This window comes from Candidatus Methylomirabilota bacterium, assembly GCA_035936835.1.
In the GTDB taxonomy this organism is placed as follows: domain Bacteria; phylum Methylomirabilota; class Methylomirabilia; order Rokubacteriales; family CSP1-6; genus AR37.
The window spans coordinates 1-57671 of record DASYVT010000209.1; the positions used below are offsets into that span (position 1 = coordinate 1).

Consider the following 57671-nt stretch of genomic DNA (forward strand, 5'->3'; position numbering starts at 1 on the left):
TGACCGCCGGGGGATCGCCGCCGCGAGCCACGCGGGCGACCGCCGCGACGATGGGCGCGAAGCGCTCCTCTATGACTAGGATGCTCGACGCGGGCAGCTGGTACGCATGGGGTGTCGGGGGCTGGCGGCGGGGAGCTTTCCGCTTCACGCCCCGATTATCCCACGCTCGAATCCCTCGCCATGGACTTCGCGCTCTGGCAGGGGAGCCCGGGCGCGGTGGGCGGCAGCTGGTGGCAGTACCGGGCGCTCCGCTCGCGGGGAGACACCATCCCGCGGCTACTGGCCCTCGGGGCGGGGCGTCACGAACTCGAAGGTTTCGATCTCCACGCGGTAGCGCCGCTCCGACCCCGACGACGATAGCCTGATCTCGAATGGCGCCGTCGCCCTCGCCCTGATGGTGCCCGGCACGTAGGCCCGACCGCGGCTGATCACGCGGCCGTTCTCGTCGAGTCCCTCGGCCTTGACGATCACGCGCTCGCACGCCTGGGTCGAGCCGTTGCGCACTTCGCCCAGGATCAGCACGCGGGAGCCGCCCTCCCGTTCAGTCTGGAAGGTCAGGGTCAGGTCCTTCGAGGACTGAGGCGTGAACGTGTAGGTCTGCGCGAAGGCGGGCGCCGCACAGAGCGCCGCCAGGAGGACGACCGCCAGGAGGCGCGCGATCATTCGTATCTCAGGGCGTCGATCGGATTAAGCCCCGCGGCCTTTCGGGCGGGGTAGAAGCCGAAGAAGATGCCGATGAGCCCGGAGAACGTGAAGGCCAGAAGGATGGCCGGCGGGCTGATCACCGTGCGCCAGTCGCCGAAGTAGGCCAGGGCGTACGAGGCGCCGAGCCCCGCCACGATGCCGATACTTCCCCCGATCAGGGCGACGGTCAGCGCCTCGACGAGGAACTGGGTTAAGATATCGCGCCCCCGCGCGCCCACCGCCATGCGGAGGCCGATCTCCCGCGTCCGCTCGGTCACCGAGACGAGCATGATGTTCATGATGCCGATGCCGCCGACCAGGAGCGAGACCGAGGCGATGGACATCAGGAGCTTGGTCATGAGCTGCGCCTGCTCGTCCTTGGTCTGGACCATCTCGGCCGCGCTCCGAATGCCGAAGTCGTCCTCCTGGCCCGGCTGGAGGCGATGCCGCTGGCGCACCAGCTCGCGGATGGACTGCTGGACCTCTTTGAGGTCTTCGTTGTCGGCTACCTTGATGGAGATGGCGTTGATCGAGCGGGCATTGGCCTGGGTCACGCCGAGCACCTTCCGTTTGGCGGTCGTCAGGGGAATGATGATCACGTCGTCCTGGTCCTGACCGAAGGTGTTCTGGCCCTTGCGGTCGAGGACGCCGACCACCGTGCACAAGAGCTTCTTGACGCGGATAACCTGTCCGATCGGATCCGTGTCGCCGAAGAGGTTCTCGGCCACGGTCCCGCCGAGGATGGCGACCTTGGCGGCGCCGTCCACGTCCTCCTGTCCGAAGACGCGTCCCGAAGCGGCGGGCCAGTCACGCGCCTCGAAATACTCAGGCGTCACCCCCTGGATGATGGTGGACCAGTTGAGGTTGCCCCAGACGAGCTGGCCGGTACCGCGCACGCTCGGCGCGGCGACCTGTACCCCCTGGACGTCACGCTGGACGGCCCAGGCGTCGTCCTCGGTTAGCGTGATCGAGCTGCCGACGCCGAAGCGCAAGCCCCCGGAGGTTGTGGCGCCCGGAAAGACGAAGATCATGTTCGCGCCGAGAGCCTGGAGCTGCTCGGCGACGCGCGCCTGCGCGCCCGTTCCGACGGCGACCATGGCGATCACGGCGCCGACGCCGATGATGATGCCGAGCATGGTCAGCGTGCTGCGGAGTTTGTTCACGCGCAGCGCGCGGACGGCGATGCGGGAGCTGGCGATTACGTTCACGGGTCGTCCTCCTCGGGTGGGAGCGCCGCCAGCAGCCGCCGCGCCTCCTTCGGCATTGCGACCGCCTCGTCCTTGACGACCCGGCCGTCGCGGAAGGCCAGGGTCCGCGAGGCGAAGTTCGCGATGTCCGCCTCGTGGGTCACGAGAACGACCGTGATGCCCTGCCGGTTCAGATCCTGGAGGAGCGCCATGACTTCCACGCTGGTGCGCGTGTCGAGGTTGCCCGTCGGCTCGTCGGCCAGGATCAGCACGGGGTCGTTGATCAGGGCGCGGGCGATGGCGACGCGCTGCTGCTGGCCGCCCGACAGCTGCGAGGGGTGGTGGTCGGCGCGGTCGGCCAATCCCACGGCGGCGAGCTTGGCCTCGGCGCGGGCCCGCCGCTCGGCGGCCGGCAGGCGGGAGTAGAGGAGCGGCAGCTCCACGTTCTCGAGCGCGTTCGTGCGCGGCAGCAGGTTGAAGGTCTGGAAGACGAAGCCGACTTTCCCGTTGCGGATGGCGGCCAGCGCGTCGTCCGTCTGCTCGGAGACGTCGACGCCGTCGAGGACGTAGCGCCCGCTGGTGGGCTTGTCGAGGCACCCGAGCAGATTCATGAAGGTCGACTTGCCGGAGCCGGACGGTCCCATGACGGCCACGAACTCGCCCGCGTGGATCTTGACCGAAACGTGGCGGAGCGCGTGGACGGCCTGGCCGCCCAGCCGGTAGTCCTTCGTCAGCTCACGCGTCTCGATGATCGTGTGGCCCATGAGCGTATTAGAGCCGCGGGCCGCTGGCCGGCCGTGCCGCGCCCGGCCGGTCGCCTGTGCCGGTGATGACCTCCTGGCCGTCCTTGAGCTCGCCGCCGACGATCTCGGTGAAGTTGCCGTCGGAAATGCCGAGCTGGACCGTGACGGCCGCGGGCTTGCCGTCGGGGCCAAGGATCCAGACGCGCCCTGAACTACCTGCTCCTGCACGGCCGCCGGTCTGCTCTGCCACCTGCTGGTCGTACTTGCCGCGCTGGTCCGGCGTCAGGATGGCGCGAATCTGCTCGCGGCTCGACTCCCGGATCTTCTGGCCCTCGATGCGGCGCTCTCCCTCGGTCGGGTTGCGCATCATCAGGGTCCGGAACTTGTCGCGGCCCTCCTGGAGGATGGGCTCGAGCTTCTTCTGCTGCTCGGGAGTGAGGCCGAGGGATTTCACGAGCCGGTCCCGGATCTGCTCGATGGAAGGCGGCGTGCCCTGTCCCCCGGAAGCCCCGGCGCCCGCGGCGGGCGGAGTCTCGGCCGCCTCACCTGGAGGCCGGTACCGGAGGGCCGCGTTTGGCACCTTCAGGATGTTCCCCTTCTGGTCCACGACGAGGCGGACATTGGCCGTCATGCCGGGGAGGAGTCTGCCGTCCGGATTTCGCGCCGAGACCACGACGTTGTAAGTGACGACGTTCTGGACGGTCTGGGGCGCCTTGCGCACCTGCATGACCTCGCCCGAGAACGTCTGGCCGCGGAATGCATCCACGGTGAAAGTGGCGCGGAGCCCCACGCGGATGCGCCCGACGTCGGCCTCGTCCACGTTGGTGTCCACCTCCATGTCGGTCAGGTCCTGGGCGATGGTGAAAAGTGTCGGAGCCTGGAGGCTCGCCGCGACCGTCTGCCCGACGTCCACGGTCCGGGAGACCACTACGCCATCGACGGGCGCCCTGATCTCGGTGTGGTCGAGATCGACCTGGGACTGCTTGAGGGCCGCCTCCTGCTGAACTACATTGGCCGCGGCCGTCTGGAGCATGGCCTCGACCACGCGCAGCTGGGCTTCAGCCGAGCGAATCATGGAGGCCTGTGCATCCTCCTGGGCCTTGGTCGAATCCGCCTGGGCGACGGCGGAGTCATAGGCCGCCTGGGCCGCATCCTCGTCGGCCTGAGCGATGAAGCCCTTCTGTTTCAGGTCGCGCTTGCGGCCGAGGTCGCGGCGGCTGTCGAGCACCGCCACCTGGGCCTTGGCGGTCTGCGCCCTGGCCACCGCCAAGGCCGCCTGTGCGTTGGCGACATCGGCCCTGGCCTTCTCGACGGCCGCCCGCTGGTTGAGCACGGTTGCCTTGGCGGCCTCCAGCTGGGCCTTGGCCTGGGCGACCCTGGCCTGGAAGATCTCGGGGTCGATGCGGGCGACCAGCTGGTTGCGCTTGACCTGGGAATTGAAGTCGGCGAAGAGCTCCTTGATCTGGCCCGAGACCTGGGAGCCGACCTGAACGGTGACGACGGCATTGAGGGTGCCGGTCGCCGACACCGTGGCCGTGAGGGGGCCGCGTTCGGTCTTCGCCGTGCGGAATTTGGGGGTGCTGCCCCGGCCTTGGGCGTAAAACCACGCCCCGCTGCCCGCCGCGGCCAGCACGAGGAACACGCCGAGGATCCACCAGCGACGGCTCATAGTCATGAGACTACCGCGCGGGGCGCTTTATTCCTAGCGCCGGGACCGCCGGGAGGACCCTAGCGCCGGCCCATGAAGCGCTCGAGCTGGGCGATCGAGATGCGGTAGGCGGCGAGGGCCTGCGCCACCGTGGCTTGAGCGTTGGTCAGGGCGAGCTGGGCGTCCGTCAGCTCGATGATGTTGGCCACGCCCGCGTCGAAGCGCCCCTGGCTCAGCCGGAAGTTCTCATCGGCCGACTCCACGCCCTTCTCGGCGGCGCCGATGGCCTCCTCGGCCTGCTGGACGGTGACGTAGGCGCGCTCGACCTGCTGCCAGATCGTGAGCTCCGTGTCGCGCACGCGCGCCTGGGCGGCGTCTCGCTGGGCCTGGGCCTGCTTGTAGAGCGCGATCTTCCCGCCGCCGTCGAAGATAGACCAGTTGAGCTGCAGCCCGTAGCTGTAGGTCTCGTTCATGTCGGTGCGGGCGGCGCCGTAGGTGCCCTGGGCGACGACGTTCGGGAAGAAGTTGCGGAACTGCTGCTTGACAGTGTAGTCAGCCTGCTCGTACTGCGCCTTGATCTGCCGGTACTCGGGACGGCGCGCGAAGGCCTCATTGAGGAGGTTTTTGGTCTCGAACTCCACGTGCTCGTAGGTCAGGTTGTCCAGGATCTCGGTGGGCGTGTTGATCGGGATGCCCATGAGCTGGTTGACCGTGAGGCGGAAGATGTTCACGTTGTTGACGGCCTGGATGAGGCTCAGCTGGGCGGTGGCAACGTCCACCTCGGCGCGGGTGACGGAGGACTTCGGCTGCGTCCCCACCTCGAAGAAGCCCTTCGCGCTCCGGAGGTTCACGAGGGCGCGGTCGAGCTGCGCCTGACTGACCTGCACGAGCCGGTTGCTGAGCGCGAGGCCGTAGTAGCCCTCCTTCACGAGCCTGACCGTTTCCTGCTTCTGGATCTCGACGTTCTCCGCGGACGACTTGGCCCCGGCGCGCGCGGCGTCCGTCGCGGCCAGGGTCTTGCCGAAGTCCCACAGCAGCTGCTGGGCCGTGACCGTGGCGGTGGTCGAGAGGAAGCGGCTCTGGACTGTCACGCTGCGGATGTTCGATAGCGGTGCGCTCTGGCCCGCCGGGCTCTGGATCGAGGATGGGATCTGGTTCCAGAACCCGTTCCACTGTCCGGACAGCTGCGGCAGCTGCGGCGCCAGCGCGATGGCGATGTTCTGCAGCTGCGCCTGGTAGTCGCCGATCCGCGCGAGGATGAGCGGCTGGTTGTCCAGCGCGATCTTGACGGCGTCCTCCATCGTGAGGACCTGCTGCGTCTCCGTCGGTCTCGGGAAGGGGCGGATGCCATCGGGGGCCGGGAGGAACTCGCGCGGCAGCTGCTGCAACGTAGTCGGCGTGAGCCCAGGCACGGCGCCGGTGCCCGGCGCCGGCGCGTCGGCGCCCGTGGGCGCTGTCAGGATGAGGGAAGGAGGCCGTCCTGGCGTCGCCGCCGGTACCGCGGGTGGCGTGCCGGGCTCTGTGCCGGGCACGGGTGGCAACGGGGGCTTCGCGGGCAGGGGCGGAGTCCCAGAGACCGGCGGCGTACCGCCGGGCAGGGGCGACGTCTCCTGTTGGCCGGGCGCCGTCGGGGCCTGGGCATCAGCCGGAGGCGCAAGCCAGACGATGCCCAGGAGGCCGAGCGCCGTGAGCAACCCGAGAGCTGTGGCTCTCATGCGGTCTTTCCCCGAAGCGCCTGGCTCGCTTCGGCGTCCTCTATGCGACGCGGGAAGCGCTCCTCGAGCATGACGTAGAGCGTCGGGATCAGGAGCAGGGTCAAGACCGTCGAGACGGCGAGGCCGCCAATGACGGCGCGCGCGAGCGGGGCATTGGCTTCGCTACCGGTTCCGATGCCGAGCGCCAAGGGGAGCAGGCCAACCAAGGTAGTCAGGCTCGTCATGAGGATGGGGCGGAGTCGTGTCCTGCCGCCCCGGATGACGGCCTCGCGGAGCCCGAGGCCGTGGCGCCTAAGCTCGTTCATGTACTCGACCAGGAGCACGCCGTTCGACACCACGATGCCAACCATCATGATGATGCCCATGAACGACGTGACGTTGAGCGTGGTGCGCGTGAGGAACAGCGCCCAGATGACGCCGATCATCCCGAGGGGCACCGAGAACATGATGATGAAGGGGTCGAGCAGCGAGCGGAACTGGGACGCCATGACCATGTAGACGAGGATGATCGCGAGTACCGACGTGAACTTGAGGCTGCCGAAGGCCTCGCGCTGCTGTTGGATCTGGCCGCCCAGCTGGAAGGAGAAACCCGGCGGCACGGGCATGGCCTTGAGCTTCTCCTCGATGTCCTGGGCGATTGAGCCGAGGTCGCGATCCGCGCCGGGTTGGGCGCCGACCGTGATGAGCCGCTGCTGGTACTTGCGCTCGATCATGACGGGGCCGACGCCCTGCTTGATCTCGGCCACGGCGCCCAATAGGACCGGCCGGCCCCCGTCGCCCATGACGAAGAGGCGGGAGAGATCCTCCGGTGTGGAGCGGAACGGCTCGTCAAGCTGCACGACCACATTGTATTGGTTGCCCGTCCGGGGATCGGTGAAAATAGACGGGTTCAGGCTGACGTTGCTGTTGAGCGAGATCAGCGCGGCCTGGGCTATGTCGCGCTGGCTGAGCCCGGCCATGGCCGCCTTTTCCCTGTCCACCACGATGTCGAACTGGGGATAGTTCTCCTCCCGGCTGATGAAGGGGAAGGTCACTCCCGGCACCTCCTGGATGGTCCTGACGACCTGGCGGGCGGTGTCTCTCGCATCCCTTAGGTCATAACCCAGCTGCTCGATCTCTATGGGCTGCTGCGCGCCAGAGTTAATGACGCGACTGACTATGCCGCCGAACTGGACGGTGTAGGTCGTACCGGGGAATTGCCCCGCGAGTTTGGGGCCGATCTCGGCGAAGATTTGCGTGTCTTTTCGCTTCCTTTTATCCGGGTCGTTCAGATAGATCTGGAGCTGGGCGGCGTGGGGGCCGGTGTTCTGGGAGAAGAGCCCCGAGCGCCCGCCAGGCACGCCGATCGATGCGACGACGGTCTTGATCTCTCCCGGCTTGGCCGTCGAGCGGATGATCTGCTCCATCCTCTGGACGATGCGTTCGGTCTCTTCGACCCGTGTCCCGACCGGCGCCCTGAGCCGGATCAGGAACTGGCTTTCGTCCGAGGGCGGAAAGAACTCGGTGCCGACGAACGGCAGCAGGATGAGGCTCGAGGCGAGCATGGCCAAGATGGCCCCGATCAGGGCCGGGCGATGGTCGAGGCTCCATTCGAGGCTGCGCTGATAGAAGGCGTCGAGCCGGTCGAGAATCTTTCCGCTCCACGCGAAGACCGTGTCGAGCCGCCCCCTGAGGCCCCGATGCTCCACCATCTCGTGCTCGCTTCGGAGCCACTGCAGACAGAGGAGGGGGGTGACCGTCCGCGACACGAGGAAGGAGGCGAAGAGCGAGAAGGAGATGGTGAAGGTCAGCGGGATGAAGAGGAGCCGCGCCTGGCCCTCCAGGAAGACCGTGGGCAGGAAGACGACGATGGTCGTGATCGTGGAGACGAAGATCGGCATCGCAACCTCGCGCGCGGCGTCGAGCACGGCCTTGCGACGGGGTGTCCCCGGTATGTCGAGGTGGCGATTGATGTTCTCGAGCTCGACGATGGAGTCGTCCACGAGCCGGCCGACGGCGAGCGCCAAGCCGCCGAGCGTGAAGATGTTGAGTGTCTGGCCGAGGAAGTACATCGCGACCATGGTCAGCAGGAGCGACAGCGGGATGGCGATCGAGATGATGATGGTCGAGACGAAGGAGCGTAGAAAGACCAGGATGACGAGGAAGGCCAGGATGGACCCGACGGTCGCCTCGTGCCAGAGGCTTTCGATGGACTGTCGGATATACATCGACTGGTCGAGGCTCAGGTTGACGTTGACGCCCGGGGGAACCCCGAAGAGCTTGGGCAGGGTCGCCTTGACGGCGTCCACGACCTCGACCGTATTGGCTCCCGGCTGCTTGTTGATCCGCAGGTACACCGAGCGCTCGCCGTTGACGCGCACGATGGACACCTGCGTCTCGGCCGAGTCCTCGATCCGCCCCACATCGCGAAGGCGGATCGGCGTCGTCCCCGTCCGCCGGACGATGATGTCCTCCATGGGCTCGACCACGGAGAACTGGTTGTTGGTGAAGACGTTGTAGTCGAAGCTGCCGACCTTGACGTCGCCCGAGGGCAGGAGGAAGTTGGCGTCGTTGACGGCCCTCGTGACCTCATTGACCGAGAGCCCCTTCGAGTAGAGCCGGTCGCGATCGAGGTTGATGGTGATCTGGCGGATCTTGCCGCCGTCCACGTTTGCCGAGGCTACGCCCGGCAGGCGCTCGAACTGGGGTTCGATCGTGTTGTAGGCCAGGTCGTACAGGGCCCGCTCGTCGAGGCCTCCGCCCGAGACGGTGACGATGCAGACCGGTATGTTCGAGAGGTCCGACTTGACGATGAAGGGTTGCTGGACCCCGGGCGGCAGCGTGTTGATGATCTGATTGATCCGCTGGACCACCTCGGTCAAGGCCGCGTCGATGTCGGCGCCCCACACGAACTGCACGATCACGAGCGAGAAGCCCTGGCGCGAGCGCGATTCGACGTACTTGACGTTGGCGACGGCTGAGACCGCTTTCTCGAGCGGGTAGGTGACGCTGCGCTCGATGTCTTGGGCGCTGGCGCCCTTGTAGACCGTGCCGATCTGGATCCGGGGGAAATTGATGTTGGGGAAGAGATCGATGGGCATCCGGTTGAGGGACGTCGCGCCGAGAAGCACGATGGCCAAGGACGCCATAAGCACGGCGATGGCGTTCCGCATGGCCGCGAGGGTTAGCCACATGGGCTATTGACCCGTCGCCGGCACGCCGCGGACCTTCTGGCCCTTGCGCACCAAGTCCTTGCCCTGGAGGATGACCTGATCCCCGGCCGCCAGCCCCCTGACGACCTCGACGCCCCGCGCGTCGGCGGCGCCGAGCTCGACCGCCACGGGCTCAACGACGTTGTTCCGGACAACCATGACCGACGGCGTGCCGTCGCCCACGCGCAGCGCCTCCATGGGCACCGTCAACACGCCCTTGCGCGTATCGACCACGGCCTCGACGCGCGCGAACATGCCGGGGTTGAGCTTGGTGCCGGGATTCGGGATCTCCACCTCGACCCCCATGGTGCGCGAGCGAGGGTCGAGGTTGTGGACGACGCGCGCGATGGAGCCGGCGAAGACCTCGCCCTTGTACGGGTCTGCCGTCACGCGCACGTCCGCGCCGACCTTGACGCGGGCGATGTCACGCTCGGGCACCTCAATCTGGACCTTCACGCTCGAGATGTCCTGGACGAGCAGGATGCCGACCGAGGTATTTGTCGTGCCCGAGGACTGCGCGCTCACGGCCGCGCCGGGGTCGAGGTTGCGCTGGGCGATGTATCCGGCGAAGGGTGCGGAGAGCCGCGTGTTGCCGAGATTCGTCTGGGCGAGGGAGAGCGCCGCACGAAACGTCTCGACCTGCGCCTGCGCCAGACGCACCTGGCTCTCCTGGGTGATGATCTGTACCTCCGCAAGGCGCAGCTGCGCCTCCGCTGCGTCCGTCGAGGCGCGCGAGGAGTCGCCGTTGGTGCGGGCATTGTCCCAGTCCACCGCGGAGACCATGCCCTTCTCGAAGAGCGTCCGCATCCTGTCGGCCTGGCGGGCGTCGTTTGCGGCGACGGCGCGCGCGCGTGCCAACATCGCGCGCTGGTTCTCGAGGTTCGCCTTCTGCCCCTCGGCGGTGGAGCGGGCGACCTCGAGACCCGCCTGGGAGGCCAGGAGCGCCGCCCGCGCCTGCTCAGCCGAGGCCCGGAGCTCCTGGTCGTCGATCTCGACCAGGAGCTGGCCTTCCTTGACGAAGTCGCCCCTCTCCACATGGATCTTCCGGATGTAGCCCGACACCTTGGAGAAGATCGCCGCCTGCTTGGCCGCGAGGATGTCCGCCGTGAAGGAGAGTTTGACCTCGATGTCCCGTCGCTGGGGGGCGACGACTCCGACGACGGGGTCCGGCCGGTTGCGAGTGACGGCGCTGGCTGTCCGAGCGCGGGTCCAGTACCAGACGGCGCCGCCGAGACCAGCGAGGAGTATGAGCAGGACGACCCCGACGCGATAGCGTCTCAGGAGGTCCATCAGCTCGCGGAAGCCGGAGGGGACAGGGTCATTGGGCCTGTGGCTGCCCCTATTCTATGGATGGGAGGCAAAGAGTCAAGCTTGTGATTCTCCTGTGTTAAGCTGGCGTCTATGGCAGTCATGACCCGACCGTCAAAGTCCGGCCGGTGGTCGGAGCCCGCTCTGCGCGTCCTCCGGGAGCGCTATCTCGTCCGCCATGACGGGCAGGCGGCCGAGACGCCGGAGGAGATGTGTTGGCGGGTGGCGGCCGCCATCGCGCGGGCGGAGGAGCGATTCGGCCGCAGCGAGGCCGCCGTCGGAGAGGTCGCCGCCGCCTTCTACGACATGATGGTCGAGGGGCAGTTCCTGCCCAACTCGCCGACGCTCATGAACGCCGGCAGGGACAACCAGCTCCAGTACTCCGCTTGCTACGTGCTCCCGATCGGCGACTCCATGGGCGAGATCTTCGATTCGGTCAAGGCCGCCGCGATCATTCATCAGTCTGGAGGCGGGACCGGGTTCGCGTTCTCACGCCTCAGGCCCAAGAACGACATCGTCCGCTCCACGGGCGGCCGGGCTTCGGGCCCCGTCTCCTTCCTGCGCGTCTTCAACGCGGCCACCGAGGCGGTGAAGCAGGGCGGCACCCGGCGCGGCGCCAACATGGGCGTGCTGAGGGTGGACCACCCGGACATCCTCGAATTCATCGAGTGCAAGCTCGACGGCGGCATCACGAACTTCAACATCTCGGTCGCGATCACCGACGCGTTCATGGCGGCGCTCGAGGCGGGCGGGGACTACGACCTCGTCAACCCACGGACTGGGCTCTGCGTCGGGAGGCTCTCGGCGCGCGAGGTCTTCGACCGCATCGTCCGCGCCGCGTGGCGGACGGGTGACCCGGGGCTCGTCTTCATCGACCGTATCAACGCGAGCCCGGCGAACCCCACGCCGGAGGCGGGGCAGATCGAGGCAACTAATCCATGTGGCGAGCAGCCTCTTTTGCCGAACGAGGCGTGCAACCTGGGCTCGCTCAATGTCGCCCAATTCGCGCGCCAGCGGGACGGACGCTGGGCAGTCGATTGGGAAGAGATGGAGCGTGTCGTTCGTCTCGCGGTGCGCTTTCTCGACGACGTCATCGAGGTCAACCCCTATCCGCTCCCGGAGATCGACGCCACGGTCAAGGCCAACCGGCGCATCGGCCTCGGCATCATGGGGTGGGCCGATCTCCTCTTCGCGCTCGAGATTCCCTACGACAGCCAGGAGGCCCTCGACCTGGCGGGGCGGCTCATGGCCTTCGTCGAGGACAAGGGGCACGACCAGTCGTCGCGGTTTGCCGAGGAGCGGGGGCCGTTTCCGAACTGCTCCCGGTCGATCTACCGCGATGGCCGGCCGCTCAGGAACTCGACGGTGACAACGATCGCGCCGACCGGCACGATCTCCATGATCGCCGGCTGCTCGTCCGGTATCGAGCCGGTCTTCGCGCTGGCGTTCGAGCACCGGGTCAAGGGCGTTGACGGCGAGCGCGTGCTGCCGTTCGTGAGCCAGAGCTTCGAGCGGCTGGGGCGGGAGCGCGGCTTCCACTCGGACGCGCTCATGAGCGAGGTCGCCCGTCGCGGCTCGCTCCACGGCATCCCGGGCGTGCCCGAGGAGGCGCGCGCGGTGTTCAAAACGGCGCACGAGATCCATTGGAGCTGGCACGTGCGCCACCAGGCAGCCTTCCAGAAGCACACCGACAACGGCGTGTCGAAGACCATCAACCTGCCTGCCGAGGCGACCCAAAGCGACGTCGCGGAGGCGTACCTCCTCGCCTGGCGGGAAGGTTGCCTGGGCATCACGGTTTTCCGCGACGGGTGTAAGGGGGGCGGACAAGTGCTTAACGTGGGGGTCGGCAGCGAGGCCGCGGCGCTTCAGGGCGCCGCCGGCGCGCTCGGCGACCGCCTGGGCGACCGGCTGGGCGACCAGCTGGGCGACCAGGTTGTCAAGCCGCGGCCTCACAGCTTGTCGGGCGCCACGCACCGCATGGAGACTCCGATCGGCACGGCCTTCATCACGGTGAACGAGACGCCGGGCGGCGATCCCTTCGAAGTGTTCGTCCAGGTTGGCAAGGCCGGCTCGGATACCATGGCCGTGGCCGAGGCGCTCGGCCGGCTGATCTCGCTGGTGCTCCGGCTGCCGTCGCCGCTCTCGGCCCAGCGGCGCCTCGAGGAGGTCGTCAGCCAGCTCTCGCGGATCGGCGGCGGCCAGCCCACCGGGTTCGGCGCCGCCAAGATCCTGTCCCTGCCGGATGCGCTCGCGCGAACGCTGGGCGAGCACATCGGGCTCGGGCGCCGCCAGGAGCCGGAAGTGGACGCGGCGGCGCCGGCGGGACAGCGCCGGGTGGGGGACCTCTGCAAGGAGTGCGGGCAGGCGACCTTGGTGTACGAAGAAGGCTGCAAGAAGTGTCTGTCCTGCGGCTTCAACGAATGTTAGAGAACGTCCATGTTCAGCGGCGGTGATTACCGCGAGGTTGCGAGGTGGCTCGAGAACTTCGCGACCTCCCACGCCAAGCGGGAGGATCTCCGCGCGGAGTGCGCGCTGGACACTGAAGGTCCCCGCGAAGGGACGAGTTACGGCCTGCGCGTGAGGGTCGGCGATCGCCTCTCCTCCGAGATCGGGCTCGGGTTCGACGACGTGGCGGCCGGGCGCGGCAGCATGGCCTGGTGCCAGTCTCTGGCCGACCGCGTGCGCGGCCTCGTCAGCGAAGCTTCACGTGATAGTTCGCTGAGACCCGCTTAGCGGTGCCGTCCGGGCGCCGCTCCCCGAGCTGGGTCGCCCCCGGGGACTGGAACGCGTTCTTCGGGCTGGCGCTCGACAACACGACCCAGCTCGTCATCCTGTCGAGCCTGCTCATCGGGGTGTTCAAGTTCCCCGCTGACCTCGTCCTTGGACGCATGGTTCCCGGCACGGCGGCTGGCGTGCTGGTCGGTGACCTGGTCTACACCGCGCTCGCCATCCGCCTCATGCGGCGCACCGGACGTGACGACGTCACGGCGATGCCCTTCGGGATCGACACGCCCTCGCTCTTCGGCATCGTTTTCGGCGTGCTGGGTCCCGTGATGCTGCTGACCGGCGACCCGGTACTCGCCTGGAAGGTGGGCATGGGCGTGACCGTGGCGATGGGCGCGCTCAAGCTCGTCCTCGCCTTCGCGGGCGACCGGGTTCGGAGAATCGTGCCGCGCGCGGCCCTCCTGGGATCGATCGCCGGCGTCGCCATCCTGCTCGTCGCCTTCCTGCCCGCGCTCAAGGTCTTCGCCGATCCGCTCGTTGGGGTGACCTCGCTGACCATCGTCCTTGTTGCACTGGTTGGACGTGTGAGGCTGCCGGGCGGCGTGCCCGGGGCCTTCGCGGCGGTCGCGGCGGGCGCGGCGGTGTTCTGGCTGCGGGCGGCGTGGGGCGCCGGGCCCGCCTCGCTCGCGGCGCCCCCTGTGGCGCTCGCCCTGGCCATCCCGTGGCCGACGCTGTCGTGGGTGCCCGCCTTCGGCGCCGTGCTGCCGTACCTGCCGCTCGCCGCGCCCTTCGCGATCGCCACCGTGATCGGCGGCATCGACAACACCGAGTCCGCTATTGCAGCGGGCGACGAGTATCGAACGCGGGACATCCTCCTGACGGAGGCGGTGGCGACGGCGGTGGCGGGGCTCTGCGGCGGCGTGATCCAGAACACGCCCTACATCGGGCATCCGGCGTACAAAGCCATGGGCGCGCGCGCCGGCTACACGCTCGCGACCGCGCTGGTAATCGGCGTGGGCGGGGCGGTGGGCGCGGTCTCGGTCCTTGTGAGCGTGCTGCCGGAGGCTGCCGTCGCGCCCATCCTGATCTTCATCGGGCTCGAGATCACGGCGCAGGCCTTCGTCGCCTCACCGGCTCGCCATGCCGCCGCCGTCGCAGTGTCGTTCATCCCCGCCGTTGCGGCCCTTGTGCTGATCGAGGTAACGAGCTTCCTGGCGTCGGTGGGCCGGAGCCCGGGGGACCTGGCAGGCGAGGGCAAGGCGGCCTTTCAGCACCTCCTCGTCCTCGGCAACGGCTTCATCGTGACGGCGCTCTTGTGGGGGTGGGCGCTGGCGTCCATCATCGACGGCCGCCTCGGGCGCGCGGCAGCCGTGTTCGTCGCCTGCGCTGCCGCCACGCTCTTCGGGCTCATGCACTCACCACTGCCGAGCGGCGCGCTCTTCTGGCCGTGGTCGGCGGGGGGCAGCGGGGCGCTGGCGCTGGCAGCGGCTTATGGCGTCGGCGCGGGGTTCCTGCTCGCGCTGGCCCACGCCCAGAGCCGGACGCGCGAGGGGCGCTAGCGGTGGAGCAGGGCGAGCATCTCGTCGTCCCTCTTGAACTTGAGCTCTTCGACGCGGGCTAGGGCGGCGCGGGCGCGCTCTTCGGCTTCAATCCGCTGGACGTCCGCGTAGGTCACCGGCGAGGCGCCGGCCTTCTGGAGCGCGGCGCTGACCGCGTCCAGCACGCGCTGGGCTTCGGCAGCGGGCCGCTTGGGCCGGGCCTGGAGCCAGTTGACGACGTGCTTGATGCCCGTCTCGGCGTCGAGCTTGGCTCGGCCGACGACGCCGTCGCTGGCCCGCCGGGCCCATCCGACAACGAAGATCCCCGCGAGCGGCTGCCCTTGCTCGGGATCCCAGACCTGGTACGCCGCGGCGGGATCCTGCTCGGCGCCCGGGGCGGTGACGTAGAGGCCTTCCTTGTACGGCAGCCCGAACCGCTCGTCGACCCGGTCGCCGACGGCGAAGACCACCGTGTCGCAGGGGATGCGCGAGACTTCACCGGTGCCGACGGCATTGATGCGCTCGCCCTTGCGCTCGAGCCGCGTCTCCTCGACCTCGAGGGCGACGACGCGACCGCCCGCGGCGATCACGCGCTTCGGTGAGGCGAGAAAGCGAAAGCGAAGCCGCGCCCTCGTTGGCTCGGCGGGCTCGGGGTTGCCGGCAAGGGCCTTCAGGAGGTCGTTGGGGTTTTGGCCTACGGCTTCCAGGCGCGGACGGATACGCTCGAGCTCCTGGCGGTAGAGCTCCCGGTCGAAGGCGTCTTCGACGTCTTCGAACTCCTTGTCCTCGTACGCCTTCTCGAAGGGGCCCCGCCGCGCGATCGCCACGATCTCGTCACAGTCGCAGTAGTGGGCGCAGTAGTTTGCGACGTCGACCATCACGTTGCCCACGCCGACGATGGCCACCCGGCGCCCCATGGGGAACTCCCGCTCGGCGAAGGGCGGGAGCCGGTTGTAGTGATAGACGAGGTCCTTGGCGTGATAGACCCCCGGGAGCCGCTCGCCCTCGACACCGAGGTACTTGGTGCCCTGGGCGCCGATGGCAAAGACCAGCGCGTCGAAGCCCAAGCCCTGCAGCTGGGTGACGGTGAGGGGCCCGTCGGGCCCGACGGGCACATGGCCCAGGTACGTGACGCGCGGGTCGGAAAGGATCTTCTGGAACTGGCGCCGGAGCCCGCCCTTCATCTTGTACTTGTCGAGGAAGATGCCGTACTCGGCCAGCCCGCCGGGCTTGATGTCCCGGTTGAGGAGCAGGACGCGGCAGCCCGCGGCGGCCAGGGCCCGCGTCGCGAAGAGGCCCGCGGGGCCGGCGCCCACGACACCGACCACGCGTCCGGGCTCGTCCGCCATGGTGCCGGAACATAGCACGGGGCCCGTCCGGCTGTGAATGAGTCATTTGGCTTGACCGTCCTACGGGCGTGATGATATTCGAGTAATGGACTTGTGAATCTCGTCACTAATGCCCGAACGGGGTGGCAGGCTACCGAGGTCTTGCCAAGCACCGCAGGTCTAGGAGGAGAGGATATGCGCAAGGTTGTGAGGCAGGCGGCAGCGGTAGCGGCGTTCGCGACAGGCGTGATCGTTGCTCTTGGCCCCTCGGCTCCTGTGCTGGCGCAGGGGGCGTGGGAGGCGCCGACGATGGAGAAGGCGAAGAAGAACCCGCTTCCTGCAAACGCGGCGACCGTCGCGCAGGGCAAGAAGGTGGCCGAGGTCAACTGCGTGTCCTGCCACGGCGCCAAGGGCAAGGGCGACGGGGCGGCGGCGGTGGCGCTCAATCCCAAGCCCGCAGACTGGACGTCCAAGAGAGTCCAGGCCATGTCGGACGGGGAGATCTTCTGGAAGCTCAGCACCGGCCGGGGCGCCATGCCTTCCTGGAAGTTCCTGCCGGAGAACGACCGCTGGGCCGTGGTCCGCTACATCCGCTCGCTCGGAGGCAAGTAGCGCTCCGGGCTGGGCCCGGCGCTTCGGAAGTTTGTGCGCCACGTGCACGCCGCGTAGCAGTAATATCTGGCCGGGTTGCCCATGAGCGACGAGCGGCCGTCTCCTGATTCGAGCGCGCAGGTCCTGAAGGACTCGTTGGACGAGATCCGCCAGAGCCTCGACGCGCTCGCCGATCGCCTCCAGCGACTGGAGGCGGCGCCCAGCGGTTCGCCGCCTACGCCTCGTGTCACGCCCGCCGACAGTCCCCCCGCCGACAGTCCCCCCGCCGACGGTCCCGATGACCGCGACGCGCTCTCGGTCGGTCAGGAGATCCTCGCCATCCCGTCTTCGGGGCTCGAGCCCGCCCAGGTCTTCTCCCTCGCCATGGATCGGGTCGCGCGGCTGCTGTCCGCCGATCGCGCCATGCTCTTCATCTGGGAGCCAGATGGCTCTCGCCTCGTGGCCTGCGCCGGGCGAGGGTTCCGGCGCGATGATCTCGAGACCATCTCCATTAAAGCGGGAGACGGACTCGTCGGCCAAGCCTTCCAGGACGAGCAGATTCTGCGCTCCTCGAGCCGCGCCGTCAGCGTCGCCGAGGACCCGTTTCTGGCGCTCTTCCCGGTGCGTGACGCCGTGGCCGTGCCGATCCGCGCCGCCGGGCACGCGGCTGGGGTCCTCTACGCTGGCCGCCGCGCGCCGCGCCCGGCCTTCTCCGAGCAGGAGGTGCTGCTGCTGCTCGTGATCGCCGACCGCGTCGGCACGGCCCTGGCCCACCGACAGTTCGTCGAGACCACGGGGGGCCACATCCGCCGACTCCGTGAGCTCGAGGTCTTCCTGGGCCACGTGCTCGTGGGCCAGGAGAGGGAGGACATGCTCTCGCGGGCTTGTGAGGTCGCGTGCCGCCTGGCGGGCGTGCGCGTCGCCGCGTTGGGCGTGCCGGCCGGGTCGGCGGGCCTGTCGCTCGCCGCGGCCTCGGGGCTGCCGGCCGGGGCGGTCAGCTCCTGGCGGGCGGACACCGGCTACGGGCTGACCGGCGAGATGTTCGCGACACATCGCCCCGTGCTGTGCCGCGACATCCAGAGCCGCGATGGGTGTGAGAACGATGTGCTCCGCGAGGCGGGACTGCGCGCCTGTCTCGTGGTTCCCGTCCGACTGCGGCACCAGACCGTGGGCGCGCTCTACCTCGCGGATCCCGAGGCGCGCGAGTTCACGCCGGACGAGGTGGCCACTGTCCAGGTGCTGGCCTCGCTCCTCGCGCTGGGGATGGAGAACAATCGGCTCTACGGCGAGGTCAGGACCGCCTTCGAGGGGATGGCGTCGGCCCAGGACCAGCTCGTCCAGACGGAGAAGGCCCGCGCCGTCGGCGCCATGGCGGGCGGTATCGCCAACGAGTTCAACAACCTCCTTGCCATCGTGCTGGGGAAGACCCAGCTTATGCTGACCCGAGCCCCCGAGGGACCCTTGCGCGAGGGGCTCGCCGCGGTTGAGGAAGCGGCGTGGCGGGCGGCGGACTTCGTACGACGGCTCCAGGGCTTCGCGGCGACGAGCATGGACGACGGCACGGGCCCGGTGGACTTGGCCGCGGTGGTGCAGGACGCCGTCGCGCTGACGCGCGCGCTCTGGAAGGACGAGGTCGAAGCTCGCGGGGCGCCGATCGAGGTGGTGACCGACGTCGACCGGGTCCCGCCCGTGGAGGGGCAGGCGGCCGCGCTGCGCGAGGCGGTGATGAACCTGATCCTGAATGCCGTGGACGCCATGCCGCGCGGCGGGCGCCTGGGCCTGACCCTCCGGCGGGTCGACGCCGGCGTGGAGCTCCACGTGTCGGATGGGGGCGAAGGAATGCCCGAAGACGTGCGGCGCCGCATCTTCGATCCCTTCTTCACCACGCGCGCCCCGCACCGGACCGGGCTCGGGCTGTCCGTCGTGCACGGGGTCGTCAACCGGCACCGCGGCAGCGTCCGGGTGAGGAGCGAGCCCGGCGGGGGTACGACGGTGACGCTCTCGTTTCCGGCGGCTCCCGGTCACACCGTGGACTCGCGCATGCCCCAGATGCCTGCGATTCCAGAGATGCCTGCGATGCCCGAGATGCCTGTGATACCCGAGATGCCCGAAATGCCCGAGATATCCGTGATCCCCGAGATGTCCACGATGCCCGTAATGCAGGACCCACCCGAAGACGAGATTCGCGCCGCCGCAACCGTCTCCATTCTCGTGCTCGAAGACGAAGAGCATATCCGTACCATGCTGGTGGAGGCTCTGACCGGCGCCGGCCATAGGGTCGAATCGGCGACCGACGGGCTCACGGGCCTGGCGCGCTTCCAAGGCGGGGCCTTCGACGTGGTCCTGACCGATCTCTCGCTGCCCGAGTGCTCGGGGCTGGATGTGGCGCGCTCGGTCAAGCGCATGCGTCCGGAAACGCCGGTGGTGCTCATCACCGGGTGGGGACACCTCCTCGACCCCGAGCGACTGCGCGACAGCGGCGTCGACCTCATGCTGGTCAAGCCGTTCCGCTTCGAGCGCGTCCTGTCCGTGCTCGGCGACGCCCTGCGGCTGCGACCAATCGTATAGCGCGCCTCGAAGTAAGGCGGCTGGCTGCCATCGACCTCGGCACCAACACCGTCCGCCTGCTCATCGTGGAGGCCTCCGGCGCCAAATGGCGCGGGCTGCACGCGGAGCAGCGCGTGACGCGGCTGGGAGAGGGGCAGGCGGGGACGGGCATGCTCCAGCCGGCCGCGATGCGGCGGACCGCGGAGGTCGTTGCCGCCTTCTGCCGTCGGGCGGAAGACCTGGGCGTCCACGATGTGCGCATCGTCGGCACCAGCGCTGTCCGCGAGGCGACCAACGGTGCCGAGTTTCTCGCCCAGGTCCATTCGTGGAGTGGCCGGCAGGTGCGGGTGATCTCGGGCGAGGAAGAAGCGCGGCTGACTCTCCTCGGCGTGACTCAAGGGCTGCCCGACCTGAAGGGCCATTTCCTTCTCTTCGATATCGGCGGCGGCAGCACCGAGTTCGTGCTTTCGCGCGCAGGGCGCGCGCCTCTGGCCGTGAGCGTAAAACTCGGAGTAGTCGAGCTCGCCGAGCGCTTCATGGACCAGGGCCCCGTCGATCACACGCGGCACGACGCGATGGCCGCCGAGGTCGGGGCCCGGCTCGCCGCCGGCCTCACCGAGCCGATCCTCCGCCACGGCGCGCCGACACTCGTGGGCAGCGCGGGCACAGTGACGACGCTGGCGGCCCTCGATCTCAACCTCGAGTCCTACGACGCGGCGCGAGTGCACGGCCACCGCCTCACGCGCGTGGTGGTGGCGGGGCTCTGCGCGCGCCTCGCGGCCCTCAGCCTGGCCGAGCGCGCCGCCCTGCCGTGCCTCGAGCCCGGCCGGGCCGACCTGATCGTCCCGGGCTCGGCGATCTGTCTCGCGGCCCTGGACAGGCTCGGCTTCGATGCCCTCATGGTCAGCGACCGGGGTCTCCGGGAGGGCATCCTGTATGAGATACTGGCTGAGCACTGAGAGGGGACATGGCGAACCGATCGGGGCAGTGGAGGGTCACGGATCTAGCAAACGTGCCGGCAAACTGGGGCCCTCGCTCCGCCCGGTGGGCGTGGCTCGAGCTGGTGCTGCCGCTCTTTGCCACGGCGGTCCTCCTGGTCTTCCACAAGCCCCAGTACATGCCGACGATCTTCGTCGAGAGCGCGACCTCGCCGGTGGCCTGGGTAGCGTGGGCACTCCTGGGCGCCATGGGCGGGGTGTTGGCCTTCTCGGGTCTGCTCGTGGTTTTCTTCCTTGTCTACTCGCCCGTCTACCTGGCCGGCAAGGCGCCCATGCTGGTGGGCAAGGGCGCCTGGACCGACCGTCGAGAGGTCCGCTTCTACGGGCTCTGCTTCGTGATTCTCTGCGTGCTGGTGGCGCTCCTCTTGTGGGATTGGCGCTGGTTCGTGTCCGCCTTCCTGCTGCTGACGGGCTTCGCGCCGACGTTCTGGCGGGCGCTGGTCTGAGCGCCCGGAGTTGACAGGCCGCGGCGCCCTGACTATCCTTGACGAACGGATATGGATGACATAGCGGTCTTGGTGCTCAACTATACGTACGAGCCGCTGCATTTCACCAGCGCCAGGCGTGCGGTGACGCTCCTGCTCGCCTGCAAAGCCGAGAGCGTCGAGTCGTCGCCGCGCGTGATCCGCTCGCCCTCACGCGCCTTCCCGCTGCCCGCGGTGATCCGACTTGCCGCCTACATCCGCAAGCCGTTCCTCGAGCGGGTCGCGTTCAACAAAAAGAACATCCTCCGCCGCGACGGGTACACCTGCCAGTATTGCAGCCGGCGCGGTGAGAAGCTGACCGTGGACCACGTCATGCCGCGCTCGCGGGGCGGGCAGACCACGTGGACCAACGTCGTCGCGGCCTGTCTCCGGTGCAATCTCTTCAAGGGAAACCGGACGGTGGAGGAGGCCCGCCTGCGGCTCATCCGCGAGCCGGTGCACCCGCAGTTCCTGTTCTCGGTGCACCTCATGCGGCACCCCCACGCCACGAGCTTCCTCGACTCGTGGCGGAAGTACCTCGTCGCGGTCCCGTCCTCCCCCTGAGCGCGTTGTTCAGGCTGTCCTCGGAGTTCTCGCCCGCGGGGGACCAGCCGCGCGCAATCGAGCGCCTGAGCGAGCTGCTCGCCGAGGGACGCCGGCACAGCGTCCTCCTCGGCATCACGGGCAGCGGCAAGACCTTCACGCTCGCCAACGTCATCGCGCAGCTGGGCCGGCCGGCGCTGGTCATCTCTCCGAACAAGACGCTGGCGGCGCAGCTCTACGGCGAGTTCAAGTCATTTTTCCCCGCCGGCGCCGTCGAGTTCTTCGTCTCCTACTACGACTACTACCAGCCGGAGGCCTACATCCCGCAGTCGGACACCTACATCGAGAAGGACGCGCTGGTGAACGACGACATCGACCGCATGCGCCACTCGGCGACGACGTCGCTCTTCGAGCGGCGGGACGTCGTGGTGGTCGCCTCGGTCTCGTGCATCTACGGCATCGGCGCCCCGGAGACCTACCAGGGCATGAATGTTGGACTGGAGGTCGGGCAGGTGATCGAGCGCGACGCGCTCATCCGGGGCCTGGTCGCCATCCAGTATGAGCGCAACGACGTCGACTTCCGCAGGGGGACGTTCCGGGTCCGCGGCGACGTCGTGGAGATCTTCCCGGCAGCCGCGGAGTCGGAGGCCCTCCGCGTCGAGTTGTGGGGAGACACGGTCGAAAAGCTATCGACCCTGGATCCGCTGCGGGGGGTGACGACGGGTTCTGCGTCGGTCGCGAGGATCTACCCCGCGAGCCACTACGTCACGCCGGCCGACCAGCTCGAGCGCGCGGTCGCGGGCATCATGGAGGAGCTGGGCGAGCGGCTGCGGTTCCTCAAGGGGCGCAACCGGCTGCTGGAGGCCCAGCGGCTCGAGCAGCGGACGCTCTTCGACATGGAGATGCTGCGGGAGATCGGCTACTGCCACGGCATCGAAAACTACTCTCGGCATCTGTCCGGGCGCAGGCCGGGGCAGAGCCCGCCGACCCTGATGGATTACCTTCCCAAGGACGCCCTCGTCATCATCGACGAATCCCATGTGACGGTGCCGCAGATACGCGGCATGTACCCGGGGGACCGGTCGCGCAAGGAGGCGCTCGTCGAGTACGGCTTCCGGCTGCCGTCGGCCTTCGACAACCGGCCGCTCAACTTCGACGAGTTCACGGCCATGGTGCCGCAGACGCTCTACGTGTCGGCGACACCGGGGCCGTACGAGCTCGGACGGGCGGGCGGGCGCCGGGCGGGACCGGGCACGCCGTGGGAGGGCGGGGCCGTGGCCGAGCAGATCATCCGGCCGACCGGGCTCATGGATCCCAAGATTACCGTGCGCCCGGCGGGCGTCCAGGTCGACGACCTCATGGCGGAGGTGCGCGCCCACGCGGAGGGCGGCGAGCGGGTGCTCATCACGACGCTGACGAAGCGCATGGCCGAGGACCTATGCGAGTACTACCAGCAGAACGGGCTCAGGGTGCGGTACCTGCACTCGGACATCGACACGCTGGACCGCGTGGCGGTGATCCGCGAGCTGCGAATGGGCAAGTTCGACGCCCTGATCGGCATCAACCTCCTTCGGGAGGGGCTCGATCTGCCCGAGGTCTCGCTCGTGGCGATCCTCGACGCCGACAAGGAGGGCTTCTTGCGCTCGGCGACTTCGCTCATCCAGACTGCCGGCAGGGCGGCCCGCCACGTCAACGGCGAGGTGATCATGTACGCGGACACGGTGACGGGCTCGATGCGGGAGGCGATCGCCGAGACGGAGAGGCGGAGGGTAGTCCAGGAGGTGTACAACAAGGAGCACGGCATCACGCCTGAGTCCGTCACGCGCGGAATGAAGGATCTCCTCGACAGCGTGCCGGAGCGCGACTACTACACGGTCGAGGTGCCCAAGGAGACCGAGCCCGTGTGGGAGAGTCCTGCGGCGCTCCGGGCGCACGTGGCCGAGCTCGAAGGGGCCATGAAGGAGGCCGCTCGGCGCCTCGACTTCGAGCGCGCCGCGGAGCTGCGCGACCGGATCAAGGCGCTCCGGAAGGCCGAGTTGGGCGTGCGCTGAGGGGCGCCCCACCCGCCATGCTCGTCAAGTGGACCCTGGTGTTCTTCGTGGCCCTCTCACTGGGCCTCGTTGTGCTATCGAAGGTCATTGCGTTCTTCAACCCGCCGCGCGCGGGACGCCCGCGTGCGCCCGTGCTGCGCCGGATCGATCGTATGCTGCGGTGGACCGTCCTCGTCCCCGCGGTCCTCGGGCTCGTCGTCCTCGCGGTGACGCTGTGGCTGGCCGCGTAGCGGCGGCCGACTTCGCGGCCAAGCTCGCCCAGCTGCCCGACCGGCCGGGCGTCTACCTCTACAAGGACGGCAAAGGGCAGATCGTCTACGTCGGCAAGGCCGCCTCGCTCCGAAGTCGCGTACGCTCCTACTTCCAGGCGTCGCGGGCGCGCGATGCGAAGACGGACGCGCTCGTCGGGCAGATCCGCGATCTCGAGTGCATCGTCACGGGCAACGAGCTCGAGGCGCTCATCCTGGAGTCCAATCTCGTCAAGAGGCACCGGCCGCGCTACAACATCATCCTCCGTGACGACAAGCACTACCCCTTCCTCAAGCTGACCACCAACGAAGAGTACCCGCGCCTCGTCGTCGCGCGGCGGGTGCAGCGGGACGGAGCGGCCTACTTCGGGCCCTTCTACCCGGCGACCGCGATGCGGGAGACGCTGAGACTCGTGCGCCAGCTCTTCCCGCTCCGGACCTGCAGGATCAAGATAGACGGCAAGAAGTCGCGCCCGTGCCTGCAGTACTACATCCACCGCTGCAACGCGCCGTGCACCAGCCTGGAGACCAAGGAGGGCTACGACCGCACCGTGCGCGAGGTCGAGCGCTTCCTGGCGGGGAAGAACGACGGCCTGGCGCAGGAGCTGACGGCGCAGATGGAAGCCGCGGCGGGGGAGGAAAAGTTCGAGCAGGCGGCGCGGCTGCGCGACCGTGTCCAGGCGCTCAACACGGTTCGCGAGCGGCAGAAGATCATCTCGACCGAGGACAGCGACCAGGACATCGTGGGTGTCGTCCGCCAGGGGCAGGACGCCTGCGTCCAGCTCTTCTTCGTGCGGCGCGGCAGGCTGCTCGGGCGCGAGTCCTTCTTCTTCGACCGGCTGTCGGGGTCGAGCGAGGGAGAGGTCCTCTCGGCCTTCCTGCGCCAGTTCTACGCGCGCGAGGTCGTGCCGCCGCCGGAGATCCTCCTCTCGGTGGACGTGCCCGAGGCCGAGCTGACCGGCGAGTGGCTGGCCGGGCGCCGCGGCGGCCGCGTGGAGCTCCTGGCGCCCCAGCGCGGGAGAAAGCGCGAGCTCGTGGCGATGGCGGAGGAGAACGGCGCGCTGGCGCTCCAGAGCCATCTCCTCTCGCGGGGCAACCGGACGCAGGCGGTGCTGGACGAGCTCCAGCGCGCGCTCGGCCTGCCGGAGCCGCCCCACCGCATCGAGGCCTTCGACGTCTCGACCTTCCAGGGCGGGGAGACCGTCGCCTCCATGGTGGTCTGGCAGGACGGGGACATGAAGAAGGACGACTACAAGCGCTACCGGATCCGGACGGTTACGGGGACCGACGATTTCGCCGCCATGCACGAGGCCGTGAGCCGGCGCTACGGGCGAGTCCTCGAGACTGATGGTGTCCTCCCCGACCTGATCCTGCTGGATGGCGGGCGGGGCCAGCTGGCAGCGGGGCTGAAGGCGCTGGAGGCCATCGGTCTCGACTACGTGCCCATGGTGTCGCTGGCCAAGCGGGCGGAGGAGGTCTACACGCCGGACCGGCTCGAGCCGCTCGTGCTGGACCTGACATCCCCCGCGCTCCACGCGCTCCAGAGGGTGCGCGACGAGGCCCACCGCTTCGCCGTGACCTACCACAAGAAGCTCCGCACCCGCCGGACCATCAGTTCGGTGCTGGATCAGATCCCCGGCGTGGGACCCGCGCTCAGGACCAGTCTGCTCAAGACCCTGGGTTCGGCCCGGGCGGTGCGCGGGGCCTCGGTTGCCCAGCTGGCGGCCGTGCCCAAGGTACGGCCGAAGCTCGCCCAGCGCATCCACGACTTCTTCCACCCGGCGCCTGCAGGGGAGGAACCATCCGGGGCCGAACCGGGTTAGACTATGCGACATCTCACGAAGGGGGGTGAATACATGAAGAAGATTCTGATAGCTCTGGCCCTGGTGTTGGCGACCGCCGGCGCGGCGTTCGCGAACCAGTGCCCACTGCTGGTCAAGCAGATCGAGGACGCGACCGCCGGAAAGACCGACGACGCGTCCAAGAAGGCGGTGGCCATGGCCGCCGAGGCCAAGGCGCTGCACGCCGCCGGCAAGCACGCCGAGTCGGTGCAGAAGGCCAAGGATGCCGCTGCGGAAATCAAGCTGGAGCTGAAAATGAAGCAGTAGGGTCTCGACCCCCGGGGGCTGACCGCCCGCCCCCGGGGACCTTTCTTGCGTCCCGCCTGCTAAGTGTGGGAAAATCAGCGCGAATATGGCCACCGACGACCGCGTAGAGCGTTATCCCTTCCGCGAGATCGAGTCGAAGTGGCAGCGGGTCTGGGAGGAGAGCGGTCAGTTCCGCGCCACCGAGGATCCCGCGCGGCCGAAGTACTACTGCCTCGAGATGTTCCCGTACCCGTCCGGACGCATCCACATGGGCCACGTGCGCGTGTACACGATCGGGGATCTCCTGGCCCGCTTCAAGTGGATGCGCGGCTACAACGTGCTCCATCCCATGGGGTGGGACGCCTTCGGGATGCCGGCCGAGAACGCCGCCATCGACAACGGCGTGCACCCCGCCGTGTGGACCCACGAGAACATCGCCAACATGAAGACGCAACTCCGGCGGCTCGGCATGTCCTACGACTGGGATCGCGAGCTCGCCACGTGCGACCCGTCCTACTACCGCTGGGAGCAGCTGGTTTTCATCCGCATGTTCGAGCGCGGCCTCGCGTACAAGCAGCGATCGAGGGTCAACTGGTGCCCGTCGTGCCAGACCGTCCTCGCCAACGAACAGGTCGAGAACGGGCGCTGCTGGCGGTGCGACTCCGAGGTCGTGCCCAAGGAGATCGAGGGCTGGTTTTTCAAGATCACCGACTATGCCGAGGAGCTCCTGGCCTGGTGCGACAGGCTGCCCGGCTGGCCCGAGCGGGTGTTGACCATGCAGAGGAACTGGATCGGGAAGAGCGAGGGCGCTGAGTTCGAACTTCCTGTGGCGGAGCGCCCGGACCTCCGCGTCACGATCTTCACCACGCGCCCCGACACGTCGTTCGGCATGACGTACGCGGTGCTGGCCCCGGAGCATCCGCTCGTGGACAAACTCGCGATGGATGAGCAGGAGCGCGCCCGGGTCACTGCCTTTCGGCAGGAGGTCGGCCGCGAATCCGAGATCGAGCGCATGGCGGCCGACCGCTCGAAGCGCGGTATCCGGCTCAACGCGCGCGCCGTCAATCCCTTCACGGGGAAGGAGATGCCGCTCTTCATCGCGGACTACGTGCTCATGGGCTACGGCACCGGCGCCATCATGGCCGTTCCGGGAGAGGACCAGCGCGACTGGGACTTCGCCAAGCAGAACGGGCTGGACATCATCGCCACCGTCAAGAGACCCGACGGGTGGCAGGAGACCCAGGCGTACCTCGGTGACGGCGTGAAGATCAACTCGGGCTTCCTCGACGGCTCTACCGTGGAGGAGGCCAAGCGCAAGGCCATCGACTGGCTCGTGTCCAAGGGCATCGGACGGTCGAAGATCAACTACCGACTGCGCGACTGGGGCATCAGCCGCCAGCGCTACTGGGGCGCGCCCATCCCCATCCTCTACTGCGAGACCTGCGGCATGGTGCCGGAGCGGGAGGAGAACCTGCCCGTGGTGCTGCCTCAGGACGTGCAGATCAGCGGCAAGGGCGGCTCGCCCCTGGCCGAAGTCGCCACGTTCGTGAACGCAACGTGCCCGAAATGCGGCGGTCGTGCCCGGCGAGACACCGACACCATGGACACGTTCGTCGAGTCCGCCTGGTATTTCATCCGCTACTGCTCGCCGCGGTACGAGCAGGGGATGTTCGAGCGGTCGGCGGCCGAGTACTGGATGCCGGTAAACCAGTACATCGGCGGCATCGAGCACGCGGTGCTGCACCTCCTGTACGCGCGCTTCTTCACCAAGGTGCTCCGCGACCTCGGGATGATCACGCTCGACGAGCCGTTCGCGGCCCACCTCTCGCAGGGCATGGTGATCAAGGACGGCGCGAAGATGTCGAAGTCCAAGGGCAACGTCGTGGACCCTGACGACATGATCCGGCGTTTCGGAGCGGACGCGACACGGCTCTTCACGCTGTTCGCGGCGCCGCCCGAGCGGGATCTGGAGTGGACGGAGAGCGGCGTCGAGGGCGCCTCACGCTTCCTGAACCGGCTCTGGCGCTTCGTCCGCGCCCACGCCGACGAGATCAAGGGCGCCGGGCGCGCGCCCGACGCGCTCTCGGAGTCGGGAAAGGTTTTCCGGCGCGTGATCCACGAGGCCGTCGCGCGCGTCACGGCCGACGTCGAGCGGGACTTTCACTTCAACACGGCGATCAGCGCCGTCATGGAGTTGGTCAATGCACTCCACGAGTTCGAGCGGGACTCGCTCGATCGCGTCGTCGGGGCCGAGCGCGCCGGCCTGCTGCGGGAGGCGGTGGAAACGGCGCTCCTGCTCTTAGGACCCGTGTGTCCGCACATGACCGAAGAGCTGTGGCAGGCGCTCGGGCACGGCGAGAGCCTCTTCCGTCAGGCTTGGCCAGCCGCGGACGCGGGCGCCCTCGTGCGCGAGCAGGTGACGGTGGTGGTCCAAGTGGACGGCAAGGTCCGCAGCCGACTGACCGTGGACGTCGCGGCTCCCGAGCAGGCCGTCCGAGAGCAGGCCCTCGCCGAGGACAAGGTCCGCCCCTGGATCGACGGCCGGGTGGTTGCCAAGGTCGTGGTCGTGCCCGGCCGCCTCGTTAATATCGTGACGCGGTCATGAGCCGGCGCCGCGCGATTCGCGCTCTGCTGTCTGCCGCGCTCCTGCTCGCCGCGGCCGCGGGGGGGTGTGGCTACTCGCTCAGGGGCAACCTGCCCGACCACCTCAAGACGGTGTCGGTGCCGGTGTTCAGGAACCGGACGACCGAGGCTGGGGCGGAGAGCACGATCACCTCGGCCGTGGTCAACGCGTTCACGAGCAGCGGCAGACTAAAGGTAGTTTCGCTCGACGACGCGGACTCGGTCCTCGACGGGGAGATTACGGGCTACCAGGTCCAGTCGCTCACGTATGACAGCAGGCTCAACCTCCGGTCCTACCGCCTGACGGTGACGCTGAACGTCCGCTTCCGCGACCTTCGCCGCACCGAGATGCTCTGGCAGCAGAACGGCCTCGTCGAGGAGGTCTCCTTCGACGTTGCCGGCCAGGTCTCGGACACGATCAGCCGCGAAGAGGGAGCCGTGAAGCAGGCGGCTCTTGAGATCGGCCGGAAGATCGTCGGTCACGCGGTCGACCGTTTCTAGTGCAGTACGCGGCCTGGCTCCAAGGGCTGACACGGGGGCAGGCGGCGCCCGTCGTGCTGCTCCACGGACCGGAGCCCTTCCTCATCGAAGAAGCTCTGGCCACGCTGACTCGCGCCGTCTGTCCTGATCCCGGGCTCTTGGTCATGTCCCGCGAGGTGCTCGAGGCTCGCGAGGCGGGGGCCGAGGGCATCGTGCGGGCTGCGGAGACGCTGCCGTGGGGAACGCCACGGCGGCTGGTCGTAGCTCGCGGCGTCGAGGGGCTCGGCCCGACGCAGGCCGAGCCGCTGGTCGAGTACCTGCGCGCCCCGAACCCGAGCACGGTCCTGGCCGTGACGGTGCCTCAACCGCTCGCGGGGTCCCACTGGCTCCTGAAGGCGGTGCCCGCCGGGGGAGCCGTCGAGATCCCCCAGCTCACCGGGCGCGCGCTCGCGGGCTGGCTGCGCGCCCGCGCCTCCGCCGACGGTTTAGAGCTCGAGGAGGAGGCGGCTCTGCTGCTCATCACCCTCGTTGGCGACGATCCTGCCGCCTTGGCCGGCGAAGCCGTGAAAGCCGCTCTCGCGGGCGGGCCCGAGAACCGGCGCGTCGGAGCGGTCGAGGTGCGCGCGGTGGTGGGCGAGCACCGCTCGCACGAAGTCTTCGAGCTGACGCGGGCCGTGGAGCGGCGGGACGCCGCCGCAGCGTTGTCTCTGCTCGAGCGCCTGCTGGGGGCCGGTGAGGAGCCGCTGCGCCTCCTCGCCATCCTTGCGGCGCAGGCGCGGCGAGCGACGCTGCTGGCGGCGGCGAGGCGCCTCGAGCGCTGCTGGCAGGCCGAGCGCCGGCTCAAGCTGGGCGGCGCGCCGCGTCCGGAGCTGGCGATTCTCGTCGCTGACCTGTGCGAGGCGTGAGCTCGGACGCCCTCGCGTGGGCGCTCGCCACCGTGGGGGTGCTGTCGCTTCACGCCGCCGCCGCAGTTCCGGCCGCGGCTTCATCTCTTACCGCCGGGGCCGCTTCTCTCGAAGTCCAGCTGCCGGCCGGAACGCCGCTCGCCGGCTACGGCGGTTTCCCGCGGCGCGCGTGGATCCCCGATTTCCTCGGGCGGTTCCCCAATACGTTCTGGTTCAACCGGTCCAGCGGCGTCCACGATCCGCTCCGCGTGCGTGCGCTGGCATTTGAGTCCGGCGGCCTCAGAGTTGTCTGGCTCTCCGTGGACCTGGTCGCCGTCGACCCGACCATGGTCGCGGAAGTGCGCGCGCGTCTCGCGGACCGGGGCGGCGAGCCGCCGATCCTCATCGTCTCGGCGTCGCACACGCACTCGGGACCAGGCGCCTACGCGGATTCGGCTTTCTGGGCTCTCGTCGCCGCCGATCGGGAATCCCCGGCGGTGCGGAAGGCCATTCTCGACGCCATGGAGAAGGCGGCGCGGGAGGCTCTACGGCGACGGGCTCCGGCGCTCTTGGCGTGGGGGAAGACCACGGTGACGGGCGTGGCCATGAGCCGCCTCGACCAGCCGCTCGATCCGGAACTCGGCCTCCTCAAGGTAATGGGCGCCGACGGCCGTCCGGTCGCCCTCGTATGGAACTACGCGGTCCACGGCACCGCGCTAGGCCGCGCGAACTCGCTCCTCTCGGGCGACCTTATGGCGGACGCATCGGCGAGACTCGAGAGGGAGACGGGGGCGCCGGTGCTCTTCGTCAACGGCGCGGCGGGAGATGTCAGCCCGAGGCAGCGGGGCTGGCCGGGCGTGGAAAGCGCCGGCGCGGCACTGGCCTCGGCCGCGCTGGCCGCGTGGCGAACACTGCCGCCCGGTCGCGACCTGACCCTCCACGCTGTCCGGAGCCAGGTGTCGCTGCCCGGCCCCGCACTCTCGGTGCGCAACTGCACAGGCCGCTGGGTGCCGGCGGCGCTCCTGCTCGGGCTTGACTGGACTCTGCCGTCGTCAGCCGGTCTCACGGCTGTGCGCATCGGGGGCACGGCGTGGGTGACGGTCCCCGGCGAGCTCCAGACGCGGCTCGGTCTCGACATCAAGACTGCCGGACGGCGGACCTTCGAGGAAACTTTCGTCGCCGGGTACAGCAACGACTATCTCGGGTATTTCCTCACGCGCCGGGATTACGCCCAGCCGAGCTACGTCGCCTGCGGCAGTCTATACGGCGAGAACGGCGGGGAGACCCTGCGGGACTCTGCGATTGAACTGCTCGACCGTTTGGCGAAGCAGGGGCCCCGCGGCTGATGGGGGGGCTAACTCGCGACCGAGCGGGCCAGGGCCGACTTCTTGCGGGCGGCGGTGTTGCGGTGGATGATGCCGCGGCTCACGGCCCGGTCGAGGATGCGGATGGCCTCGAGCACGGCCTCTTTCGCCTGCGGGGTCTTCTCGGTCACCGCCGCGCGCGCCGTCTTCACGGACGAGCGGATGGTGCTGCGCACCGCGCGGTTGCGCAGGCGTCGCTTCAGGTTCTGCTTGATCCGCTTTTTGGCGGAGCGGGTGTTGGCCACGGCGAACTTCCTCCCTTGGCAAAAACGCGCATGAAACGCGTGACGGCGTCCTGAATGCCTTGCGCGTTGAACGACAGTAGACGGTACCGTCCATGTCCGCGACTGTCAAGGGCAATGTCGCCGTGAGCGAAGCCCAGCGGGCGGTGCAGCACAGGGTTGTGCGGGCCGTGGGCGTCATCGGGGCCGCCACCCTCGGAAGCCGCGTGCTCGGCTTCGTGCGCGACATGGTCATGGCGCGGGCCTTCGGCGCGGGGCCGGTGACCGACGCCTTCTTCGTGGCCTTCCGCATCCCCAACCTGCTCCGCCGGCTTCTGGCCGAGGGGGCGCTGTCCACCGCCATCATCCCCGTCTTCACGGAATACCTGGAACGGGCCGGCCGAGCAGAGTTCGGCCGCATGGTCCGAGCGGTCACGGGTGTCGCCATGGTAGTCCTGTGCGTTGTCTCGGGCCTCGGCATGCTGCTCGCGCCGTGGATCGTACGGGTGATGACGCCGGGCTGGGCCGACGATCCCGAGCTGATCGGGCTGGCCGGGAGGCTGACGAGCCTGATGTTCCCGTACCTCCTGCTCGTGGGGCTTGCCGCACTGGCGATGGGAGCGCTCAATGCTCAGCACCGCTTCTTCACCGCGGCCTTCGGCCCGGCGGTGCTCAACGTCGCGATGATCCTCTCGGTGCTCGTCCTGGCGGGCAGGATGTCGCCGCCGGTCTTCGCCCTGGCAGTGGGTGTCCTCGTCGGCGGCGCTGGCCAGCTGCTCGTCCAGCTGCCTGAGCTGGCGCGGCTGGGAGTCCCGCTCCGTCCCTCGGTCGAGTGGTCGCATCCCGCCGTCAGGTTGATTGCCGGCAGGCTCTGGCCCGCGGTCTTCGCGCTGGCTGCGGTCCAGGTGACGGTGCTCGTGAACACGCTCCTGGCCTCGTTGCTGCCCGAGGGCACCGTGTCCTATCTCTATTACGCCGACCGCGTGATGGAATTCCCCCTCGGAGTATTCGGCGTCGCCCTTGCGACGGCGGCCCTGCCCAGCATGTCGGGCCAGGCCACGCGGGGAGAGCATCGCGCGCTGACCGACATGCTCGGCTTCTCGCTCCGGCTTTCGGTATTCGTCGCGCTGCCCGCGGCTGTCGGCCTGATCGCGCTCGGCCATCCGATCGTCAGGCTGCTCTTCGAGCGCGGTGAGTTCACGCCTTCTGACGCGGTCGCGACGACCCAGGCCCTGGCTGGCTACGCGGTCGGCCTGCCCGCGTTCTCCGCCACGCGGATCGCTGCGCAGACCTTTTATGCGCTGGGCGACACGCGGACGCCCGTCTGGGCCGGGCTCGCATCCGTCGCCGCCAACGTCGTCCTTGCGCTCGTCCTCATGTGGCCGCTCCAGCACGCGGGGCTCGCGCTGGCTACCTCGCTGTCGGCCTACGTCAACCTGCTGCTGCTCTGCTGGCTCCTGCGCCGGCGGCTCGGGCCGATCGGGGGCCGGCAGATGGCGGGTTCGCTGCTGCGCACGGGCGGCGCGTCGGCCGCGCTCCTCCTCTGGTGCGTCTGGGCCGGCGCGCGGCTGGGCGCGGGGTGGGCCGGCGCCGCGTGGACGGCGGGCGCGCTTGCCGCGGGTATGCTCGTCTACCTGCTTGCGGCCGCGGCGCTCCGGGCGCCTGAGCTCGGCGTTCTCTACGGCATGCTGCGGCGGCGCGGGCAAACCTTGCCGGGGGCGGGGAGCGGGTGATAGACTTCGTCATGCTTTTGCGGTGGGTCGGGTTCGCCCCGGTCACGGCCTCGGCAGTACGGAAGGGCCGGTACCGGGGCGTCGCTGTGTCCGGGCCCCGGAGAGCCTGATGGACGTGGTCCGCGAGTTTTTCGCCGCCCTGCAGACGGAGCGGGGCGCCTCACCCCACACGCTCGCCGCCTACCGCCGCGACCTCGCCGGGTTCACCGCGTTCCTCGGTCGGCGCCGGCGCTCAGTGGCGACGGCGCGCGTGGACGACCTCAGCGACTATCTCGAGGACTTGAGGCGCCGCGGGCTCGGGGCTCGGACCGCGGCGCGGCATCTCTCCGCCGTCCGCGGCTTCTATCGCTTTCTCCTGGCCTCGGGTGAGATCCGGCGGGACCCGACCGAGCACCTCGAATCGCCGCGCCCGCCGCGCAGGCTGCCGCGCACGCTCTCGATCGAAGACGCGGGGGCTCTCGTCGAGTCGCCGGATCTCTCTGCCCCGGAGGGCCTTCGGGACCGCGCCATGCTCGAGCTGCTCTACGCCTCAGGGCTGCGGGCCTCGGAGTGCCTGACGCTCAGGCTCGAGGACTGGAACGTCACGGCGGGGTACGTCACGGCCACCGGCAAGGGCAGCCGCCAGCGCCTCGTGCCGGTCGGCGCCCAGGCGCTCCGGTGGGTGGAGCGCTACGTGTCCACGTCCCGCCCAGGCATCGTCAGGCGGAGCGACCCAGGGACCCTCTTTCTCAACCGCTACGGCCATCCGCTGTCGCGGCAGTCCCTCTGGTCCGTCATCAAGCGCGCGGCGAGGCGGGCGGGGCTGCGGAGCGCGGTTTCCCCGCACACCCTGCGCCATTCCTTCGCGAGCCATCTGCTGGAGCGCGGCGCCGACCTGCGCTCGGTCCAGGCGATGCTCGGTCACGCCGACATCGCGACGACGCAGATCTACACCCACCTGCCATCCTCCGCCGTCCGGGCGATGTACCGGAAGTTCCACCCCCGCGCGATCAGCAAGGCGAGCTAGGACATGGCCAGGCACGGACACGCGTACCCACAGGTCGAGCCGCGCGCGGCCGATCTCATGGATCGGCGGGTGGCGAAGGTGCCGGGCTCCACGAGCGTGCGGAAGGCGCTCGATGTAGCGCGGGCCGCGGGCGCCCAGGTGGTGACGGACCTCCGCGCGGCGGCGCGCCGGGAGGACCTCGAACGCGCGGAGTCATGGGGCTTCGGGAGATGGCGCTGGCTCGACATCGCCCATGTCGGCCTGCCCTCGGTGACGGCCGGAACGGGGGAGATCGCCGTGAGGCGGCTGCTTCAGGGCGGCGCCCCCGCCGTCCTCGTACTCGAAGGTCGGCGGGCCGTGGGCATCGTCGAGCCATCGCCCCGTCCGGCGACGTCCGCCAATTGGACAGTCGCGAAACTCGAGCGCCTCCAGGGCGGAGACGGAGAGGCGAGACTCTGGCTGCTGCGCACCGCGAGCAAGCTCGCCGAGGCGCAAGGGCGGGCGGTCTTTGCCGTCGGCGGCTTCGTCCGGGACCTCCTCCTCGTTCGCGCGCCAGCGCGTGTGCCCGACCTCGACCTCGTCGTGGAAGGTGACGGCATCGCCTTCGGGCGGAGGCTCGCGGAGGAGACGGGCGGTCACCTGGTGGTCCACGCCGCCTTCGGCACGGCGTCCCTCGAAGGCGGTACGACACCCGATGGCACTCGAATCGGGCGCGTGGATATCGCCTCCTCGCGTCGCGAGCGTTATGGCATGCCGGGCGCCCTGCCGGACGTGAGCCCGGCTTCGATCGACGAAGACCTTGGACGGCGCGACTTTTCGGTCAATGCGATGTCCGTCGCGCTGGCGCCATCCGCGTGGGGCCGCCTGCTCGATCCCTTCGGCGGCCAGCGCGACCTGGCCGCGAGGCGCCTCCGGGTCCTGCACCCGCTGTCCTTCGTCGAGGATCCGACGCGGATCTTCAGAGGCGCTCGGTATGCGGCGCGACTCGGGCTCAAGCCGGATGCGTGCTTCAGCAGAGCGCTCGCGCTGGCGTGGAGGGCGGGCGAGTATCCGGCCCTCTCCGGACAACGGCTCCACGCGGAGCTGGACTTGGTGATGGACGAGCCGGACCCCTGGAGCGTACTCGGCCTGCTGCTCGGCTGGGGAGCCTTGAGAATCTGGGATCCCGGCTTTCGCATGACCCGCCAGAGCCGCGGGCGCCTCAGTACCGCGCGAAGCCTCGCCGCCTGGGCCCACGGCGCGGGCGTCGCTGTCGAGGCGGGGGGGTTGGCCCTCGTGGCGCTGCTCTTCGATCAGCCGCAGGCCACGGCGGAGCGGTGCCTGCGGAGGCTCGCCCTGGCGGGCGTCGACGCCGCGCGGCTCGACCCCGCGACCGCGCGCTCCCTGGCGCGGCGTGTCGGGGCGCAGGTCCAGCGGCGGCCGAGCCAGGTCGCCGAGATGCTCCGGCCCGCGCCGGAGGCGGCCCTGCTCGGAGCGTGGCTCTGCGGCGGCCGCAGGGCGCGCGGCAGGATCGAGTGGTTCCTGGGGCAGGGGCGCGGCACGCGCCCGCTGTCGTCGGGCGACGACGTCGTCGCGGCGGGCGTGCCGCGCGGGCCGCGGGTGGCGCGGGTGCTCGCCCTACTGCGCGACTTGAGACTCGACGGGCGCGTGCGGACGAAGGACGATGAGCGCGCGGCCGTCGCCGATTGGATCGAGGCGCTGACGAGGAAAGGAGAGTCCCGGTGACCCCGAAATTCATCTTCGTGACGGGTGGCGTCGTGTCGTCCCTGGGCAAAGGGCTGGCGGCCGCCTCCATCGGCTCGCTGCTCGAGGCCCGCGGCTTCCGCGTGACGCTGCTCAAGATGGACCCGTACATCAACGTGGACGCGGGCACCATGAGCCCCTACCAGCACGGCGAGGTCTACGTCACCGACGACGGCGGCGAGACCGACCTCGACCTCGGGCACTACGAGCGCTTCACCTCCGCCCAGACGACGCGCGACAACAACATCACCACGGGCAAGGTGTACGGCACGGTCATCGAGAAGGAGCGGCGCGGGGACTACCTGGGCCGCACCGTGCAGGTCATCCCGCACATCACCGACCAGATCAAGGCCTCGATACGCAAGGTCGCATCCGGCGTGGACGTGCTCATCGTGGAGATCGGCGGCACGGTGGGCGACATCGAGGGGCTGCCGTTCCTCGAAGCGGTCCGGCAGTTCAAGAAGGACGTTGGCAAGGACAACGTCATCTACGTTCACCTGACCCTCGTGCCCTTCATCCAGGCCGCGGGCGAGCTCAAGACCAAGGCGACGCAGCACTCGGTCAAGGAGCTGCGCGCGATCGGGATCCAGCCCGACGTGTTGCTGTGCCGGACCGACAAGGAGCACCTGCTCACGCCCGCCATCAAGTCGAAGATCGCGCTCTTCTGCGACGTGGAGGAGGAAGCCGTCGTCGCCGCGCGCGATGTGGACACGATCTACGAGGTGCCGCTGGCCTTTCACGAGCAGGGGCTCGACGAGAGCATCTGCAGGCTCCTCGGCCTCCCCCAGCGGCCCGCCGATCTCTCGCGCTGGGAGGAGATCGTCCGTCGCGTCAAGGCGCCCCGCGGCCGGGTGCGGATCGGGATCGTCGGCAAGTACATCGAGGTCAAGGATTCGTACAAGAGCCTGTACGAGGCGCTGGCGCACGGCGGGATCGCCCACGAGGTGGCGGTGGACGTGGCCTGGGTCGACGCCGAGCGCCTCGAGCGCGAAGGGCTGGCCGGCCACGTCGAGGGGCTCGACGGCATCCTGGTGCCGGGCGGCTTCGGCGACCGCGGCATCGAGGGGAAGATTCAGGCGATCCGTTACGCGCGGGAGCGCAAGGTGCCGTACTTCGGGATTTGCCTCGGCATGCAGTGCGCCGTGATCGAATACGCGCGGCACGTGTGCGGCCTCGAGGGCGCCAACTCGACCGAGTTCGACCCCAAGCCCGCGCACAACGTCATCGACCTCCTGCCCGAGCAGCGCAATATCACGGACAAGGGTGGCACGATGCGTCTCGGCCTCTACCCGGTGGTCCTGGCAGAAGGCACGGCGGCCTCGCGGGCCTACGGGCAGGGGGCGATCCAGGAGCGCCACCGCCACCGCTACGAGGTCAACAACGACTACCTGACGACACTCGAGGCGGGCGGGCTCCGCATCTCCGGGATCTGGGCCGAGAAGCAGCTGGTTGAGATCGTCGAGCTGCCCGGCCATCCGTGGTTCGTCGCGGGGCAGTTCCACCCGGAGTTCCGCTCCAAGCCGTGGGCGCCGCACCCGCTCTTCGCGGCGTTCATCCGCGCCGCCATGGACCACCAGGCCGCGACATGACGGCGGAGCCGCGCACGCGGCCGGTGCGGGTGGCTGGCGGCGTCGTCATCGGCGGCGGCGCCCCGCTGGCGCTCATCGGCGGCCCGTGCGCCATCGAGGACGAGCGCCACGCCCTGATGATGGCCGAGCGCCTCCGGCGCATCACGGACGACGCCAAGGTGCCCTTCATCTACAAGTCCTCTTACGACAAGGCCAACCGCTCGTCGGTCCACTCCTATCGGGGGCCGGGGCTGAAGGAGGGCCTGCGGATACTCGGGCGCGTCAAAGAGGCGATCGGGCTGCCCGTGCTCTCGGACGTCCACGACGTCTCGGAAGTCGGTCCGGCCGCCGAGGTGCTCGACGTGCTCCAGGTGCCGGCCTTCCTCTGCCGCCAGACGGACCTGCTCCTCGCCTGCGGCGGCACGCGCAAGCCGGTGAACGTGAAGAAGGGACAGTTCCTGGCGCCGCGGGACATGGGCAATGTCGTGGAGAAGATCCGATCGACGGGCAACGAGGCCGTCCTGCTCACGGAGCGGGGCGCCTCCTTCGGCTACAACAACCTCGTGGTCGACTTCCGCGGGCTTCCGATCATGCGCGGCTTCGGCTGCCCCGTGATCTTCGATGCGACGCACTCGGTTCAGCTCCCCGGCGGAGCGGGAGATCGCTCCGGCGGCGAGCGGCAATACGTTCAGGCGCTGGCGCGGGCTGCCGTAGCCGTCGGGGTGGATGCCCTCTTCATGGAGATCCACGAGGACCCTGACCGGACGATGCCCGACGGCCGCCTGCTCTCCGACGGGCCGAACATGCTGCGGCTCGACGACCTGCCGCGGCTGCTCGAGGAAATCGGAGCCATCGTATCCGGCCTCACCACCGTATCCAGGCTAAGAGGTCCGGCGCGGTGACGGATCGCGAGCGGTTGCTCGCCATGGCCGATCGGGTGCTGCGCCTCGAAGCCGAGAGCATCGGAGGGCTCCGGAGCCGTCTCGATGATCGTTTCGTGCGGGCGGTCGAGCTGATGCACGGCTGCCGCGGCCGGGTGATCGTGACGGGGATGGGCAAGTCGGGGCTGATCGGAAGGAAGATCGCTTCCACGCTTGCCAGCACGGGGACACCCGCGTATTTCCTCCATCCGGCCGAGGGCGTCCACGGCGACATCGGCATGGTGGCAAGAGACGACCTGATCCTGGCCCTGTCCAACTCCGGTGAGACCGACGAGGTCCTGGCCGTGCTGCCCGCCATCAAGCGGCTCGGCGTGCCGCTCATCCTCCTCACGGGAAGCCCCGCTTCGACGCTGGCGCGGCAGGCGGACGTGATCCTGGACGTGGGCGTCGCCGAGGAAGCCTGCCCGATGAATCTCGCGCCCACGTCGAGTACGACGGCGGCGCTCGCCATGGGCGATGCTCTCGCCATGGCGCTCCTAGACTTAAAAGGGCTGGGCCCGGAGGACTACGCCGCGCTTCACCCGCGAGGGGCGCTCGGCTGGCAGTCGCTCTTCCGGGTGCGGGATCTTATGCACACGGGCGATGCCCTGCCGGTGGTCAGCGAGACGGCGACGATGAAGGAAGCGATCGAGGAGATGGGCGCCAAGCGGCTCGGCATGACGACCGTGGTGGACGGGGCCGGGCGCCTGGCGGGGATCATCACCGACGGCGACTTGAGACGCCAGCAACTGGCGCATGGGGCGCTTCTCGACCGGCGGGCGGGGGATTGCATGACCGCCAACCCGAAGCGGATAGGCGCCGACGAGCTCGCCGCCCGGGCGCTGGCGCTCATGGAGGGCGTGATCACGAGCCTTGTCATCACGGACGAAAGCGGCCGCCCCGCCGGCGTCATCCACATCCACGATATCCTCCGCGCCAAGATCGTGTGAAGACGAAGACTCCGTCCAGAGCCGCGAGGATCCGCCTGCTGGTCCTCGACGTGGACGGCGTCCTCACCGACGGCGTGCTGGTCTACGGCGCCTCGGGCGAAGAGACCAAGCGCTTCCATGTCAGGGACGGGCTTGCCATACAGGTCGCGCGGCGCGCGGGTGTCGAGATCGCGGTCGTCTCGGGGCGGGCCTCGGCGGCGGTGACCCGCCGGATGAGCGAGCTTGGAGTCGTCGAGGTGCACCAAGGAGTCGCAGACAAGGAATCCTTGCTGCGCGGTCTCCTGGCGCGGCTCGGCGTGAAGGCGGCTGAGACCGCCGTTATGGGCGACGACCTGGTCGACTTACCCGTCATGCGCATCGCCGGACTTGCCATGGCTCCGGCGGACGCGGTACCAGAGGTGCGGCGAGCTTCGGGCTGGGTCTCCCGGTCGGCCGCTGGGCATGGCGCCGTGAGAGAAGCCGTCGAGTTCCTGCTCCGATCCCGCAAGGCCTGGCCGCCCCGCACGTAGGCCTCAAAGCGCGGCGCTGCCGGGCTTTGTTGTTTGCCTGGCCTGTGGTGGTGTGCTACCGTGGTACCGAAATTGCATATGGACCGTGCAGCCACCGGAATCGCTCTAGGAGTCATCCTCTTCGTGACGGTCGTGATCGGTGTCCTGATCGTCAAGGGACATCGCGCCTCGGCCCCCCGGCAAGAAGCCGTGTCCTCGCAAGCCGACCAGGAGATCAAGGAGATCCACATCCAGGAGGACGCCAAGGGCGGGAGCTATCGCTGGAGCCTCGACGCTGAGCAGGCGGAGTCCTATCCGGGGACCGGTAAGACCGTTCTCCGAAAGGTGACGATCGGGGTTGACGAGCCCGGCAGGCGCTGGAAGGTGACGAGCGACGAGGGCGACCTCCTCCAGGACACCCGGGACGTCGAGCTGCGCGGCAAAGTCGTGCTGGTGTCCAGCGAGGGGCTGCGCGTGGAGACGACGGTGCTGCGTTGGAACAACGCCGAGGGAAGGGCGTGGACGGACCAGCCGGTGACCATCTATAAGGGCGGAGGCGTGGTCAAGGGCACCGGACTCGAAGTCCGGCCCTCCGAAGAGATCACGCTCGTCCACGGGCGTGTCACGGCGACCTTCGGCGGGACCAAGGCGACAGCGGCTCCGGCTCCCGTCAGGAAGGGCAAATCGTGAAGTTGACCATTGCGGCGCCCGCGCTCGGCGTTGCTCTCCTGCCCGCGGTCGGCGTAGCCCTTCTGCCCGCGGTCGGCGTAGCCCTCATGATAGTCTTCGTGTTCACTGGAATAGCGGCGGCCCAGCAGCAGGGCGCTGTCAAGCCGCGCCCCGCGGCCTCGGGCCCGACGTTGACCCCGCCCGCGGCGCCGGCTGCCGAAGGCAAGAATGGGCCGGTGATCGTAGACTCCGACAGCCTCGAGAGCATGCAGAAGGAAGGGCTCTCCGTCTTCAAGGGCAACGTCGTGGCCAAGCAGAACAACTCGGTCCAGTACGCCGACCGGATGGAAGTGTACACGGACTCCCAGACGGACCGCATCGAGCGCGTGGTGTCTACCGGCAATGTGCGGATCATCACCCGCGACTGCCGCATGGGAACTGCCAGCCGCACCGAGTACTACGAGGCCGAGCAGCGTGTGGTCCTCATCGGCAACGCGCGGGTGTGGCAGGGGGCCGACATAGTTACGGGCGAGCGGATCACCCTCTACCTCGCCGAGGACCGGAGCCTGGTCGAGGGAGGGAAGCAGGAGCGCGTCAAGGCCATCTTCTACCAGGACCGCCAGAAAACCGAGATTAAGATGGGTCCGAATGGGCCCATATGTCCCTGATATGGAAGGCCTGATAGCCCAGGGCTTGAGAAAGAGGTTTAGGAACCGGCTCGTCGTGGACCGGGTCAGCCTCGACATCCAACGGGGCGAAGTCGTGGGGCTCCTCGGGCCCAACGGCGCCGGCAAGACGACGTCCTTCTACATGATCGTCGGGCTGCTCCGGGCCGACGGCGGCCGGATCTATCTCGAAGGGCGCGAAGTGACGGACCTGCCGATGTACAAGCGCTGCCGGCTGGGCATGGGCTACCTGCCTCAGGAATCGTCCGTGTTCCGCAAGCTGACCGTCGAAGAGAACCTGCTGGCCATTCTCGAGACCCTCGACCTCTCCCACGACGAGCGCCAGGCCAGGCTCCAGGTTCTCTTGGCCGAGCTGGATCTGACCCACCTCGCGCGGCACAAGGCCTACACGCTCTCGGGCGGCGAGCGGCGGCGCCTCGAGATCACGCGCGCGCTCGTCACGAACCCGCGGTACCTGCTCCTCGACGAGCCGTTCACCGGCGTCGACCCGATCGCCATCGGCGACATCCAGGAGATAGTCGGCCGGCTCAAGGACCGCGGCATCGGGGTCCTGATCACCGACCACAATGTCCGGGAGACGCTCGCGATCACCGACCGCGCGTACATCCTGCACGACGGCAAGATCCTGGCCTCCGGCACGGCCAGCGAGCTGGCGAACAACCCCAAGGCACGCGAGATCTACCTCGGCGAGAATTTCTCGCTCTGATGCGTCCCGCCCGAACCGTCTGACCCATGCGCCTGTCCCTTCGCCAGACCCAGCGGGTCGTCATGACCCCGCTCCTCCAGCAGGCGATCCAGCTGCTGCAGCTCTCCACGCTCGAGCTCGAGCAGGTCGTGCGCAAAGAGCTCGAGGAGAACCCGCTCCTGGAGGAGCTGCCGGAGGAGACGCAGGACGTGGACGCGGATGCGCAGGCCCCGAGCGAGCCCGGAGCGCCGGAGATGGAGGCCGCCCCCGCGCCCGTCGAGCCCGTGTCCAAGGAGACCAGCTCCGTGGACGGCGAGCGGGCCGACGAGCTGCCCTTCGACCTGACACAGGCCGTCTTCGACGAGCCCGAAGAGCGGACGCCCGTGTCCACGGAGGAGCGGGAGGACCTGCCGTTCGAGAACCTGGGACGCACGGGCACCTCTCTCGACGAGCACCTGAACGAGCAGCTGCGCTGGGCGTCCGACGATCAGCGGACCGTCGCCATCGGCGAGGCCATCATCGGCAACATCGACGACGACGGCTACCTCCGGGCGGGCGTGGACGAGATCGCCCTCGGCATGGGCGCCTCCATCGAAGAGGTGGAGCAGGCCCTCCGGTTGGTGCAGGGGTTCGACCCGACGGGCGTGGGCGCCCGCAGCGTGCACGAGTGCCTGCTCCTCCAGCTGACGGCCGACTCCGAGCCCGACCCCGTGTCCGTCGAAATCGTCGAGAAGCACTTCGAGGACCTCGAGCGGCGCCGCTACACGGAGATCGCGCGAGCGCTCAAGCTGCCGCTCGACCGCGTCATGGAGTCGGTGGAGGAGATCCGGGCGCTCGAGCCCAAGCCCGGCCGCCGCTTCGCGGTCTCCGACCAGCGCTACATCGCCCCCGACGTCTCGATCCACAAGGTGGGCGAGGATTACGTCGTCGTGCTCAACGAGGAAGGCATCCCGCGCCTCCGGGTCAACGCGCTGTACCGCTCGCTTCTTCGCCGCTCCGATGGCGACGCCAAGCAATATGTGGAGCAAAAGATCCGGTCGGCCGTGTGGCTCATCAAGAGCGTCGAGCAGCGCCAGCGGACGCTTCGGAAGGTGACCCAGAGCCTCGTCAAGTTCCAGCGCGGCTTCCTCGACAGGGGCGTCGCCCACCTGCGGCCGCTCGCGCTGCGCGACGTGGGCGAGGACATCGGGATGCACGAGTCTACCATCAGCCGCGTCACCACGAACAAGTACGTCGAGACGCCGCAGGGGCTGTTCGAGCTGAAGTACTTCTTCCACAGCGGGATCGCCTCGGACAGCGGCGAGATGGTCTCCTCCGTCTCGATCAAGAAGAAGATCCGCGACATGGTCGCTGCGGAGGACTCGGGCAAGCCGCTCTCCGACCAGGAGGTCGCCCAGGTGCTCCGGGGGCAGGGCTTGAATATCGCCCGACGGACCGTCGCCAAGTACCGGGAGGAGCTGGGCATCATGCCCTCCCACCAGCGGCGGCTCGCGCCCAAGAAGCGGTGACCGCGGTGAGCGCACCCGAGCCCGCGGCCGTTCCGGCGCTACGGTTCGTGATCATCACCGGCATGTCGGGCGCGGGCCGGAGCTTCGCGATCAAGTGCCTCGAGGACCTCGGCTACTTCTGCGTGGACAACCTGCCGACGACCCTGATCCCGACCTTCGCGGAGCTCTGCGCACATTCGAGCCGCGACATGCGCCTGATCGCCCTCGGGGTGGACATCCGGGAGGGCGAGTACCTCGCCCACCTGATGGAGACGCTCGCCGAGCTCCGCGCCCAGGGGCACAAGCCCGAGGTGCTCTTTCTCGAGGCGGCGGAGGAGACCCTGGTGCGGCGCTACCAGGAGACGCGCCGCCGCCACCCCTTGGCCGCCGACGGGAGCGTCCTCGAGGGCATCCGCGCCGAGCGCCGGGCGCTCGCCAACCTGCGCGAGAGCGCGGACCAGATCATCGACACCACGGGCCTCTCGGTCCACCAGCTCAAGGAGCGCTTGGTCGAGGGCTACGGGCCCCAGGGGTCGCGTGACGCGCTGACGGTCTCGCTCATGTCCTTCGGCTTCAAGCACGGGGCGCCCTACGACGCCGACCTCGTCTTCGACGTCCGCTTTCTGCCGAACCCGCACTTCGTGGAGGGCCTCAAGCGCCTCGACGGCCGCGACTCCCCCGTGGAAGAGTTCGTCATGTCGTTCGAGGAGAGCCACCAGCTGCTGGCGAAAATCGAAGACCTCTTGCGCTTCCTCCTGCCGCTCTACCGCCGGGAGGGCAAGGCCTACCTGACGGTCGCCCTGGGGTGCACCGGAGGCCGCCACCGCTCGGTGACCCTCGTGGAGCTGCTTCGGCGCTCCCTCGAGGGCGCGGGCCTGGCGCCCGTGGTGCGGCACCGGGACATCGACCGTGAGTGAGGGCCTTCGCTTCCTCTTCGGGGTCCACAACCACCAGCCCGCCGGAAACTTCGACTCGGTCATCCTGGACGCCGCGCGGTCGGCGTACCACCCGTTCCTCGAAGCCGCGCGCGCCGTCCCCGGGGTCGTCCTGACCGTGCACTGCTCGGGAGGCCTCCTAGCCTTCCTCCGCGAGCGGGCACGGCCGACCTTCGACCTCCTGGGCCGGCTCGCGGCCGATGGCTGCATCGAGCTTCTGACGGGCGGCTTCTACGAGCCCATCCTGTCCATGCTCCCGGACGCGGACAAGGTGGGCCAGATCCAGGCGCTGAGCGAGTTCCTGCGCGCGAATTTCGGTGTGAAGCCCCGCGGCATGTGGCTGGCCGAGAGGGTTTGGGAGCCGCACATGCCCAAGGCCCTCAGGCGGGCGGGCGTCGAGTTCGTGGTCCTGGACGACGCGCACTTCGCCTTGGCCGGCCTCGAGCCCGAGTCGCTGGGCGGTTACTATCTGACGGAGGAGCAAGGCGCGACGCTCGCCGTCTTCCCCATCAGCCAGCGGCTGCGCTACCTCGTGCCCTTTGCCGAGCCGGCGGAGACCATCCGGTATCTCGGAGAGCGGCGGGGCTCGGGAGCGGTGACGCTCTTCGACGACGGCGAGAAGTTCGGCGTGTGGCCCGGCACCCACCGCCTGGTCTACGACGAGGGGTGGCTCGCGCGCTTCTTCGCGGCACTCACCGAAGCGCCGGGCATCACGCTCTCCACTTTCTCGGCCTGTCTCGACGCGGCGCCGGCGGCCGGACGCGTGTACCTGCCCACGGCCTCCTACGCCGAGATGGGCGAGTGGGCGCTGCCCGCCCTTCGCGGCGAGGAGCTCGAGGAGGCGCGCGGGCGGCTTCTGGCGCTGCCCGACGGCGGGCGCCTGGCGCGGCTCCTCCGGGGCGGCTTCTGGCGCAATTTCCTCGTGAAGTATCCGGAGACGGGAGACGCGTACCGGCGCATGTTGCGCCTCTCGGAGCGGCTCCACGACGCGCTGGCGCGGCGCCCGGACGACCCGCGGCTTGTCGCCGCGCGCGAAGACCTGTGGCGCGGCCAGGGCAACGACGCGTACTGGCACGGCGTCTTCGGCGGCTGCTACCTGCCGCATCTCCGGCGCGCCGTTGGGAGCGCGCTCCTGGCCGCTGAGCGGCGGCTCGACGATGCGCTAGGCGCTCCGGCGCTCTCCTGCGCGCGCGACGACGTGGACGGCGACGGTCGCGCCGAGCTCAGGGTTCGCACGTCCGAGCTGGCCGTGACGCTGCGCCCGGAGGCGGGCGGCACGGTGACGGAGCTCGCCTTCCGCCCGCGCGATCTCGATATAGCCGGGGTGTTCACCCGACGTCGCGAGATGTATCACGGCCGCGTCAAGGAGAGCGCGGCGTCGGCCGGCGGCGAGGTCACGACCATCCACGCGGCTCCGGGATCCAAGGAAGAGGGCTTAGCAGACCTGCTCGACTACGACCCGTTCCGGCGCGCGTCGCTTCTCGATGGAGTCTTCGGTCCCGGGGCGCCTCCCGATCCGCTTGCCCCCTGGGCGGTGGCGCGGGCCGCGATGGGCGAGAGGCCGATGCCGAGCGAGATCGTCGAGCGGAGCGGCGAGGTCGAGATCGCGCTCGGCCCGACGGCCCTCGACAGCCTGCCGCTCGCCGTCGAGAAGCGGATACGAATCGGGGCGGAAGGCGCCGGGCTCCGCGCCCGCTACAGCCTCACGTGGCGCGGCGACGAGGCGTTCGAGGGCACGTGGGCCGTACAGCTCAATCTCGCGCTGACGGCGGGCGACGCCCCGGGGCGGTACTACCGGCTCCCGGGCTCGCCCTCTCTGGGCTCGCGCGGCTCACTCGCCCGCGCGGCGAGTCTCACCCTGGTAGACGAGTGGATCGGCTGCGAGGTCGAGATCGCATGGAGCGGCACGGGCGGCGTCGGCTGGGCCCCGATCGAGACGGTGTCGCTTTCCGAAGCCGGATTCGAGCGGATCTATCAGGGCTCGGCCGTCCTTGTCAGCTGGCCATTGGCGCTGGCGCCCGGGGGGTCGTGGGAGGGCGAGCTTCGCATCGTCCCGCGCTCGATCCCACGGTCCGACTAAACGCAGTCTCCGGCTGAGCGCGGTTCAGGCTGAGCGCGCTGCCCGACTGCGCGCCCTCTATGATGCGGCGCGCGGGCATTTCCCTTGAGGCGCGTGACCGCCCATGCTACTCTGCCGCAAGCGCGTCCTGAGATGGCGCGCGCCGCATCCACTGGACGACGGGGACACGACAAGGAGGAAGACGATGGCGCGTGAGGAGTACCTGTTCACTTCGGAGTCGGTGACCGAGGGGCATCCGGACAAGATCGCAGACCAGATCTCCGACGCCGTCCTGGACGCTATCCTGGCCCAGGACCCGACGGGGCGCGTGGCGTGCGAGACGCTCCTGACCACCGGGCTCGTCGTCGTGGCGGGCGAGATCACCACCTCCTGCTACGTGGACATTCCGAGGATCGCCCGCGAGACCATCAAGGCGGTCGGCTACACGCGCGCGAAGTATGGCTTCGACTACGAGACCTGCGCTGTGATCACGGCCATCGACGAACAGTCGGGCGACATCGCCATGGGTGTGGACAAGCTGGGCGCCGGCGACCAGGGTCTGATGTTCGGCTACGCATGCACGGAGACCGAGGAACTGATGCCGCTGCCCATCATGCTCGCGCACAAGCTGGTGCAGCGCCTGACGGCGGTGCGGAAGAGCGGCGCGCTCGACTACCTCCGGCCCGACGGCAAGAGCCAGGTGTCGGTGCGCTACGTCGACGGCAAGCCGGTGTCCGTCGAGACCGTGGTCATCTCGACCCAGCACAGCCCCAACGTGACGCTGGAGACGATCCGGCAGGACCTGGTCGAGCAGGTCGTGATCCCCACCATTCCGAAGCATCTGATCGACCCCAAGCGGATCACCTATCACATCAATCCGACCGGGCGCTTCGTCACCGGCGGTCCCATGGGCGACACGGGGCTGACGGGGCGCAAGATCATCGTGGACACCTACGGCGGCGCGGCCCCGCATGGCGGCGGCGCGTTCTCGGGCAAGGATCCGACGAAGGTGGACCGATCGGCCTGCTATATGGCGCGGCACGTGGCCAAGAACATCGTGGCGGCCGGCCTCGCCGAGCGGGCGCAGGTGCATGTGGCATACGCGATCGGCGTCGCCGACCCGGTCTCCATCATGGTGGAGACCTTCGGCACGGGAAAGGTGCCGAACCTCAAGCTCGAGCAGATGATCCGTCGGCACTTCGATTTCACGCCGGCGGGCATCATCAAGTACCTCGACTTGCGCCGGCCGATCTACCGGAAGACGGCCGCCTACGGGCACTTCGGGCGAAGCGAGCCGGAGTTCACCTGGGAGCACACGAACCGGGTCAAGGACCTGCGCGACGACGCGGGTATCTGAGCCCGCATCGACGCGGCAGCGAACAGGTCCCGCTGTGAATCGCCCGCTGTGAATCACATGGACGAAAGGACGGGGGCATGACCGAGCACGACGTCAAGGATCTCTCGCTGGCCCCGGCGGGCAAGCTCAAGATCGAATGGGCCGAGCAGTCGATGCCGGTGCTGCGGCAGGTGCGGGAGCGCTTCGCCAAGGAGCAGCCCCTCAAGGGGGTGCGACTCGGCGCGTGCCTGCACGTGACGACGGAGACTGCCGTGCTCATGATGACGCTCAAGGCGGGCGGCGCCCAGGTTGCGCTCTGCGCCTCGAACCCGCTGTCGACGCAGGACGACACGGCGGCGGCGCTCGTGAAGGAGTACGGCATCCCCGTCTTCGCCCAAAAGGGCGAGGACAACAAGCGCTACTACAGCCACCTCGAGGCCGTGCTCAAGACCGGCCCTCAGGTGACCATGGACGACGGCGCCGATCTCATCTCCCAGCTCCACGGCGAGAACAACGCCGGCAGGAGCCTGGTCAAGAACGTGATCGGCGGCACCGAGGAGACAACCACCGGGGTCATCCGCCTGCGCGCGATGCAGAAGGCCGGCGTGCTGGCCTTTCCCGTGATCGCGGTCAACGACGCCGACACCAAGCACCTCTTCGACAATCGCTACGGCACCGGCCAGTCGACGATCGACGGTATCCTGCGGGCCACGAACGTCCTTCTGGCGGGCAAGATCGTCGTGGTCGCCGGCTACGGCATGTGCGGCCGCGGCGTCGCCTCGCGCGCCCATGGTATGGGCGCGCACGTGATCGTCACCGAGACCGCGCCCTTGCGCGCCCTCGAGGCCGTGATGGACGGCTTCCAGGTCATGCCGATGCCGCGTGCGGCGGAGGTGGGCGACATCTTCATCACCGTCACCGGCAACATGGCGGTGATCCGGCAGGAGCACTTCGTGAAGATGAAGGACGGCGCCATCGTGGCCAACTCCGGCCACTTCAACGTCGAGATCGACCTCGAAGCGCTTGGGAAGCTCGCCCAGTCGCGGCGCGCGGTGCGGCCCTTTGTCGAAGAGTTCAGCCTGCGCGGCGGCAAGCGGGTCTACGTCTTGGGCGAGGGCAGGCTCATCAACCTGACGGCTGCCGAGGGGCATCCGGCCACGGTCATGGACATGAGCTTCGCGAACCAGGCGCTGTCGGCCGAGTACATCGTCAAGCACGGCAAGAGCCTGGAGAAGAAGGTCTACGGCGTGCCGCGGGATATCGACCTCGAGATCGCCCGGCTCAAGCTCGCGTCGATGGACATCCAGATCGACGAGCTGACGTCCGCCCAAGAGGAATATCTCTCCTCCTGGACCCACGGCACCTAACCGCCGCGAGGCGGATTCGACCGCGATGCCCCCGGCGGATGCGCGCCAGGGGGCCGGAGGTTCTCCGTGGCGAACGGACGGCGCTCTCCCCGCTTAGGCTTCTGGCTGGTCCTCGCCTTCATCGTCCTGGCGGGGCTCGGCCAGGCGGTGCCGCTGTACACCGACTGGCTCTGGTACCGCGAGGTCGGCTTCACCCAGGTCTTCACGACCGTCCTGTCGCTGCGCGGCTGGCTCTTCCTCGGCGTCGGCGGCGTCGTCTTCCTCTTCATGTACGGCAACCTCTGGGTCGCCGCCCGGACGGCTGCGCCGGACGTCCTCTGGGAGCTCGACGACCAGCTCGGGCTGCCCGGCCGGGCGGTGCTCGAGCCGCTGATCCGGCGGCTGCTGCTGCCCGTCATCGCGGTGATCGCCGTGCTCTCCGGCCTGCGCGCCGGCGCCTCGTGGGAAATGGTGGTGGGCTATGTCAATGCCACGCCCTTCGGCGCCACCGACCCGCTGTTCGGCCGCGACCTCTCCTTCTTCGTCTTCGAGCTCCCGCTCTGGCGCTTCCTCTACGGCGGTGCGATGACGCTCGTCATCGGCACGCTGCTCCTGAGCGTCGCGACCTACGTGCTCCTGAGGAGCCTGGTGCTGACGGCCCAGGGCCCGAGGCTGGCGGCGGGCGCGCGTATCCACCTCCTCGGGCTCGGCGCGGTGCTGCTGCTCCTGCGCGCCCTTGGGTTCTGGCTCGACCGCTACGAGCTCCTCTACTCGGCGCGCGGCGTGGTCTTCGGCGCCTCGTATACCGACGTACACGCGACGCTTCCCGCGCTCAGCGTGCTCACGGCTCTCGCGTTCCTGTGCGCGGCCGCGTGTGTGCTCCAGATCAGCCGGCCCGGGTGGGGCTTCCTGGTGGCGGGCCTCGTGGTCCTGGCCGTGGTGTGGGCCGGAGGCCTGGGTGTCTGGCCGTCACTGCTCCAGCGCTTCCAGGTCACGCCGAACGAGCTCGTCGCCGAGCGGCCGTACATCGAGCACAACATCCGCATGACGCGGCAGGCGTACGGCCTCGAGTCGATCAAGGAGCAGGACTTTCCCGCCGAGGACCGGCTGACGTCCGCGGCCATCGAGCGCAACAGCCTCACCATCAAGAACATCCGCCTCTGGGATCACCGGCCGCTGCTGACGAGCTTCGCCCAGCTCCAGGAGATCCGCACCTATTACAAGTTCGCCGGCGTCGACGTGGACCGGTACACGGTCAACGGCGAGTACCGGCAGATCATGCTCTCGCCGCGCGAGATGTCCTACCAGCACCTGCCGAGCCGGGTCTGGATCAACGAGCACCTGACCTTCACCCACGGCTTCGGCCTGGTGGCGGGACCGGTCAACCGGATCACCCCTGAAGGCCTGCCCGATCTCTGGGTCAAGGACATCCCGCCGAACGTGTCGGGGGGATTCCCGAAGATCACGCGGCCGGAGATCTACTACGGCGAGCTGAGCAACGAATACGTCATCGTCCGCACCAAGTCGCAGGAGCTCGACTACCCTGCGGGCGATCAGAACGTCTACTCGCGTTACAGCGGGCGAGGTGGGGTGCCCGTTGGCGGGTTCCTTCGGAAGCTGGCGTTTGCCATCCGGTTCGGCGAGATCAAGATCCTGCTCTCGGATGACCTCAGCGCCGAGAGCCGGGTGATGATGTACCGGCGGGTCGGCGATCGCGTGCGGCAGGCGACCCCCTTCATCCGTTTCGACCACGACCCCTACCTCGTCGTCACGGGTGACGGGCGGCTGGTGTGGATCGTGGACGGCTACACGACGACGGACCGATACCCCTACGCCCAGCCCGAGCACGGCCTCAACTACATCCGCAACTCCGTCAAGGTGACCGTGGACGCTTTCGACGGGACCATGGTCTTCTACGTCGCCGACCCCAAGGACCCCCTGATCCGCACTTGGGCGCGGGCTTTCCCCGGGCTCTTCACTCCGCTCGAGCGGATGCCGGCCGAGCTGCGGCCGCACGTGCGCTACCCGGAGGATCTCTTCAGCCTCCAGGCGAAGATGTACGGCACGTACCACATGCAGGATCCGCAGGTCTTCTACAACAAGGAGGACCTCTGGACCGTGCCGCACCTGACGTTCGACGGACGGGACCGCGAGATGGAGCCGTACTTCACCATCATGCGGTTGCCGGGGGAGAAGACGGAAGAGTTCGTCCTGCTCTCGGGCTTCAACCCGGCGCGCCGCGACAACATGATCGCGATCATCGCGGCGCGCTCGGATGCGCCCAACTACGGCTCGCTCATCGCCTACACGTTCCCCAAGCAGAAGCTCGTCTACGGGCCCCGCCAGATCGACGCCCGCGTGAACCAGGACCCCGTGATCTCGGCCGCGTTCTCACTCTGGAACCAGCAGGGCTCGCGCGTGCTCCGCGGATCGCTCCTGGCCATCCCGATCGAGGGCTCGCTGATCTACGTCCAGCCGATCTATCTCTCGGCCGAGCAGGGGGCGCTGCCGGAGCTCCGTCGGGTCATCGTCGCCTTCGGCAACCAGATCGCCATGGAGCCGACGCTCGAGCAGTCGCTCCAGCGCATTTTCGGCGGCAGCATCCGCGGGGACGAGCCGACGCGGGCGCGCGGCGCCGATGGCAAGCCCGCCCCGGGGACGCCAACTGCAATGACCGGGCTCGTCCAGAGAGCCTGGGAATCGTGGCAGCGGGGGCAGGATGCGCTCAAGCGCGGCGATTGGACGGCCTACGGACAGGCGCAGAAGCAGCTCGAGGAGACGCTCCGTCAGCTCCGCGAGAGCCGCTAGGTTTTAGCGCGGAGAAAAAGCGCCGCGCCGAGCCCTGCAAAAATGATGTTCGCCGTCCAGGCGCCGAGCATGGGCGGCAGGAGCTCGGCCTTGGCGAAGGCGATCGCCACGGAGTTCACCACCCAGTAGCCCACCGAGATCAGGATGGCCACCGCGACGCCGACGCCGCGCCCGCCGCTGCGCGGTGACGCCAGGGCGAAGGGAATCGCCACGAGCGCCATGATGACGTGGACCAGCGGGAAAGAGAGCTTCGAGTCGAGTTGGACGAGGTATTTGCTGACCTGATGCCCGGTCTCCGCGAGTCGGGTGATGTAACCGCGCAGCTCCAGGAAGCTCATCGTCTCCGGCGCCTTTTGCACCTGGATCAGGTCGTTGATCTGCTCAGGCATGCTGACCAGCCTCTCCGTGAAGGCGTCGGCCGTGACCTGGTTGCCCGGGCCGACCTGCCGGAACACGCCGTCACTCAGCATCCAGGCCTCGCCGGTCCAGACCGCCCTGCCGGCGTCCAGGCGATCCACCAGACGAAAGTCCCGGCTGATGTCGACCACGAGCAGGCCTTCGAGCGAGCGCGCGATCGGGTCCAGCAGCTCCATGCGCAGGTAGCGCGTGTCGGAAGAGCGGTACCAGATCTGTGTTTGGCGCTGGAGGTGCCGGGGCTGGTTGCCGCGGATCTTGACGCGGTCGATCTCTTCCGCCTTGGCGTTGATGCCCGGGAGCACCGTCTCCTGCATGAGGCCGGCGGCGAGGCTGATGCCGAAGGCCACCAGGAGGACGGGCAGGCTGGCCCGGTAGAGGCTGATGCCGGAGGCCTTGAGCGCGTCGAGCTCGCGCTGCTGGGTCAGCGTCAGGAAGAGGAAGACGGTCGAGACCAGGACGACGAGGGGCAGCCCCTCGTAGAGCGAGCCGGGCAGCCGGTAGAACAGGTGCTGGACGATGTAGATGAACGGCGGCTTTGCCCGGAGGAACCGGTCGAGGTACTGGATCAGGTCGACCACGAGGACGAGGATCGCCACCACGACGGTTCCGGTGAGGAGGAAGGTCAGGTACTGGCCGACCAGGTAGCGGTCGATGATGTAGGTCGAGGCCCGCGGACCGCGCGCACGCGCCGCGGGACCGCTCACGCGCTGCACCGCGGCCCGCTTGGGGAAGACGCTGCGGAAGCCGCGAGGCACGGCCGCGCGGAGGCGCCAGAAGAGGCGTCTCCACGACGCGGGGGTGCCCGCTGTGGCGCTGTGAAGGAGCAGGAGCCCGACCGCGCCGAAGATCGCGTTCGGCAGCCACATGGCGACGCCGACGGGGATGCGGCCGCGCAGCGCCATGCCCTCGAGGAAGGTGTGGATGACGTAGTACAGGACGACGACGCCCAGGCTCAACCCGAGCGCCAGAGCGCGACCGCCACGCTGGGTCCGGATCCCGAGGGGAAAGCCGACGAGGATGAAGACCAGGGGAGCCACGGGCAGGGAGAAGCGCTTGTGCAGCTCGACCTCGAACGGCGTCACGATCTGCCCCTGGCGCTTGAGATCGGCGATGGTCTCGCGGAGCGTCTGGAGCGACATCTCCTTTTCGGGCTTCTCGATGCGCTCGGCCGCCCGCTGGGGGTTGTCGAGGGGCAGGTTGAGGTCGTAGAGGCTGAACGCGGTGAGGCGGAACCGCCGCGCGTCGCCCGTATCGGTCTCGCTGACGGAGCCGTCGATGAACCGCATGGTCACGCGGCGGTTCTTCGCGTCGGAGAAGAGACGCCCCTCGCGCGCAAGGATGATCCGGGAGAGCTTGGGGTCGCGCTCGTCCGAGACCAGGAGGCCCCGCAGGGCGACCTGCGAGGCGCTGATGTCGTCCACGTACATGACCATCTGGCTGAAGGAGGCGGTGAAGGTGCGCTCTTTGATGCCCGTGGTGGCCTTGGTCTGGAGGATCTGGAAGAGCTGGTTCTGAAAGGCTCCGCTCGCCGCGGGCGCGATCAGGAGGGTCAACGTCGCGACGGCGCCGCTGACCACGACCGCGAAGCCCAGGAAGGGTCCGAAGAGCCTGAGCGGGCTCACGCCCGAGGCCTTGAGCGCCGCCACCTCGAGGTCGCCGGCGAGACGGCCGCAGACCAGCAGCACCGAGACCAGGAGCGCCATGGGGACTGTGAGAGCGAGGACGCCGGGCAGCATGAAGAGGAGGAGGCCGAGCACGAAGTGGAAGGGCACGCTCTTGGTGATGACGAGATCGGTCAACTGGTAGACGCGGTCGATGACCAGGAAGAAGGTCAGCACGCCCACGACCAGGGCGAAGGGCGGGGCGAGATCCTTGATCATGTACCGGTCGAGGACCCTGAGCATGCCCCTCCATTGTACGATGGCGCCATGCCCGCCCCGGCCTTCATCGGACTGGCCCTTGTCGTCGTCGCTGCTGCCACCGCATGGGTCGCTGCTGCCACCGCATGGGCCGCGGGCGCTCCGGCGTGGGCCGGGCCAGCCGGCGACCGGCTCGAGCGCTTTCGGGAGATCGCCGCGGCGCGCCTGTCCATCGTCGAGGATACGGGCGGCGCGCTCGACCCGGCCTCGCAGGCCGAGATGGACGGGCTCCTGGACGGCGAGGTGTTGGACAGCCTGCGGGTCGGTGGTCCATTCGCCTCGGTGGAATTCATCCGTGACCGCCTCGACGCATTCGCCGAGGTGTGGGGCGGCGCGTCGCTGCGTATTGATCCACTCGGCGGCGGGCTTCTCGCGGGGCGCTTCCGTCTCTCGGCAAAGGGCGTGAGCAACTCGGTGCGGCTCTATGGTTCCCCGAAGGGAAAGCCGGCGCTCCTCCGGGCGTGGCAGGAAGACGGCGTGCCGGAGGTGTACCCGTGGGCCGCCCCGGCCGGAGGCGGCGCGGAGATCCTCGTGAGCTGGTCGGGCACGGCGACGGGGTGGGGAAGCTGGCCGCTCAAGCTCGAGCTCTGGCGCGTTCGAGAGGGGCGCGTCTCCGCGGTGTGGAGGAGCGCCGAGCGCTATCCGGATGGGCTCTGGGTCTCGCAGGTCGACATCAAGCCGGGACGTGTCCTCCTTCGGCACGAGGTCCGCTACCCGGGCTGGAAGCCCGGCTGCGACGTTCAGGCGGAGCAGGAGGACCGCTACCGCGCCGATCCAGGCGGAGGGCTCACGCTCGTGAGCAGCCGGCTCTTCAACGGCTGGCACAGGGAGCTCGGGCGCTCGGCGACGCGGTTCTTTTCCGCCCTCGCGTCGGGAGACCGCAAGGCGCTCGCGGAGCTGGCCCCGGATGTCGCTGTGCGCGCCAGGCTGCCGGCCGGGCTGTTGCCGGAGGCCGCCTGCGATGCCCAGAACCCGGACACGCCCGGCACCGCAGTCGTCGCTGCGGCCACGCCGCTTCCGGCCGGCCGGCGTGCCCCGTGGTCGCTCTGGTGGAGCCGCGGGCCGTCCGGCTGGCGCCTGACCGGCGCAGCCCTCGTGCTACAATGACGGGCTACTATGGCTGAAATCGCGGACCGCTACGACCCGAGCATCGTCGAGTCGCGCTGGTACCGCGAGTGGGAAGATCGTGGTCTCTTCCACGCCGACGCCGCCTCGTCCAAGCCGCCCTACTGCATCATGATCCCTCCGCCCAACGTCACGGGCTCGCTGCACATGGGCCACGCGTTCACGTTCACGCTCCAGGACATCCTGATCCGCTACAAGCGCATGGACGGCTACAACGCCCTCTGGCTGCCGGGCACCGACCACGCCGGCATCGCGACTCAGAACGTGGTCGAGCGCCAGCTCGCGGCCGAGGGCAAGAGCAAGGACGATCTCGGCCGCGAGGCCTTCATCGCGCGCGTGTGGCAGTGGAAGGAAGAGTCTGGCGGGGCGATCATCAACCAGCTCAGGCGCCTCGGAGCGTCATTCGATTGGCAGCGCGAGCGCTTCACGATGGACCCGGGACTGTCCCGGGCGGTGCGCGAGGTCTTCGTGCGCCTCTGGGAAGACGGGTTGATCTACCAGGGCGACTACATCGTCAACTGGTGCCCGCGCTGCCAGACGGCGCTGTCGGACATCGAGGTCGAGCGCGAGGAGCGCGACGACGAGTTCGTGTACATCAGGTACGGGCCGCTGACCCTCGGGACAGTCCGCCCTGAGACCAAGCTCGGCGACACAGGCGTGGCCGTCCACCCTAAGGACAAGCGCTACGCCACGTACGTCGGCAAGACCCTTAAAATCCAGTCGGTCGAGGGGCCGATTCAGATCCGCGTCGTCGCGGACACCGCCGTGGATCCCAAGTTCGGGACGGGCGTCATCAAGGTGACGCCGGGACACGATCCGACCGACTTCGAGATCGGCAAGCGGCACGGCCTGCCGGCGCGGACGGTCATAGGCTTCGACGGAAAGATGACCGCCCTCGCGGGCAAGTACGCGGGCATGGACCGCTTCGAGTGCCGGAAGAAGATCGTCGAGGACATGCAGGCGCTCGGCCTGATCGAGCGCATCGAGCCCTACCGGCACGCCGTCGGCCTCTGCTACCGGTGCAAGACGGTTGTCGAGCCGCTGATCTCCAAGCAGTGGTACGTGCGGATCAAGCCGCTCGCGGACCCGGCGATCAAGGCGGCGCGGTCGGGGCGCATGAAGATCCAGCCGCGCGAGTGGGCCAGGAACTATCTCCTCTGGATGGAGAACATCCACGACTGGTGCATCTCGCGCCAGCTGTGGTGGGGGCATCGCATTCCGGTCTGGTACTGCGAGAAGGACGGCAGCACCCACGTGTCGCGGACAGACCTTGCTGCATGCCCCGCGTGCGGTGGACCCGTGCGCCAGGATCCGGACGTGCTCGACACCTGGTTCTCCTCGGGGCTCTGGCCCTTTTCGACCCTCGGCTGGCCGGAGTCCACACCCGAGCTCAAGACCTTCTACCCGACCTCCTGCCTCGTGACCGGCTTCGACATCATCTCCTTCTGGGTCGCCCGGATGGTCATGCTCGGGCTCAAGTTCATGGGCGACGTGCCGTTCCGCGACGTCTACATCCACGCCCTCGTCCGGGACGCCGAGGGGCACAAGATGTCCAAGTCCAAGGGCAACGTCGTCGACCCGCTTACGATCATGGACAAGTACGGCACGGATGCCTTCCGGTTCACGCTCGCTGCGCTCGCGGCGCAGGGACGGGATATCAGGCTGTCCGAAGATCGGATCGAGGGCTACCGCAACTTCGCCAACAAGATCTGGAATGCGTCACGCTTCGTGCTGACGAACCTCGACGGTTACGACGCCGCGCTCGCGGCGAAGGGCAAGCGATCCGTGGCGGACCGCTGGATCGCGAGCCGCCTGGTTGCGGCGGCGGCGGCGGTGCGGACGGCGCTCGACGGCTATCGCTTCAACGACGCCGCCTCGGCGGTGTACCAGTTCGTCTGGAGCGAGTTCTGCGACTGGTACCTCGAGATCGCCAAGCGCAGCCTCTACCATCGCCAAGACCCGGGCGCGCGCGCAGTGACCCAGCGGACGCTCGTGGAGACCCTCGAAGTGACGCTCCGGCTGCTGCACCCGTTCATGCCCTTCATCTCGGAGGAGATCTGGCAGCGGCTCCCTCACGGGGCCGGACCGGCGCCAGACTCGGCCGGATACATTCCAGGCCCCGCCAGGTACGTAATGGTCGCGGCGTTCCCGAAGGCGGGACGCAAGGGACGTGATGCAGCCGCGGAGCGCGAGATGGCGCCCGTCATCTTGGTGGTGAGCGCGATCCGGACCGTGCGCAGCGAGAGCCGCATCTCCCCGGCCGTGGAATTGACGGTGACCGTCAAGTGTCCCTCTAAGGACGCCGCCAGGCTGCGCGCCGCCGTCCCGCTGATCGGCGCGCTGGCGCGGGCCAGGGTGACCGTCGATCCCCGGGCGGCGCGGCCGCCGCAGTCCGCCCACGCAGTGGCGGGCGGCGCGGACGTGTTCGTGCACCTCCAGGGCGTCGTGGACGTGGGAGCAGAGCGCGCACGGCTCCAGAAGGAGATCGAGAAGGCGCGGAAGGAGACGAGCTTTCTCGAGGGTAAGCTCGGGCGTGCGGACTTCATCGAGCGCGCGCCGGCCGACGTCGTGGCGCGCGACCGCGAGCGGCTCGCCGAGCAGGGGCAGATCCTGGAAAAGCTCACCGCGAGCCTGGCCGCGCTCCAG

General features: G+C 68.9%; 44 protein-coding genes (1 of these 44 running past the window's edge). 34 read left to right on the forward strand and 10 right to left on the reverse strand.

What is annotated here, in order from left to right; all coding sequences use genetic code 11:
- Positions 1-276 precede the first annotated feature (276 nt).
- Genes VGV06_18860 through VGV06_18890 form a run of 7 tightly spaced genes read right to left on the reverse strand, consistent with a single transcriptional unit; the run spans position 277 to position 10458 of the window.
- Positions 277-663: an FxLYD domain-containing protein gene (locus VGV06_18860; protein HEV2057205.1), complete on the reverse strand. Its 387-nt coding sequence runs from the start codon at positions 661-663 to the stop codon at positions 277-279.
- Positions 660-1892: an ABC transporter permease gene (locus VGV06_18865; GenBank protein ID HEV2057206.1), complete on the reverse strand. Its 1233-nt coding sequence runs from the start codon at positions 1890-1892 to the stop codon at positions 660-662. Before VGV06_18865 ends, VGV06_18860 begins: the two co-directional genes overlap by 4 nt.
- The gene (locus VGV06_18870; protein HEV2057207.1) at positions 1889-2635 is read right to left on the reverse strand and encodes an ABC transporter ATP-binding protein; all 747 of its coding nucleotides are present in this window, start codon (positions 2633-2635) and stop codon (positions 1889-1891) included. Before VGV06_18870 ends, VGV06_18865 begins: the two co-directional genes overlap by 4 nt.
- Before the next feature lie 7 nt (positions 2636-2642).
- Positions 2643-4283 carry an efflux RND transporter periplasmic adaptor subunit gene (locus tag VGV06_18875; GenBank protein HEV2057208.1) on the reverse strand — a complete coding sequence of 547 codons (1641 nt, stop codon included), beginning with the start codon at positions 4281-4283 and terminating at the stop codon, positions 2643-2645.
- Between the two features lie 59 nt (positions 4284-4342).
- Positions 4343-5977 carry a TolC family protein gene (locus VGV06_18880; GenBank protein HEV2057209.1) on the reverse strand — a complete coding sequence of 545 codons (1635 nt, stop codon included), beginning with the start codon at positions 5975-5977 and terminating at the stop codon, positions 4343-4345.
- Entirely contained in the window at positions 5974-9150 is a 3177-nt protein-coding gene (locus tag VGV06_18885; GenBank protein HEV2057210.1) for an efflux RND transporter permease subunit, read from the reverse strand. The genes VGV06_18880 and VGV06_18885 overlap by 4 nt, the downstream gene beginning before the upstream one ends.
- Before the next feature lie 3 nt (positions 9151-9153).
- Positions 9154-10458 (reverse strand): efflux RND transporter periplasmic adaptor subunit, encoded by a 1305-nt coding sequence (locus VGV06_18890; GenBank protein ID HEV2057211.1) that lies wholly within the window; start codon positions 10456-10458, stop codon positions 9154-9156.
- 120 nt (positions 10459-10578) lie between these two features.
- On the opposite strand from VGV06_18890, the gene VGV06_18895 reads away from it, so the two are divergent.
- The 3 genes from VGV06_18895 to VGV06_18905 are packed head-to-tail and all read left to right on the forward strand — an operon-like array spanning position 10579 to position 14759.
- A complete protein-coding gene (locus tag VGV06_18895) occupies positions 10579-12903 on the forward strand; it encodes a vitamin B12-dependent ribonucleotide reductase (protein ID HEV2057212.1) in 2325 nt (774 codons plus the stop codon).
- A 9-nt stretch (positions 12904-12912) separates the two neighbouring features.
- The gene (locus VGV06_18900) at positions 12913-13209 is read left to right on the forward strand and encodes a hypothetical protein (protein ID HEV2057213.1); all 297 of its coding nucleotides are present in this window, start codon (positions 12913-12915) and stop codon (positions 13207-13209) included.
- Positions 13210-13211: 2 nt separating this feature from the next.
- Complete coding sequence (locus VGV06_18905; protein HEV2057214.1) at positions 13212-14759, forward strand: MFS transporter; 1548 nt, start codon at positions 13212-13214, stop codon at positions 14757-14759.
- Here VGV06_18905 and VGV06_18910 read toward each other — a convergent pair.
- Positions 14756-16087, reverse strand: coding sequence for an FAD-dependent oxidoreductase (locus VGV06_18910; protein ID HEV2057215.1), 1332 nt, complete (start codon positions 16085-16087; stop codon positions 14756-14758). The two genes, VGV06_18905 and VGV06_18910, sit on opposite strands and share 4 nt — an antisense overlap.
- A gap of 174 nt (positions 16088-16261) precedes the next feature.
- Here VGV06_18910 and VGV06_18915 point away from each other — a divergent pair, with 174 nt between their 5' ends.
- The 13 genes from VGV06_18915 to VGV06_18975 all read left to right on the forward strand — a co-directional run bounded on the left by VGV06_18915 (position 16262) and on the right by VGV06_18975 (position 30927).
- Complete coding sequence (locus tag VGV06_18915) at positions 16262-16678, forward strand: cytochrome c (GenBank protein HEV2057216.1); 417 nt, start codon at positions 16262-16264, stop codon at positions 16676-16678.
- Between the two features lie 81 nt (positions 16679-16759).
- Positions 16760-19225 (forward strand): GAF domain-containing protein, encoded by a 2466-nt coding sequence (locus VGV06_18920; protein ID HEV2057217.1) that lies wholly within the window; start codon positions 16760-16762, stop codon positions 19223-19225.
- A 65-nt stretch (positions 19226-19290) separates the two neighbouring features.
- Positions 19291-20163 carry a Ppx/GppA phosphatase family protein gene (locus VGV06_18925; GenBank protein ID HEV2057218.1) on the forward strand — a complete coding sequence of 291 codons (873 nt, stop codon included), beginning with the start codon at positions 19291-19293 and terminating at the stop codon, positions 20161-20163.
- A gap of 8 nt (positions 20164-20171) precedes the next feature.
- Positions 20172-20648, forward strand: coding sequence for a hypothetical protein (locus VGV06_18930; protein ID HEV2057219.1), 477 nt, complete (start codon positions 20172-20174; stop codon positions 20646-20648).
- Between the two features lie 51 nt (positions 20649-20699).
- Positions 20700-21230: an HNH endonuclease gene (locus VGV06_18935; GenBank protein HEV2057220.1), complete on the forward strand. Its 531-nt coding sequence runs from the start codon at positions 20700-20702 to the stop codon at positions 21228-21230.
- Positions 21231-21235: 5 nt separating this feature from the next.
- Entirely contained in the window at positions 21236-23260 is a 2025-nt protein-coding gene (gene uvrB, locus VGV06_18940; GenBank protein HEV2057221.1) for an excinuclease ABC subunit UvrB, read from the forward strand.
- Positions 23261-23277: 17 nt separating this feature from the next.
- Positions 23278-23490 (forward strand): hypothetical protein, encoded by a 213-nt coding sequence (locus tag VGV06_18945; GenBank protein HEV2057222.1) that lies wholly within the window; start codon positions 23278-23280, stop codon positions 23488-23490.
- Positions 23475-25331 (forward strand): excinuclease ABC subunit UvrC, encoded by a 1857-nt coding sequence (gene uvrC, locus VGV06_18950; protein HEV2057223.1) that lies wholly within the window; start codon positions 23475-23477, stop codon positions 25329-25331. The genes VGV06_18945 and uvrC overlap by 16 nt, the downstream gene beginning before the upstream one ends.
- 33 nt (positions 25332-25364) lie before the next feature.
- Positions 25365-25616: a hypothetical protein gene (locus tag VGV06_18955; GenBank protein ID HEV2057224.1), complete on the forward strand. Its 252-nt coding sequence runs from the start codon at positions 25365-25367 to the stop codon at positions 25614-25616.
- 85 nt (positions 25617-25701) lie between these two features.
- Positions 25702-28200, forward strand: a complete 2499-nt coding sequence (leuS, locus tag VGV06_18960) for a leucine--tRNA ligase (protein ID HEV2057225.1) — start codon at positions 25702-25704, stop codon at positions 28198-28200.
- A complete protein-coding gene (locus VGV06_18965; protein ID HEV2057226.1) occupies positions 28197-28718 on the forward strand; it encodes an LptE family protein in 522 nt (173 codons plus the stop codon). The genes leuS and VGV06_18965 overlap by 4 nt, the downstream gene beginning before the upstream one ends.
- On the forward strand, positions 28718-29602 hold the full coding sequence (gene holA, locus VGV06_18970) for a DNA polymerase III subunit delta (GenBank protein HEV2057227.1): 885 nt from the start codon (positions 28718-28720) through the stop codon (positions 29600-29602). Before VGV06_18965 ends, holA begins: the two co-directional genes overlap by 1 nt.
- On the forward strand, positions 29599-30927 hold the full coding sequence (locus VGV06_18975; GenBank protein ID HEV2057228.1) for a neutral/alkaline non-lysosomal ceramidase N-terminal domain-containing protein: 1329 nt from the start codon (positions 29599-29601) through the stop codon (positions 30925-30927). Before holA ends, VGV06_18975 begins: the two co-directional genes overlap by 4 nt.
- A gap of 8 nt (positions 30928-30935) precedes the next feature.
- Here the strand turns inward: VGV06_18975 and rpsT are convergent, their stop codons facing one another.
- Complete coding sequence (gene rpsT / locus VGV06_18980) at positions 30936-31190, reverse strand: 30S ribosomal protein S20 (GenBank protein HEV2057229.1); 255 nt, start codon at positions 31188-31190, stop codon at positions 30936-30938.
- A 92-nt stretch (positions 31191-31282) separates the two neighbouring features.
- Here rpsT and murJ point away from each other — a divergent pair, with 92 nt between their 5' ends.
- The 16 genes from murJ to VGV06_19060 all read left to right on the forward strand — a co-directional run bounded on the left by murJ (position 31283) and on the right by VGV06_19060 (position 51564).
- Positions 31283-32899, forward strand: a complete 1617-nt coding sequence (gene murJ, locus VGV06_18985; protein ID HEV2057230.1) for a murein biosynthesis integral membrane protein MurJ — start codon at positions 31283-31285, stop codon at positions 32897-32899.
- Positions 32900-33008: 109 nt separating this feature from the next.
- On the forward strand, positions 33009-33905 hold the full coding sequence (gene xerD, locus VGV06_18990) for a site-specific tyrosine recombinase XerD (protein HEV2057231.1): 897 nt from the start codon (positions 33009-33011) through the stop codon (positions 33903-33905).
- A gap of 3 nt (positions 33906-33908) precedes the next feature.
- A complete protein-coding gene (locus tag VGV06_18995) occupies positions 33909-35609 on the forward strand; it encodes a hypothetical protein (protein ID HEV2057232.1) in 1701 nt (566 codons plus the stop codon).
- Complete coding sequence (locus VGV06_19000) at positions 35606-37216, forward strand: CTP synthase (protein HEV2057233.1); 1611 nt, start codon at positions 35606-35608, stop codon at positions 37214-37216. Before VGV06_18995 ends, VGV06_19000 begins: the two co-directional genes overlap by 4 nt.
- Entirely contained in the window at positions 37213-38097 is an 885-nt protein-coding gene (kdsA, locus tag VGV06_19005) for a 3-deoxy-8-phosphooctulonate synthase (protein HEV2057234.1), read from the forward strand. Before VGV06_19000 ends, kdsA begins: the two co-directional genes overlap by 4 nt.
- A gap of 23 nt (positions 38098-38120) precedes the next feature.
- The gene (locus tag VGV06_19010) at positions 38121-39065 is read left to right on the forward strand and encodes a KpsF/GutQ family sugar-phosphate isomerase (GenBank protein HEV2057235.1); all 945 of its coding nucleotides are present in this window, start codon (positions 38121-38123) and stop codon (positions 39063-39065) included.
- On the forward strand, positions 39062-39574 hold the full coding sequence (locus VGV06_19015; protein HEV2057236.1) for an HAD-IIIA family hydrolase: 513 nt from the start codon (positions 39062-39064) through the stop codon (positions 39572-39574). The genes VGV06_19010 and VGV06_19015 overlap by 4 nt, the downstream gene beginning before the upstream one ends.
- A gap of 123 nt (positions 39575-39697) precedes the next feature.
- Positions 39698-40243 (forward strand): LPS export ABC transporter periplasmic protein LptC, encoded by a 546-nt coding sequence (lptC, locus tag VGV06_19020; GenBank protein ID HEV2057237.1) that lies wholly within the window; start codon positions 39698-39700, stop codon positions 40241-40243.
- On the forward strand, positions 40240-40890 hold the full coding sequence (gene lptA / locus VGV06_19025; GenBank protein HEV2057238.1) for a lipopolysaccharide transport periplasmic protein LptA: 651 nt from the start codon (positions 40240-40242) through the stop codon (positions 40888-40890). Before lptC ends, lptA begins: the two co-directional genes overlap by 4 nt.
- 1 nt (position 40891) lies before the next feature.
- Positions 40892-41614: an LPS export ABC transporter ATP-binding protein gene (gene lptB / locus VGV06_19030; GenBank protein ID HEV2057239.1), complete on the forward strand. Its 723-nt coding sequence runs from the start codon at positions 40892-40894 to the stop codon at positions 41612-41614.
- Between the two features lie 26 nt (positions 41615-41640).
- On the forward strand, positions 41641-43101 hold the full coding sequence (gene rpoN, locus VGV06_19035) for an RNA polymerase factor sigma-54 (protein HEV2057240.1): 1461 nt from the start codon (positions 41641-41643) through the stop codon (positions 43099-43101).
- Between the two features lie 5 nt (positions 43102-43106).
- Positions 43107-43997: an RNase adapter RapZ gene (gene rapZ, locus VGV06_19040; GenBank protein HEV2057241.1), complete on the forward strand. Its 891-nt coding sequence runs from the start codon at positions 43107-43109 to the stop codon at positions 43995-43997.
- On the forward strand, positions 43990-46095 hold the full coding sequence (locus VGV06_19045) for an alpha-amylase/4-alpha-glucanotransferase domain-containing protein (GenBank protein ID HEV2057242.1): 2106 nt from the start codon (positions 43990-43992) through the stop codon (positions 46093-46095). The genes rapZ and VGV06_19045 overlap by 8 nt, the downstream gene beginning before the upstream one ends.
- 184 nt (positions 46096-46279) lie before the next feature.
- A complete protein-coding gene (gene metK / locus VGV06_19050; GenBank protein ID HEV2057243.1) occupies positions 46280-47431 on the forward strand; it encodes a methionine adenosyltransferase in 1152 nt (383 codons plus the stop codon).
- Positions 47432-47508: 77 nt separating this feature from the next.
- Positions 47509-48777, forward strand: a complete 1269-nt coding sequence (gene ahcY, locus VGV06_19055; GenBank protein ID HEV2057244.1) for an adenosylhomocysteinase — start codon at positions 47509-47511, stop codon at positions 48775-48777.
- Positions 48778-48843: 66 nt separating this feature from the next.
- Positions 48844-51564 (forward strand): UPF0182 family protein, encoded by a 2721-nt coding sequence (locus VGV06_19060; GenBank protein ID HEV2057245.1) that lies wholly within the window; start codon positions 48844-48846, stop codon positions 51562-51564.
- On the opposite strand, the gene lptG is transcribed toward VGV06_19060, so the two are convergent.
- A complete protein-coding gene (gene lptG, locus VGV06_19065) occupies positions 51561-53885 on the reverse strand; it encodes an LPS export ABC transporter permease LptG (protein ID HEV2057246.1) in 2325 nt (774 codons plus the stop codon). The genes VGV06_19060 and lptG overlap by 4 nt on opposite strands.
- A gap of 24 nt (positions 53886-53909) precedes the next feature.
- Here lptG and VGV06_19070 point away from each other — a divergent pair, with 24 nt between their 5' ends.
- Positions 53910-55007 carry a hypothetical protein gene (locus VGV06_19070; GenBank protein HEV2057247.1) on the forward strand — a complete coding sequence of 366 codons (1098 nt, stop codon included), beginning with the start codon at positions 53910-53912 and terminating at the stop codon, positions 55005-55007.
- 9 nt (positions 55008-55016) lie between these two features.
- On the forward strand, positions 55017-57671 hold the 5' portion of the coding sequence (locus VGV06_19075) for a valine--tRNA ligase (protein HEV2057248.1). The gene runs 3 nt beyond the window's last position; the window shows 2655 of its 2658 coding nt (coding positions 1-2655); it begins with the start codon at positions 55017-55019; its stop codon lies beyond the right edge, outside the window.

Coding starts and splice junctions, on each gene's coding strand:
- VGV06_18860 (HEV2057205.1), bottom strand. CDS start 663: ATGATCGCGCGCCTCCTGGCGGTCGTCCTCCTGGCGGCGCTCTGTGCG.
- VGV06_18870 (HEV2057207.1), bottom strand. CDS start 2,635: ATGGGCCACACGATCATCGAGACGCGTGAGCTGACGAAGGACTACCGG.
- VGV06_18875 (HEV2057208.1), bottom strand. CDS start 4,283: ATGAGCCGTCGCTGGTGGATCCTCGGCGTGTTCCTCGTGCTGGCCGCG.
- VGV06_18880 (HEV2057209.1), bottom strand. CDS start 5,977: ATGAGAGCCACAGCTCTCGGGTTGCTCACGGCGCTCGGCCTCCTGGGC.
- VGV06_18885 (HEV2057210.1), bottom strand. CDS start 9,150: ATGTGGCTAACCCTCGCGGCCATGCGGAACGCCATCGCCGTGCTTATG.
- VGV06_18890 (HEV2057211.1), bottom strand. CDS start 10,458: ATGGACCTCCTGAGACGCTATCGCGTCGGGGTCGTCCTGCTCATACTC.
- VGV06_18895 (HEV2057212.1), top strand. CDS start 10,579: ATGACCCGACCGTCAAAGTCCGGCCGGTGGTCGGAGCCCGCTCTGCGC.
- VGV06_18900 (HEV2057213.1), top strand. CDS start 12,913: ATGTTCAGCGGCGGTGATTACCGCGAGGTTGCGAGGTGGCTCGAGAAC.
- VGV06_18910 (HEV2057215.1), bottom strand. CDS start 16,087: ATGGCGGACGAGCCCGGACGCGTGGTCGGTGTCGTGGGCGCCGGCCCC.
- VGV06_18915 (HEV2057216.1), top strand. CDS start 16,262: ATGCGCAAGGTTGTGAGGCAGGCGGCAGCGGTAGCGGCGTTCGCGACA.
- VGV06_18920 (HEV2057217.1), top strand. CDS start 16,760: ATGAGCGACGAGCGGCCGTCTCCTGATTCGAGCGCGCAGGTCCTGAAG.
- VGV06_18930 (HEV2057219.1), top strand. CDS start 20,172: ATGGCGAACCGATCGGGGCAGTGGAGGGTCACGGATCTAGCAAACGTG.
- VGV06_18935 (HEV2057220.1), top strand. CDS start 20,700: ATGGATGACATAGCGGTCTTGGTGCTCAACTATACGTACGAGCCGCTG.
- VGV06_18945 (HEV2057222.1), top strand. CDS start 23,278: ATGCTCGTCAAGTGGACCCTGGTGTTCTTCGTGGCCCTCTCACTGGGC.
- VGV06_18955 (HEV2057224.1), top strand. CDS start 25,365: ATGAAGAAGATTCTGATAGCTCTGGCCCTGGTGTTGGCGACCGCCGGC.
- leuS (HEV2057225.1), top strand. CDS start 25,702: ATGGCCACCGACGACCGCGTAGAGCGTTATCCCTTCCGCGAGATCGAG.
- VGV06_18965 (HEV2057226.1), top strand. CDS start 28,197: ATGAGCCGGCGCCGCGCGATTCGCGCTCTGCTGTCTGCCGCGCTCCTG.
- murJ (HEV2057230.1), top strand. CDS start 31,283: ATGTCCGCGACTGTCAAGGGCAATGTCGCCGTGAGCGAAGCCCAGCGG.
- xerD (HEV2057231.1), top strand. CDS start 33,009: ATGGACGTGGTCCGCGAGTTTTTCGCCGCCCTGCAGACGGAGCGGGGC.
- VGV06_18995 (HEV2057232.1), top strand. CDS start 33,909: ATGGCCAGGCACGGACACGCGTACCCACAGGTCGAGCCGCGCGCGGCC.
- kdsA (HEV2057234.1), top strand. CDS start 37,213: ATGACGGCGGAGCCGCGCACGCGGCCGGTGCGGGTGGCTGGCGGCGTC.
- VGV06_19010 (HEV2057235.1), top strand. CDS start 38,121: ATGGCCGATCGGGTGCTGCGCCTCGAAGCCGAGAGCATCGGAGGGCTC.
- lptB (HEV2057239.1), top strand. CDS start 40,892: ATGGAAGGCCTGATAGCCCAGGGCTTGAGAAAGAGGTTTAGGAACCGG.
- rpoN (HEV2057240.1), top strand. CDS start 41,641: ATGCGCCTGTCCCTTCGCCAGACCCAGCGGGTCGTCATGACCCCGCTC.
- metK (HEV2057243.1), top strand. CDS start 46,280: ATGGCGCGTGAGGAGTACCTGTTCACTTCGGAGTCGGTGACCGAGGGG.
- ahcY (HEV2057244.1), top strand. CDS start 47,509: ATGACCGAGCACGACGTCAAGGATCTCTCGCTGGCCCCGGCGGGCAAG.
- lptG (HEV2057246.1), bottom strand. CDS start 53,885: ATGCTCAGGGTCCTCGACCGGTACATGATCAAGGATCTCGCCCCGCCC.
- VGV06_19070 (HEV2057247.1), top strand. CDS start 53,910: ATGCCCGCCCCGGCCTTCATCGGACTGGCCCTTGTCGTCGTCGCTGCT.